This window comes from Streptomyces corchorusii (genome assembly GCF_001514055.1).
Lineage (GTDB): Bacteria > Actinomycetota > Actinomycetes > Streptomycetales > Streptomycetaceae > Streptomyces > Streptomyces olivaceoviridis.
This window is the reverse complement of the sequence record NZ_KQ948357.1, coordinates 153,426-208,676: the sequence shown is the minus strand read 5'-3', so window position 1 is coordinate 208,676 and position 55,251 is coordinate 153,426. Positions and strand designations below refer to the sequence as shown.

56 protein-coding genes and 2 riboswitches (1 of these 58 cut by a window edge) are annotated in these 55,251 nt (G+C 72.4%); of the genes, 20 read left to right on the top strand and 36 right to left on the bottom strand.

Features of this window, described 5'->3' with window-relative positions; genetic code table 11:
* The 4 genes from AQJ11_RS19465 to AQJ11_RS19450 form a co-directional block, all read left to right on the top strand.
* Positions 1-611: the final stretch of a YhgE/Pip family protein gene (locus tag AQJ11_RS19465; protein ID WP_059263872.1), read on the top strand. The gene continues 1,474 nt to the left of window position 1, outside the view; the window shows 611 of its 2,085 coding nt (coding positions 1,475-2,085); its start codon lies off the left edge, out of view; its stop codon occupies positions 609-611.
* Between the two features lie 47 nt (positions 612-658).
* Positions 659-1,288 carry a TetR/AcrR family transcriptional regulator gene (locus tag AQJ11_RS19460; RefSeq protein ID WP_014672186.1) on the top strand — a complete coding sequence of 210 codons (630 nt, stop codon included), beginning with the start codon at positions 659-661 and terminating at the stop codon, positions 1,286-1,288.
* 409 nt (positions 1,289-1,697) lie between these two features.
* Positions 1,698-2,300: a DUF4126 domain-containing protein gene (locus AQJ11_RS19455; RefSeq protein WP_014672187.1), complete on the top strand. Its 603-nt coding sequence runs from the start codon at positions 1,698-1,700 to the stop codon at positions 2,298-2,300.
* 58 nt (positions 2,301-2,358) lie between these two features.
* Complete coding sequence (locus tag AQJ11_RS19450) at positions 2,359-3,894, top strand: phytoene desaturase family protein (protein WP_208616567.1); 1,536 nt, start codon at positions 2,359-2,361, stop codon at positions 3,892-3,894.
* Between the two features lie 79 nt (positions 3,895-3,973).
* On the opposite strand, the gene AQJ11_RS19445 is transcribed toward AQJ11_RS19450, so the two are convergent.
* From AQJ11_RS19445 to AQJ11_RS19420, 6 genes are all read right to left on the bottom strand, one after another.
* The gene (locus AQJ11_RS19445) at positions 3,974-4,897 is read right to left on the bottom strand and encodes an SCO2102 family sporulation regulator (protein WP_059263870.1); all 924 of its coding nucleotides are present in this window, start codon (positions 4,895-4,897) and stop codon (positions 3,974-3,976) included.
* Between the two features lie 56 nt (positions 4,898-4,953).
* Entirely contained in the window at positions 4,954-5,877 is a 924-nt protein-coding gene (metF, locus tag AQJ11_RS19440) for a methylenetetrahydrofolate reductase [NAD(P)H] (RefSeq protein ID WP_051009678.1), read from the bottom strand.
* Positions 5,878-5,973: 96 nt separating this feature from the next.
* Positions 5,974-6,624 carry a thiamine phosphate synthase gene (gene thiE / locus AQJ11_RS19435; RefSeq protein WP_014672191.1) on the bottom strand — a complete coding sequence of 217 codons (651 nt, stop codon included), beginning with the start codon at positions 6,622-6,624 and terminating at the stop codon, positions 5,974-5,976.
* A gap of 93 nt (positions 6,625-6,717) precedes the next feature.
* Positions 6,718-7,083 (bottom strand): Rv2175c family DNA-binding protein, encoded by a 366-nt coding sequence (locus AQJ11_RS19430; RefSeq protein ID WP_058080226.1) that lies wholly within the window; start codon positions 7,081-7,083, stop codon positions 6,718-6,720.
* Between the two features lie 63 nt (positions 7,084-7,146).
* Complete coding sequence (locus AQJ11_RS19425; RefSeq protein ID WP_208616566.1) at positions 7,147-8,376, bottom strand: NAD(P)/FAD-dependent oxidoreductase; 1,230 nt, start codon at positions 8,374-8,376, stop codon at positions 7,147-7,149.
* A gap of 32 nt (positions 8,377-8,408) precedes the next feature.
* Positions 8,409-8,759, bottom strand: coding sequence for an avidin-fold protein (locus AQJ11_RS19420; RefSeq protein ID WP_041665116.1), 351 nt, complete (start codon positions 8,757-8,759; stop codon positions 8,409-8,411).
* A 53-nt stretch (positions 8,760-8,812) separates the two neighbouring features.
* Positions 8,813-8,924: riboswitch (TPP riboswitch) on the top strand.
* Here AQJ11_RS19420 and thiO point away from each other — a divergent pair.
* The 6 genes from thiO (at position 8,922) to AQJ11_RS19390 (ending at position 14,754) form a co-directional block, all read left to right on the top strand.
* Positions 8,922-10,118 carry a glycine oxidase ThiO gene (gene thiO, locus AQJ11_RS19415; protein ID WP_059263868.1) on the top strand — a complete coding sequence of 399 codons (1,197 nt, stop codon included), beginning with the start codon at positions 8,922-8,924 and terminating at the stop codon, positions 10,116-10,118. Its footprint overlaps the riboswitch before it by 3 nt.
* Positions 10,115-10,327 carry a sulfur carrier protein ThiS gene (gene thiS, locus AQJ11_RS19410; protein WP_014672196.1) on the top strand — a complete coding sequence of 71 codons (213 nt, stop codon included), beginning with the start codon at positions 10,115-10,117 and terminating at the stop codon, positions 10,325-10,327. The genes thiO and thiS overlap by 4 nt, the downstream gene beginning before the upstream one ends.
* Before the next feature lie 3 nt (positions 10,328-10,330).
* Positions 10,331-11,125, top strand: a complete 795-nt coding sequence (locus AQJ11_RS19405; protein ID WP_059263867.1) for a thiazole synthase — start codon at positions 10,331-10,333, stop codon at positions 11,123-11,125.
* 128 nt (positions 11,126-11,253) lie between these two features.
* A complete protein-coding gene (gene pknB, locus AQJ11_RS19400; RefSeq protein ID WP_059263866.1) occupies positions 11,254-13,221 on the top strand; it encodes a Stk1 family PASTA domain-containing Ser/Thr kinase in 1,968 nt (655 codons plus the stop codon).
* Positions 13,222-13,278: 57 nt separating this feature from the next.
* Positions 13,279-14,157, top strand: coding sequence for a deoxyribonuclease IV (locus AQJ11_RS19395; RefSeq protein ID WP_079082356.1), 879 nt, complete (start codon positions 13,279-13,281; stop codon positions 14,155-14,157).
* Positions 14,158-14,232: 75 nt separating this feature from the next.
* On the top strand, positions 14,233-14,754 hold the full coding sequence (locus AQJ11_RS19390) for a DUF4396 domain-containing protein (protein WP_059263865.1): 522 nt from the start codon (positions 14,233-14,235) through the stop codon (positions 14,752-14,754).
* A 12-nt stretch (positions 14,755-14,766) separates the two neighbouring features.
* On the opposite strand, the gene AQJ11_RS19385 is transcribed toward AQJ11_RS19390, so the two are convergent.
* Positions 14,767-15,399: a sulfite oxidase-like oxidoreductase gene (locus tag AQJ11_RS19385; RefSeq protein ID WP_014672201.1), complete on the bottom strand. Its 633-nt coding sequence runs from the start codon at positions 15,397-15,399 to the stop codon at positions 14,767-14,769.
* 171 nt (positions 15,400-15,570) lie between these two features.
* On the opposite strand from AQJ11_RS19385, the gene bfr reads away from it, so the two are divergent.
* Positions 15,571-16,062, top strand: a complete 492-nt coding sequence (gene bfr, locus AQJ11_RS19380) for a bacterioferritin (protein WP_059263864.1) — start codon at positions 15,571-15,573, stop codon at positions 16,060-16,062.
* A 19-nt stretch (positions 16,063-16,081) separates the two neighbouring features.
* Here bfr and AQJ11_RS19375 read toward each other — a convergent pair whose 3' ends face one another.
* Together AQJ11_RS19375 and AQJ11_RS19370 are read right to left on the bottom strand one after the other, a co-directional pair.
* The gene (locus tag AQJ11_RS19375; RefSeq protein ID WP_014672203.1) at positions 16,082-16,306 is read right to left on the bottom strand and encodes a (2Fe-2S)-binding protein; all 225 of its coding nucleotides are present in this window, start codon (positions 16,304-16,306) and stop codon (positions 16,082-16,084) included.
* A gap of 180 nt (positions 16,307-16,486) precedes the next feature.
* A complete protein-coding gene (locus AQJ11_RS19370) occupies positions 16,487-17,839 on the bottom strand; it encodes a class II 3-deoxy-7-phosphoheptulonate synthase (protein WP_015493229.1) in 1,353 nt (450 codons plus the stop codon).
* Positions 17,840-17,935: 96 nt separating this feature from the next.
* Here AQJ11_RS19370 and AQJ11_RS52695 point away from each other — a divergent pair, with 96 nt between their 5' ends.
* Positions 17,936-17,992 carry a trp operon leader peptide gene (locus AQJ11_RS52695; RefSeq protein WP_115913573.1) on the top strand — a complete coding sequence of 19 codons (57 nt, stop codon included), beginning with the start codon at positions 17,936-17,938 and terminating at the stop codon, positions 17,990-17,992.
* Between the two features lie 100 nt (positions 17,993-18,092).
* Positions 18,093-19,964, top strand: coding sequence for an anthranilate synthase family protein (locus AQJ11_RS19365; RefSeq protein WP_059263863.1), 1,872 nt, complete (start codon positions 18,093-18,095; stop codon positions 19,962-19,964).
* A 15-nt stretch (positions 19,965-19,979) separates the two neighbouring features.
* On the opposite strand, the gene AQJ11_RS19360 is transcribed toward AQJ11_RS19365, so the two are convergent.
* From AQJ11_RS19360 to AQJ11_RS19345, 4 genes are all read right to left on the bottom strand, one after another.
* Positions 19,980-21,008: a 6-phosphofructokinase gene (locus AQJ11_RS19360; RefSeq protein WP_058080236.1), complete on the bottom strand. Its 1,029-nt coding sequence runs from the start codon at positions 21,006-21,008 to the stop codon at positions 19,980-19,982.
* Between the two features lie 119 nt (positions 21,009-21,127).
* A complete protein-coding gene (locus AQJ11_RS19355; protein ID WP_059263862.1) occupies positions 21,128-21,802 on the bottom strand; it encodes a response regulator in 675 nt (224 codons plus the stop codon).
* Positions 21,799-23,034, bottom strand: a complete 1,236-nt coding sequence (gene macS, locus AQJ11_RS19350) for a MacS family sensor histidine kinase (protein ID WP_059263861.1) — start codon at positions 23,032-23,034, stop codon at positions 21,799-21,801. The genes AQJ11_RS19355 and macS overlap by 4 nt, the downstream gene beginning before the upstream one ends.
* Positions 23,035-23,071: 37 nt before the next feature.
* Positions 23,072-23,833, bottom strand: coding sequence for a lysophospholipid acyltransferase family protein (locus AQJ11_RS19345; RefSeq protein WP_041665926.1), 762 nt, complete (start codon positions 23,831-23,833; stop codon positions 23,072-23,074).
* Between the two features lie 117 nt (positions 23,834-23,950).
* Here AQJ11_RS19345 and AQJ11_RS19340 point away from each other — a divergent pair, with 117 nt between their 5' ends.
* Complete coding sequence (locus tag AQJ11_RS19340; RefSeq protein WP_059264031.1) at positions 23,951-24,730, top strand: alpha/beta hydrolase; 780 nt, start codon at positions 23,951-23,953, stop codon at positions 24,728-24,730.
* A complete protein-coding gene (locus tag AQJ11_RS19335) occupies positions 24,723-25,361 on the top strand; it encodes a hypothetical protein (RefSeq protein WP_059263860.1) in 639 nt (212 codons plus the stop codon). Before AQJ11_RS19340 ends, AQJ11_RS19335 begins: the two co-directional genes overlap by 8 nt.
* 6 nt (positions 25,362-25,367) lie before the next feature.
* On the opposite strand, the gene AQJ11_RS19330 is transcribed toward AQJ11_RS19335, so the two are convergent.
* The 6 genes from AQJ11_RS19330 to AQJ11_RS19305 all read right to left on the bottom strand — a co-directional run bounded on the left by AQJ11_RS19330 (position 25,368) and on the right by AQJ11_RS19305 (position 30,357).
* Complete coding sequence (locus tag AQJ11_RS19330; protein WP_059263859.1) at positions 25,368-26,111, bottom strand: endonuclease/exonuclease/phosphatase family protein; 744 nt, start codon at positions 26,109-26,111, stop codon at positions 25,368-25,370.
* A gap of 99 nt (positions 26,112-26,210) precedes the next feature.
* Positions 26,211-27,164: an ROK family glucokinase gene (locus AQJ11_RS19325; protein ID WP_014672213.1), complete on the bottom strand. Its 954-nt coding sequence runs from the start codon at positions 27,162-27,164 to the stop codon at positions 26,211-26,213.
* A 67-nt stretch (positions 27,165-27,231) separates the two neighbouring features.
* Positions 27,232-27,720 (bottom strand): DUF5304 domain-containing protein, encoded by a 489-nt coding sequence (locus tag AQJ11_RS19320; protein WP_059263858.1) that lies wholly within the window; start codon positions 27,718-27,720, stop codon positions 27,232-27,234.
* A 55-nt stretch (positions 27,721-27,775) separates the two neighbouring features.
* Positions 27,776-28,948, bottom strand: a complete 1,173-nt coding sequence (locus AQJ11_RS19315; RefSeq protein ID WP_059263857.1) for an ArsA family ATPase — start codon at positions 28,946-28,948, stop codon at positions 27,776-27,778.
* A 44-nt stretch (positions 28,949-28,992) separates the two neighbouring features.
* On the bottom strand, positions 28,993-29,436 hold the full coding sequence (locus AQJ11_RS19310; protein ID WP_014672216.1) for an SRPBCC family protein: 444 nt from the start codon (positions 29,434-29,436) through the stop codon (positions 28,993-28,995).
* A 123-nt stretch (positions 29,437-29,559) separates the two neighbouring features.
* Positions 29,560-30,357, bottom strand: a complete 798-nt coding sequence (locus tag AQJ11_RS19305) for a metallophosphoesterase family protein (protein WP_051009682.1) — start codon at positions 30,355-30,357, stop codon at positions 29,560-29,562.
* 307 nt (positions 30,358-30,664) lie between these two features.
* Between AQJ11_RS19305 and AQJ11_RS19300 the strand changes: the two genes are divergently transcribed.
* The gene (locus tag AQJ11_RS19300; protein WP_059263856.1) at positions 30,665-32,461 is read left to right on the top strand and encodes an AMP-dependent synthetase/ligase; all 1,797 of its coding nucleotides are present in this window, start codon (positions 30,665-30,667) and stop codon (positions 32,459-32,461) included.
* 37 nt (positions 32,462-32,498) lie between these two features.
* Here the strand turns inward: AQJ11_RS19300 and AQJ11_RS52690 are convergent, their stop codons facing one another.
* Both AQJ11_RS52690 and AQJ11_RS19290 read right to left on the bottom strand, forming a co-directional pair.
* On the bottom strand, positions 32,499-32,669 hold the full coding sequence (locus AQJ11_RS52690; protein WP_425265011.1) for a GMC oxidoreductase: 171 nt from the start codon (positions 32,667-32,669) through the stop codon (positions 32,499-32,501).
* Positions 32,670-33,176: 507 nt separating this feature from the next.
* Positions 33,177-34,319 (bottom strand): glycosyltransferase family 4 protein, encoded by a 1,143-nt coding sequence (locus AQJ11_RS19290; RefSeq protein WP_059263854.1) that lies wholly within the window; start codon positions 34,317-34,319, stop codon positions 33,177-33,179.
* A gap of 147 nt (positions 34,320-34,466) precedes the next feature.
* Between AQJ11_RS19290 and AQJ11_RS19285 the strand changes: the two genes are divergently transcribed.
* Positions 34,467-35,702: a glycosyltransferase 87 family protein gene (locus AQJ11_RS19285; RefSeq protein ID WP_059263853.1), complete on the top strand. Its 1,236-nt coding sequence runs from the start codon at positions 34,467-34,469 to the stop codon at positions 35,700-35,702.
* Positions 35,703-35,722: 20 nt separating this feature from the next.
* On the opposite strand, the gene AQJ11_RS19280 is transcribed toward AQJ11_RS19285, so the two are convergent.
* From AQJ11_RS19280 to AQJ11_RS19260, 5 genes are all read right to left on the bottom strand, one after another.
* Complete coding sequence (locus AQJ11_RS19280; RefSeq protein ID WP_208616565.1) at positions 35,723-36,910, bottom strand: hypothetical protein; 1,188 nt, start codon at positions 36,908-36,910, stop codon at positions 35,723-35,725.
* Positions 36,911-36,937: 27 nt separating this feature from the next.
* Entirely contained in the window at positions 36,938-37,945 is a 1,008-nt protein-coding gene (locus AQJ11_RS19275) for a C40 family peptidase (protein WP_059263851.1), read from the bottom strand.
* Positions 37,946-38,184: 239 nt separating this feature from the next.
* Complete coding sequence (locus tag AQJ11_RS19270; protein ID WP_014672224.1) at positions 38,185-39,225, bottom strand: C40 family peptidase; 1,041 nt, start codon at positions 39,223-39,225, stop codon at positions 38,185-38,187.
* A 211-nt stretch (positions 39,226-39,436) separates the two neighbouring features.
* The gene (locus AQJ11_RS19265; RefSeq protein ID WP_059263850.1) at positions 39,437-40,780 is read right to left on the bottom strand and encodes an NYN domain-containing protein; all 1,344 of its coding nucleotides are present in this window, start codon (positions 40,778-40,780) and stop codon (positions 39,437-39,439) included.
* A 47-nt stretch (positions 40,781-40,827) separates the two neighbouring features.
* Positions 40,828-41,067, bottom strand: a complete 240-nt coding sequence (locus AQJ11_RS19260; RefSeq protein WP_014672226.1) for a hypothetical protein — start codon at positions 41,065-41,067, stop codon at positions 40,828-40,830.
* A 151-nt stretch (positions 41,068-41,218) separates the two neighbouring features.
* On the opposite strand from AQJ11_RS19260, the gene AQJ11_RS19255 reads away from it, so the two are divergent.
* On the top strand, positions 41,219-41,962 hold the full coding sequence (locus tag AQJ11_RS19255) for a rhomboid family intramembrane serine protease (protein ID WP_208616564.1): 744 nt from the start codon (positions 41,219-41,221) through the stop codon (positions 41,960-41,962).
* Positions 41,959-42,240: an Lrp/AsnC family transcriptional regulator gene (locus AQJ11_RS19250; protein WP_014672228.1), complete on the top strand. Its 282-nt coding sequence runs from the start codon at positions 41,959-41,961 to the stop codon at positions 42,238-42,240. The genes AQJ11_RS19255 and AQJ11_RS19250 overlap by 4 nt, the downstream gene beginning before the upstream one ends.
* 16 nt (positions 42,241-42,256) lie before the next feature.
* On the opposite strand, the gene AQJ11_RS19245 is transcribed toward AQJ11_RS19250, so the two are convergent.
* The 7 genes from AQJ11_RS19245 to ctaE form a co-directional block, all read right to left on the bottom strand.
* Entirely contained in the window at positions 42,257-44,797 is a 2,541-nt protein-coding gene (locus AQJ11_RS19245) for a serine/threonine-protein kinase (protein WP_059263849.1), read from the bottom strand.
* A 50-nt stretch (positions 44,798-44,847) separates the two neighbouring features.
* Positions 44,848-46,209 (bottom strand): aminotransferase class V-fold PLP-dependent enzyme, encoded by a 1,362-nt coding sequence (locus AQJ11_RS19240; protein ID WP_014672230.1) that lies wholly within the window; start codon positions 46,207-46,209, stop codon positions 44,848-44,850.
* Positions 46,210-46,340: 131 nt separating this feature from the next.
* Positions 46,341-46,458: riboswitch (SAM riboswitch) on the bottom strand.
* Between the two features lie 73 nt (positions 46,459-46,531).
* Positions 46,532-47,596, bottom strand: a complete 1,065-nt coding sequence (gene trpD, locus AQJ11_RS19235; protein WP_059263848.1) for an anthranilate phosphoribosyltransferase — start codon at positions 47,594-47,596, stop codon at positions 46,532-46,534.
* A 122-nt stretch (positions 47,597-47,718) separates the two neighbouring features.
* A complete protein-coding gene (qcrB, locus tag AQJ11_RS19230; RefSeq protein WP_014672232.1) occupies positions 47,719-49,356 on the bottom strand; it encodes a cytochrome bc1 complex cytochrome b subunit in 1,638 nt (545 codons plus the stop codon).
* Positions 49,353-50,411 (bottom strand): cytochrome bc1 complex Rieske iron-sulfur subunit, encoded by a 1,059-nt coding sequence (qcrA, locus tag AQJ11_RS19225; protein ID WP_014672233.1) that lies wholly within the window; start codon positions 50,409-50,411, stop codon positions 49,353-49,355. The genes qcrB and qcrA overlap by 4 nt, the downstream gene beginning before the upstream one ends.
* Complete coding sequence (qcrC, locus tag AQJ11_RS19220; protein WP_014672234.1) at positions 50,408-51,220, bottom strand: cytochrome bc1 complex diheme cytochrome c subunit; 813 nt, start codon at positions 51,218-51,220, stop codon at positions 50,408-50,410. Before qcrC ends, qcrA begins: the two co-directional genes overlap by 4 nt.
* A 62-nt stretch (positions 51,221-51,282) precedes the next feature.
* Positions 51,283-51,903 (bottom strand): aa3-type cytochrome oxidase subunit III, encoded by a 621-nt coding sequence (gene ctaE, locus AQJ11_RS19215; RefSeq protein ID WP_014672235.1) that lies wholly within the window; start codon positions 51,901-51,903, stop codon positions 51,283-51,285.
* Positions 51,904-52,069: 166 nt separating this feature from the next.
* On the opposite strand from ctaE, the gene AQJ11_RS19210 reads away from it, so the two are divergent.
* A complete protein-coding gene (locus AQJ11_RS19210; RefSeq protein ID WP_014672236.1) occupies positions 52,070-52,471 on the top strand; it encodes a response regulator in 402 nt (133 codons plus the stop codon).
* Between the two features lie 84 nt (positions 52,472-52,555).
* Here the strand turns inward: AQJ11_RS19210 and AQJ11_RS19205 are convergent, their stop codons facing one another.
* The 3 genes from AQJ11_RS19205 to AQJ11_RS51120 form a co-directional block, all read right to left on the bottom strand.
* Entirely contained in the window at positions 52,556-53,818 is a 1,263-nt protein-coding gene (locus tag AQJ11_RS19205) for a L,D-transpeptidase (RefSeq protein WP_014672237.1), read from the bottom strand.
* 185 nt (positions 53,819-54,003) lie between these two features.
* The gene (locus AQJ11_RS19200) at positions 54,004-54,402 is read right to left on the bottom strand and encodes a cytochrome c oxidase subunit 4 (RefSeq protein WP_014672238.1); all 399 of its coding nucleotides are present in this window, start codon (positions 54,400-54,402) and stop codon (positions 54,004-54,006) included.
* On the bottom strand, positions 54,399-55,251 hold an 853-nt coding region (locus AQJ11_RS51120), incomplete at its 5' end, for a cytochrome c oxidase subunit I (protein WP_244218297.1). The genes AQJ11_RS19200 and AQJ11_RS51120, both read right to left, overlap by 4 nt.

Below are 55,251 nucleotides of genomic sequence, written 5' to 3'. Positions count from 1 at the left end.
CGCCGAACTACGGCACCGGTTTCGCCCCCTACTTCATCCCGCTGTCGCTGTGGGTCGGCGCGATGGTGGCCTACATGCTGATCCCGCCGCTCAACCGGCGGGCCCTGGCGGCCGGTGCCTCCGCCTGGCGGATCGCGTTCGCCGGCTGGCTCCCGGTGGTCGCCGTGGGCGTGCTCCAGGTGGCCGCCCTGATGGCCGTGCTGCACTGGGCGGTCGGCCTCCAGATGCTGCGGGCGGCCGGCACGATCGGCTTCCTGTTCCTGGTCACGGCCTGCTTCGCGGCGATCGTGCAGTGGCTGAACGCCCACTTCGGCGCCGCCGGCCGGATCCTCGTGCTCGCGCTGCTGATGCTCCAGCTGACCTCGGCGGGCGGCACCTACCCCGTCCAGACCAGCCCGGGCTTCTTCAACGCGATCCACCCGTTCCTGCCGATGAGCTACATCGTGGAGGCGCTGCGCCGGCTGATCACGGGCGGCGGGCTCGGCCCGGTGTGGCTGGCGTGCGGTGTGCTCACCGCGTTCACCGCCGGCGCCCTCGCGCTGACCGCCCTCGCGGCCCGCCGCCGCCAGGTGTGGACGCCGGCGCGGCTGCACCCGGAGCTGAGCCTGTGATCCGGGGCGAGCGCCCGCACGCGCGCGTACCTGTGAGAATCGGGGCCATGGAAAGCAGCAGCGCCAAGGCCGGCGGCAGCACGCGCCGCGAGGCCACCCGGCAGAAGCTCTACGAGGCGGCCGTCACGCTCATCGCCGAGCAGGGCTTCTCCGCCACCACGGTGGACGAGATCGCCGAGCGGGCCGGGGTCGCGAAGGGCACGGTCTACTACAACTTCGCGAGCAAGTCCGTCCTCTTCGAAGAGCTGCTCAGGCACGGCGTCGGCCTGCTCACCGCCTCCCTGAAGGAAGCGGCCGAGCAGGCGGCACGCGAGGGCCGCTGCAAGGTGGACGCGCTGGACGCGATGATCCGCGCGGGCCTGGTCTTCATCGACCGCTACCCGGCCTTCACCCAGCTGTACGTCGCCGAGCTGTGGCGCACCAACCGGGCCTGGCAGTCCACCCTGATGGTGGTGCGGCAGGAGGCGGTCGCGGTGGTGGAGGGGGTGCTGCGCGAAGGCGTGGCGGTCGGCGAGTTCAGCGACGAGATCGACGTCCAGTTGACGGCGGCGGCACTGGTCGGCATGGTCCTGGTGGCCGCGCTGGACTGGAAGTCGTTCCAGCCGGAGCGCTCCCTGGACGACGTGCACGCGGCCCTGTCCCGGCTGCTCCAGGGACGGGTCAGCGGCAGGGTCTGAGCGCCGCACCCGGCCCGGGGGGCGGCTGCGGCCCGGGAGGCGTACGCGGAAGGCGCCGGTCCGCTGTGGACCGGCGCCTTCCCCTTCCCCGTGCCGCCACCGGGATTCCCCCGTTCTCCCCCGTTCCTCCCGGTGGCGCCCCCGGACCCCCGTGGTGGTCTTCCCCCACGGCCCCCGTGTCTCGCTTCCGCCGACGGATCGGCGGAAGGAGCGGCCAGGGGGCGGGCGCCGTTCCGCCGCCCCGTGCCGGCGGTGCCGGGCCGCGCCCCTCTGCCGTGCCTCCACTCTCCCGTTCGCACGTCTCCCGGCCCATCCGCGCGCGTACTCATCTGGCCGTCTGAGTACGCGTACTCAGCCGTCCGCGCGCGTGCCCATGCCCGTGGTCCGGCGCCTGGCTACGATCGCGTCCGTGTCCGTACTCCCTCTGGTCTTCACGAGCGGCTGGGCCAGCGGCATCAACGCCTACGCGGTGGTGCTGCTGCTCGGCCTCTTCGGCGCGGCGGGGATCGCCGATGACGTCCCGCAGACGTTGCAGCGCCCCGAGGTGCTGATCGTCGCGGGTGTGCTGTTCCTGTGCGAGGCCGTCGCCGACAAGATCCCCTACGTCGACTCGCTGTGGGACTCCGTGCACACGGTGGTCCGGCCGCTCGCCGGTGCCTGGGTCGGGGCGCTGCTCGCCGGGCAGAGCGGCTCGCTCTCCGACGTGGCGGCCGGCCTGATCGGCGGTTCGACGGCGCTGGCCAGCCACGCCGTGAAGGCCGGGACGCGGATGGCGGTCAACACCTCGCCCGAGCCGTTCAGCAACATCGCGCTGAGTCTCGCCGAGGATCTCGGGGTCGGGGGCATCGTCACGTTCGCGGTGTTCCACCCGGAGGCGGCGGCGGTCATCGCGGCCGTCCTGCTGGCCGGCGGGCTGCTCACCCTGCTGTTCCTCGTCTCGCGCATCCGCCGTTTCCTGCGTCGCCGGGCCCAGCGCCGGGAGGAGCGGCGCCTCGCCTCACGGGCCCCCTGACCTGCGCCGGCGCCGCCCGGCGGCCGGGTTGTCGGTGGCGGTCGATACAGTCACGGGCATGGCACGGATTGCGGTGATCGGCGCCGGGATGGGCGCGATGGCGGCTGCCGCCCGGCTGGCCGTCGCGGGCCACCGGGTGACGGTGTACGAACGGACGGAGACGTACGGCGGCTCGGTGCGCCGGTTCGAGCGGGACGGGTTCCGCTTCGACACGGGCCCGGGACTGCTGACGCTGCCCGCCGTGTACCGCGACCTGTTCATCAAGACCGGCAAGGAGCCGCTGGAGGACCGCGTCGAGCTGGTCCAGGTCGACCCGTCCGCGCGGCACGTCTTCGCGGACGGCACGCAGGTGTCCCTGCCCAACGCCTCCCGCGCGGGCGTCGTCGCGGCTCTGGACGAGGCGCTGGGCGCGGGGGCGGGCGAGCGCTGGGGCGACTTCCTGGTGCGGGCCCGCGAGGCCTGGGACCGCACCCGCCGGCCGCTGCTGGAGGAGCCGCTGTGGCCCAACTGGCAGGTGCTGGCCGGCAAGGAGCCGTACCCGGGCACCACGTACAAGCGGCTGCTGGGCAGGCGCCGCGTGGTCACGCTGTCCGAGATCGGCAAGCGGGAACTGCGCGACCCCCGGCTGGCTCAGTTGCTGGACGGCTACGCGCTCGCGTACGGCGTCGACCCGGGCGCCGCCCCGGCGAGCGCGGCCGTGCTGCCCTACATGGAGCACGCCTTCGGCACCTGGTACGTGCGCGGCGGCATCCGGGAGCTGGCGGACGCGGTGTACGAGCGGTGCCGACAACGGCGGGTCGAGTTCGTGTTCGGCGCCGAGGTCACCCGGATCCTGGAGAAGGACGGCGGCGCGGCCGGGGTGGAGCTGGCCGGGGGCGCCTCCCCGGCGTCCGGCTCCGGGGGAGCCACGGTGGCCGAGGCGGACTTCGTGGTCGGCCAGGGCCCGTGGAGACTGCGCGACCTGACGGGCCGGCAGGTGTACGGGGCCGGGGCCGTCGAACCGGAGCCGGAGGACCGGTACCCCGGCCGGATGGTCGTGTGCCTGGCGCTGCGCGGGGCACGGGAGCCCGGCGCGGTGCACCGCACGGTGGTGCACGCGGCCGACGACGAGGGCGACCTGGATCTGTTCCGGCACGGCGTGCTGCCCGACCTGCCGACGACCGTCGTCGACCGGCCGGACGACCCGGCCCTGCGCCCCGACGGGGAGCACGAGAGCGTGGTGCTGACGGCGACGGTGCCGTCGGCGACGGAGTACGACTGGGCGGCGCCCGGTGCCGCCGACGCCTTCGCGGACCGGATGGTCGCCGCCGCCGAGCGGGCCGTGCCGGGGCTGCGCGAGCGGGTGCTGTGGCGCGAGGTCCGCACACCGCTGGACACCGAGCGGGAGACGGGAGCCGTGGGCGGTGCCGTGCCGCCGCCCGCGCTGGCCGCACCGGAGGGGGTGCTGCACCCGGCCAACTCCACGGCGGTACCGGGCCTGTTCGCCGTCGGCGGCTGGTCCCATCCGGGCGGCGGCCTGCCGCACGCCGGCATGTCGGGCGCGCTGGTGGCCGGCCTGATCGTGGAGGGCCCGGAGTTCCGCGGCTCGCAGTGAACGGGCGCCGGGTGAACGGGCTCCCGCCGGGCGGCCCCCAGGGCTGCCTGTGAGCGGGTGAGCCCGGGGAGCCGGACCGTCAGAAGCGGTACTGCTCGTCGTACCCGGCCCCGGACTGCGGCTGCGGTCCGCCCTGCTGGTGGGGATACGGCTGCTCCTGCGGGAGTTCACCGCCGTAGGTCTCGTCGGTGCGCTGCTGCGGCACCCACACCCCGCCGGCCGGGGTCTCGCCGTAGCCGCCGGTGGCGTACGGGTCCTGCGCGTAGCCCTGCTGCTGCCCGTACTGCTGGGCGTACCCCTGGTCGTAGGAGCCGTAGGGCTGGCTGCCGATGTACGGGTCGGAGTAGTTGGCGTAACCCTGCTGGGCGGCGCCGTCGTAGTCGTAACCCTGCTGGCCGTAGCCCGAATAGTCGTAGGCGTGGTTCTGCTGGGCGGTGTGCGCGTGCGCGGGATCGCCGTAGACGCCGTAGTTGCCGGTGTCGTCGGGGAGGGGCTGCGGCTCGTAGACGGCGGTGGTCTCGGCGGCGGTGGTCTCGGCCGTCCGGGCGTTGGCCGGGGTGAAGACGTCGTCGCGGTCGTAGTCGTCGTAGTCGCCGTGCGCCTGGCCGTGGCCGCCGTGGTCGGTGGCGTGCTCGGGGTCGCGCTCGTCGGCGGCCGGGGCGAACTCCGGGTCGGCGCCCTGCGGGTCCGGCGCGTGCCGGTCCGCCCGGCCGCGGCGCCGCTTGCTGCCGGCCGCCGCCTCGGGGCCGGGCCGCTTGACCGCCCAGCCGGAGGAGAAGCCGCGGCGGAACGACAGCGTGACGTAGGTCTGGCCGACCGCGAAGGCGATCGCGCCCAGTCCGATCACGATGACGGACGGGATCAGCACGCCCACCACGACGCCGAGGAAGCCGCCGAAGGCGAGGAGGCGCCAGCGCAGCCGCGCCTTGTACTGCAACAGCACCTCGCCCAGCAACCACAGCGCGACGCCGCCGAACGCGATGTAGAGGACCGTCCAGCCCATGTACGCCCCTCTCCCAGTGACCGCTACGCAGTGTGTCGTATCGCGGTGCGGCCGGTCTAGGCCTGCGGGGGGTGGTGCAGGCCCAGGTTCTCGTAGATTTCCAGGGTCGCCGTGGAGTTGTTGAGCGTGATGAAGTGCAGTCCGGGCACTCCCTCGGCCAGCAGCCGCGCGCAGAACTCCGTGGCGAACTCGATACCGATGGAGCGTACCGCCGCCGGATCGTCCTTCGCTGTGAGGATCCGCTCTTTCAGGGCGTCCGGGACATGGGCGTTGCTGAGCTTCGGCAACCGTTCCAGCATCTTCACACTGGTGACCGGCAGGACTTCCGGGATGACCGGGGTCTCGCAGCCCGCGACCGCCACGCGGTCGCGCAGGCGCAGGTACGACTCCGGCTGGAAGAACATCTGCGTGATGGCGTAGTCGGCCCCCGCACGGCACTTGTCCACGAAGTGGGCGACGTCGGTGTCCCAGTCCGCGGAGCGCGGGTGCATCTCCGGGAACGCGGCGACGCCCACGCAGAAGTCGCCCGACTCCTTGATGAGCCGGACGAGTTCGGCCGCGTAGGTCAGGCCGCGGGGGTGCGGCACCCACTCGCCCATCGGGTCGCCGGGCGGGTCGCCGCGCACGGCGAGCATGTTGCGGATGCCGGCGTCCGCGTACTGGCCGATGATGTTGCGCAGTTCGGCGATGGAGTGGTCGACCGCGGTGAGGTGGGCGACCGGGGTCAGTGTGGTGTCCGCGACGATCTGCTGGGTCTCCTTGACCGTGCCCGCGCGGGTGGAACCGCCGGCGCCGTAGGTCACGGAGACGAAGTCGGGGGCGACCGCCTCGACCCGCCGGAGCGCGCTCCACAGGTTCCGCTCGCCCTTCGGGGTCTTCGGCGCCGAGAACTCGAACGAGTACGTCGTCTTGCCTGTGGCGAGGATGTCACTCACGGTACGTGCGCGATCAGTCCTGGTGGATGCGGTTCCTAGGGCCATACGGGCAGGTTAGCCAGGGGTGGGCGGTCCCCCAACCGGATACCGGGAAATTGCCTGAATTGCCGCTCTCCTGTCCAGCAGATGGACAGAACCGCTCTAGCGGGCGTCCCGCAGCCGCTTCGCGAACTCCGTCGCCGCCGCGCCCGGGTCGTCCGCCTCGGTGATCGCGCGGACCACGACCACCCGGCGGGCGCCGGCGTCCAGCACCTGGTCCAGGTTGCCGAGGTCGATGCCGCCGATGGCGAACCAGGGGCGGTCGGTGCCGAGGCCCGCCGCGTAGCGGACCAGGTCCAGGCCGGGGGCGTGGCGGCCGGGCTTGGTGGGGGTGGGCCAGCAGGGGCCGGTGCAGAAGTAGTCCACGCCCTCCTGGACGGCGGCAGCGGCGGCCTCCGCCTCGGCGTGCGTGGAGCGGCCGATCAGCACCCGGTCGCCGAGGATCGCCCGGGCCGCGGGGACCGGGAGGTCGCCCTGTCCGAGGTGGAGCACGTCGGCGCGGGCGGCGTGGGCGACGTCGGCCCGGTCGTTGACCGCGAGCAGCTTGCCGTGCCGGGCGCACGCGTCGGCGAAGACCTCCAGGTGCTCCAGTTCCTCGGCTGCCTCCATGCCCTTGTCCCGCAGCTGCACGATGTCGACGCCGCCGGCCAGGACCGCGTCCAGGAACTCGGGCAGGTCGCCCTGGCGCTCGCGGGCGTCCGTGCAGAGGTACAGGCGGGCGTCGGCGAGCGCGGCGCGGGCGGTGTCGGACATGCGTGGGTCCCCCCGTGGTCGGTGTCCCTGGCGGTGGTGCGCGGTGGCGTACGGGCGTCCGGCCCGCACGCCACCTGCCTGCTGCGGATCGGCTCAGACGGCGAGCGCCTGGGCGCGGCGCTTCACCTCCGTGCCGCGATTCTCGCTCAGGGCCTGCGCGGGAGTGCCGGGCAGGGTCGGGTCGGGGGTGAAGAGCCACTCGATCATCTCTTCGACCGTGAAGCCGTCGTCCCGCAGGAGCGTCAGGGTCCCGGACAGGCCCTTGACGACCTTGTCCCCGTCGATGAAGGCGGCGGGGACGTGCAGCGCCCTGTTCTCACCCCGGCGTACGGCGATGAGCTGGCCCTCCTTGACCAGCTGCCGGACACGCGTCACCTCGACACCGAGCATGTCGGCGATGTCGGGCAGGGTGAGCCAGGCGGGGACGAGAGCATCGATCTTTGCGTCAATCTCGGTCACGTTCCTAGCCTGCCATCCCCCACTGACAGTCGGAAGTCAGGCAGGTCCAGGCGGGAGGGTGGGCTAGTCGGCCGTGGCGTTCTTCAGTGGCCGCGCCGGGTCGGTCAGGGCCTCGGGGTCCATCCGCCGGCCCGCCTCGATCAGGCGGCGGCCCTGGGCCAGGTCGCGGGGGCGGCCGACGGCCAGGAGGGCCACCAGGCGGTCTTCGCGGAGCCAGCAGACCGTCCAGGACGGGCCTGCCGGGTCGCCGCGCCAGACCAGGCGGTCGGCGCCGGCGTGGTGGCCGGCGTACTGGACGAACCGGCCGAACTGCTCGGACCAGAAGTACGGCACCGGGTCGTAGACCGCCGGGGTCTCGCCGAGGATGTTCGCGGCGACCGTGCGCGGACCTTGCAGGGCGTTGTCCCAGTGGTGGACGAGGAGCCGTTCGCCGTAGCGCGCCGACGGGAAGGAGGCGCAGTCGCCGACGGCGTACACATCGGGCACGGAGGTGCACAGGCGGTCGTCGGTGAGGACCTCGCCGTGCGCGCCCAGCTCGACGCCGGAGCCGGCCAGCCAGCCGGTGGCGGGACGGGCGCCGATGCCGACGACGACGGCGCCCGCGGGCAGCCGGGTGCCGTCGGCGAGCACCACCGCGCCGGGCTCGACGCGCTCCACGCGCGCGTGGGTGCGCAGTTCCACGCCCGCCTCGGCGTACCAGGCGGCCATGGGCGCGGCGACCTCGGCGGGCAGGGCGCCGGCGAGCGGATGGCCGGCGGCCTCCACGACGGTCACCGCGCAGCCGGCCTCGCGGGCGGCGGTGGCGAACTCGGCGCCGATCCAGCCGGCGCCCACGACCACGATGTCGTGCTGGCGGGCGAGCACGGGGCGCAGCCGTTCGGCGTCGTCCAGGGTGCGCAGCAGGTGCACGCCGGGCACGCCCTCGGTGCCGGGCAGCCGGACCGGTTCGGCGCCGGTGGCGAGGACCAGGACGTCGTACGGCACCGGGCCCGTCCCGGTGTCCAGCTCGTGCTCGGCGGGGCGCACGCCGTACACCTCGCAGCCGAGCCGCAGCCCGACCCCGAGGGACTCGAAGTCCACCTCGAAGGCGGAGTCCTCGGCCTTGCCGAGCAGCACCGCCTTCGACAGCGGCGGCCGGTCGTACGGCTGGTGCGGCTCGGCGCCGATGATGGTCACGCCGCCCCGGAAACCCTGCTCGCGCAGGGCGACCGCGGTCTGCACCCCGGCCATGCCCGCGCCGACGACGACCACGCGCCGCGCCGCCGTGCCCTCTTGCGCTGTCTGCTCGCTCACCCGATCACCATAGACAATTGACGATCCGTCAGTCAGGCGGCGGGCTCGGTGACCTGCTCCACCACGCTCGTGCCGGAGCCGGCCTGGGACTCCCACTCCCAGGTCTCGTCCAGGCGCACCCGCCCGTCCGGCAGCTCGGCGACCGTGGACACGCAGTGCCCCGAGGAGGTCGTCCCGTCGGTCTTGAGCTGCACGTACCGGAAGTCCAGCCGGTCGCCCTCGCGGGTGCCGACCAGATGGCCGCGCACGACGTCACCGCCCGCGTACTCGGCCCAGATCGCGCCGTCCTCCTCGTGGTACGCGAACCGTGTGCGGGTACCCACCTGACCTGGGGCTTGGTCCGCCACAGGGGCGAGGATCAGTCCATCGAGCGACCGGGCCATGGAACGGGGCTCCCTTACGGGTGAGGAGGGCGGCGGGCTAGGGTTGCCACCGTACAAGCACTCGCGGGAGCCCGGACGCACCGGGCTGAGAGGGAGGCTGGCGGCCTCCGACCGTACGAACCTGATCCGGGTCATGCCGGCGAAGGGAGGGGCTGGACGCCCATGTCGTCACGTACGTCCGACGTCCTCGTCATCGGGGGCGGGATCATCGGCCTGGTCACGGCCTGGCGCGCGGCGCAGCGCGGGCTCGCCACGGCCGTCGTGGACCCCGAGCCCGGCGGCGGGGCCGCGCAGGTCGCGGCCGGGATGCTGGCCGCGGTCACCGAACTGCACTACGGCGAGGAGACCCTGCTCGCCCTGAACCTGGAATCGGCCCGCCGCTACCCCGCCTTCGCGGCCGAGCTGAGCGAACTGACCGGCCATGACCTCGGCTACCGCCGCTGCGGCACCCTCGCCGTCGCCCTGGACGCCGACGACCGAGCCCACCTGCGCGAACTGCACGCGCTCCAGCAGCGCTCGGGCCTCGCCCCGGAGTGGCTGTCGGGGCGGGAGTGCCGGCGCCTGGAGCCGATGCTGGCACCGGGGGTGCGCGGCGGGCTGCGGGTGGACGGCGACCACCAGATCGACCCGCGCCGGCTGGCGGCGGCGCTGGTGGCCGCGTGCGAGCGGGCCGGTGTGGTGTTCCACCGGGCGTGGGCGGAGCGGCTGGACGTGGTGCGGGACCGGGCCGCCGGGGTCACCACGGCGGACGGCACGGCTCTGCGCGCGGACCGGGTGGTGCTCGCGGCCGGCAGCCTGAGCGGGCGGCTCGCGGGCGTGCCGGACGAGCTGCTGCCTCCGGTGCGGCCGGTGAAGGGGCAGGTGCTGCGGCTGACCGTGCCGCGCCGGTACGCGCCGTTCCTGAGCCGGACCGTACGGGCCGTGGTGCGGGGCGGCCAGGTCTACCTGGTGCCCCGGGAGAACGGCGAACTGGTCGTCGGCGCCACCAGCGAGGAGCTCGGCTGGGACACGACGGTCACCGCCGGGGGCGTGTACGAGCTGCTGCGCGACGCGCACGAGCTGGTGCCCGGCATCACCGAGCTGCCGCTGACCGAGACCCGGGCCGGGCTGCGCCCCGGCTCCCCGGACAACGCGCCGCTGCTCGGCCCGTCCGGGCTGGCCGGGCTGCTGCTGGCCACCGGGCACTACCGCAACGGCGTGCTGCTCACGCCGGTCACCGGGGACGTGCTGGCGCACGCCCTGGTCACCGGGGAGCTTCCGCAGGAGGCCCGTCCGTTCACGCCGCGGCGCTTCGGCACCGCGCGCGGGCAGGGCGCCGCGGTCAGGGAGACGACGGAGGAGTTGGAGCAGCCCGCATGAACAGCCCGGTCATGATTTCCGTCAACGGGGAGCGCCGGGAGATCGCCCCGGGCACCGCCCTCGACACCCTCGTCCGGACCCTCACCGCCGCCCCGCGCGGGGTGGCCGCCGCCGTCAACGAGACCGTCGTCCCGCGCGCGCAGTGGGCGACGACCGCGCTCGCCGACGGCGACCGGGTCGAAGTCCTCACCGCCGTGCAAGGAGGCTGAGCCATGGCCGACGATCCCCTGGTCCTGGGTGACCTGACCTTCTCCTCCCGGCTGATCATGGGCACGGGCGGGGCGCCCAGCCTGGACGTGCTGGAGCGGGCGCTGGTCGCCTCCGGTACGGAACTGACCACGGTCGCGATGCGCCGGGTGGACCCCTCCGTGCACGGCTCGGTGCTGTCGGTGCTGGAGAAGCTCGGCATCCGGGTGCTGCCGAACACGGCCGGCTGTTTCACCGCGGGCGAGGCCGTGCTGACCGCCCGGCTGGCCCGGGAGGCGCTGGGCACGGACCTGGTGAAGCTGGAGGTCATCGCCGACGAGCGGACGCTGCTGCCGGATCCGGTGGAGCTGCTGGAGGCGGCGGAGACGCTGGTGGACGACGGGTTCACGGTGCTGCCGTACACGAACGACGATCCGGTGCTCGCGCGGAAGCTGGAGGACGTGGGGTGCGCCGCGGTCATGCCGCTGGGGTCGCCGATCGGGTCCGGGCTGGGGATCCGCAACCCCCACAACTTCCAGCTCATCGTCGAGCACGCGCGGGTGCCGGTGATCCTGGACGCGGGGGCCGGTACGGCGTCGGACGCGGCGTTGGCGATGGAGCTGGGGTGCGCCGGGGTGATGCTCGCCTCGGCGGTGACCCGGGCCCAGGAGCCGGAACTGATGGCCGGCGCCATGAAGCTCGCGGTGGAGGGCGGCCGGCTGGCCCGGCTGGCCGGACGGATCCCCCGCAGGTACCTCGCCGAGGCGTCGTCCCCGGCGGAGGGCCTGGCCGTGCTGGATCCCGAGCGTCCCGCGTTCTAGCCCGTTTCGTCCCCGTCGCCGGCGGCCCCCGGTTCGCGCGTGTGTCGCGTCACAGGTCGGCTTCAGTCCCGCTCCGATGCCGGTGGGCGGGGCGGTCGTGTCGGTCCCCCCTCGTAGACTCGCCTCTCGTGGATACGACCCTTCAGGACCCCCTCGTCGGGCAGGTGCTCGACGGCCGGTACCGCGTCGACGCGCGGATCGCGGCCGGTGGCATGGCCACGGTCTACCGGGCCCTGGACACCCGCCTGGACCGCGTGCTCGCGCTGAAGGTGATGCACCCGACGCTCGCGGCCGACGGCACGTTCGTCGAGCGGTTCATCCGGGAGGCCAAGTCGGTCGCCCGGCTCGACCACCCCAACGTGGTGCAGGTCTTCGACCAGGGGACCGACGGGTCGTACGTCTACCTGGCGATGGAGTACATAGCCGGCTGCACCCTGCGGGACGTGCTGCGCGAGCGGGGCGCGGTGCAGCCGCGGGCCGCGCTGGACGTCCTGGAGCCGGTGCTCGCCGCGCTCGGTGCCGCGCACCGGGCCGGGTTCGTGCACCGGGACATGAAGCCCGAGAACGTGCTGATAGGCGACGACGGCCGGGTCAAGGTCGCCGACTTCGGGCTGGTGCGCTCCGTGGACACGGTGACCAGCACGACCGGTGCCGTGCTCGGGACCGTCTCCTACCTCGCGCCGGAGCAGATCGAGCAGGGCACCACCGACCCGCGCGTCGACGTGTACGCGTGCGGTGTGGTGCTGTACGAGATGCTGACGGGCGCCAAGCCGCACTCCGGGGACTCCCCGGCCCAGGTGCTCTACAAGCACCTCCACGAGGACGTGCCGCCGCCCTCGGCGCTCGTGCCCGGCCTGCCGTACCACCTGGACGAGCTGGTCGCGTCGGCCACCGCGCGCACCCCGGACATCCGGCCGCACGACGCCGTGGCCCTGCTCGCCCAGGTGCGCGAGGCCCGCCTGTCGCTGACCGACGAGCAGCTCGACGCGCTGCCGCCGCAGGCGCTGACCGCGGAGCACGACAACGCCGAGGACCGCACGAGCGTGATCCCGCGCGCGCTGACCTCCCCCACGCTCGGCTTCGCCCGCGTGGGGGGATCCCCGTCCCGGCCGCTGCCGGTGGACGAGGACGCGGACGCCTCCGTGGACGGCGTCGACCGCACCGCCCGGTTCCAGAGCCCGCCCGTGCCGCCCCGCCGGCGCCCGGCGCGGCCCCCGCGCGCGGTCCTGGCGGTGATCGCGGCCGTGCTGGTGGTGTTCGGCGTGGGCGCCGGGGTCTGGTACATCAACTCCGGCCAGTTCACCAAGGTGCCGCCGCTGCTGGCCAAGACGGAGGCGCAGGCCAGGGAGCGGCTGAAGGCGGCCGGGCTGGACGTCGGGCAGGTCAAGCGCGCGTACAGCGACACGGTCGAGCGCGGCACGGTGATCGGCAGCGACCCGGCGCCCGGCGCGCGGATCCGGGACCACGACTCGGTGACGCTGACCGTGTCGCTGGGACCGCAGACGGTGAACGTGCCGGACGTGGCGGGCCAGTCGCTCGCGAAGGCGCGGGCGCGGCTGAAGGCGGACGACCTGGAGCCGGGCATGGTCACCCGCGCGTTCAGCGACGACGTCCCGAGGGGCTCGGTGATCGGTACGACGCCCGAGGCGGGCACCGAGCGGCACGCGGGCTCGGCGATCGCGCTGACCGTCAGCAAGGGCAGCCCGATCGACGTGCCGGACGTCACCGGCGAGGACCTGGAGAGCGCGAAGCAGGAGCTCACGGACGCCGGGCTGAAGGTGAGGGTGGCCGGGCAGCGGGTCCACTCCGAGTACGACGAGGGCGAGGTCGCCGCGCAGAGCCCGGGCCTCGGCCGCCAGGCGGCCGAGGGCGACACGGTGACGCTGACGCTGTCCGACGGCCCGGAGATGGTCGAGGTCCCGGACGTGGTCGGCGACAGCGTGGACGACGCGCACCAGGCCCTGCAGGACGCCGGGTTCGAGGTGAAGGAGGACCGCGGGCTGCTGGGGCTGTTCGGGGACACCGTGAAGAAGCAGTCGGTGGACGGCGGCGACGAGGCGCCCAAGGGGTCGACGATCACGATCACCATCCGGTGACCGGTCTCACCGGGGAGCGCGGTCCGGGCGTGGGGGCGGACATGACACCCTGAACGGGTGAGTCCCGTTCAGTCCCCCCTCCCCCGCAACCCCGTCGGCGGCCATGTGCCCGTGGCCGGTGGTCTGCACTCCGTCGGGCTGTCGTACGCCCGTGACCTGAAGGCCGAGACCGTGCAGGTCTTCGTCGCCAATCCGCGCGGCTGGGCCACGCCCGCCGGGAACCCGCGGCAGGACGAGGCGTTCCGCGCGGCCTGCGCCGAGGAGTCGGTCCCGGCGTACGTGCACGCGCCGTACCTGATCAACTTCGGCTCGCACACCGAGGCGACCGTGGAGCGGTCGGTGGAGTCGCTGCGGCACTCGCTGCGGCGCGGGCGGGAGATCGGCGCGCTGGGTGTCGTGGTGCACACCGGGAGCGCCACCGGCGGGCGGACGCGGGAGGTCGCGCTGAAGCAGGTGCGCGCGCGTCTGCTGCCGCTGCTGGACGAGCTGACCCACGACGACGACCCGTTCCTGCTGCTGGAGTCGACCGCCGGGCAGGGCGCCTCGCTGTGCTCGCGGACCTGGGACTTCGGGCCGTACTTCGAGGCGCTGGACGCGCATCCGAAACTCGGCGTGTGCCTGGACACCTGCCACATCTTCGCCGCCGGGCACGATCTGACCGGGCCGGACGGCATGCACCGGACCCTGGACCTGCTGGTGGACACCGTCGGCCCGGGCCGGCTGAAGCTGATCCACGCCAACGACTCCAAGGATGTGGTGGGCGCCCACAAGGACCGGCACGAGAACATCGGCGCCGGCCACATCGGGGAGGACCCGTTCCGGGCGCTCATGACCCACCCCGCGACCGAGGGCGTGCCGCTGGTCATCGAGACGCCCGGCGGCAAGGAGGGGCACGCGGCGGACGTGGAGCGGCTGAAGAAACTCCGCGGGGACTGACCGTTGGGGAATACCCCCATGGGGTATATGGTTCCTAGCCAGGCGCAGGAGCCGTCACCTGACATGGGGGTAGTCATGCAGCACGAGGCGCACGCGGCACACGCACACGCACACCACCACGGGCACGCGGACGCGGACCAGGGACACCACCACGCACCCGCCGCCACCTGGGCCATGGCCGTCCAGGCCACCCTGCACTGCCTCACCGGCTGCGCCATCGGCGAGGTGCTCGGCATGGTCGTCGGCACGGCCTTCGGCTGGGGCAACCTGCCGACCATGGTGCTGGCGATCGTCCTGGCCTTCGTGTTCGGCTACTCACTCACCCTGCGCGGGGTGCTGCGGGCCGGCGTCGACTTCCGTACGGCCTTCCGGGTGGCGCTGGCGGCGGACACCCTGTCCATCGTCGTGATGGAGCTGATGGACAACGGGGTGATCCTGGTCTGGCCGTCGGCGATGGACGCCACGCTGGGCGACGCGCTGTTCTGGATCTCGCTCGCGGTCTCGTTCGTGATCGCCTTCATGGTGACCACCCCGGTCAACAAGTGGATGATCGGCCGGGGCAAGGGGCACGCGGTGGTGCACCGGTACCACCACTGAGCGGGCCGGGGATCAGAGCTCGGGGCCGTCCCCGGGCTCCTCCTGGTAGGAGTAGCGCTGCTCCTTCCAGGGATCGCCGATGTTGTGGTAGCCGCGCTCCTCCCAGAAGCCGCGGCGGTCGGCGGTCATGTACTCCACGCCCCGGACCCACTTGGGCCCCTTCCAGGCGTACAGGTGGGGCACGATCAGCCGGACCGGGAAGCCGTGCTCGGCGGTGAGCAGCTCGCCGTCCTTGTGGGTGGCGAAGATCGCGCGGTCGGAGACGAAGTCCGCGAGGCGCAGGTTCGAGCTGAAGCCGTACTCCGCCCAGACCATCACATGGGTGACGTCCGGCGCCGGCGGGGCCAGGTCCACGATCACGCGGGCCGGGATGCCGCCCCACTCCGCGCCGACCATGCTGAACTTCGTCACGCAGTGCAGGTCGGCCACCACCGTGGTGTACGGCAGGGCCGTGAACTCCTCGTGGTCCCAGGTGCGCTTGTCGCCGTCGGCGGTGGCGCCGAAGACCCGGAACTCCCAGCGCTCGGGCCGGAACTTGGGGACCGGTCCGTAGTGCGTGACCGGCCAGCCGCGCTGGAGCCGCTGACCCGGCGGAAGCTCGGACCCTGCCGCTGCCCCAGACTCTCGCTCCACCGGATGACCCATGTATCCATCCTGACAGACCTGGGGCAGTGCCCCTGACCACCCACTCCCGAACCCGACGAATACCATCATCACTGGGCGTACTTACTAAGTGCGTACTTACTGGACGATCTTCCTCACCGGTGCAATCATGCGGCGCTATCGGCCGGGTCCACCTGGAAGGAGTCCACAGCGATGCAAGGCGACCCCGAGGTCATCGAACTGCTCAACGAACAGCTGACCGCCGAGCTGACCGCGATCAACCAGTACTTCCTGCATGCCAAGCTCCAGGACCACAAGGGGTGGACGAAGCTCGCCCGGTACACGCGGGCGGAGTCGTTCGACGAGATGCGGCACGCCGAGGTCCTCACCGACCGCATCCTGCTCCTCGACGGCCTGCCCAACTACCAGCGGCTCTTCCACGTGCGGGTCGGGCAGACGGTGACCGAGATGTTCCAGGCCGACCGGCAGATCGAGGTCGAGGCCATCGACCGGCTGCGCCGGGGCGTCCAGGTGATGCGCGAGAAGGACGACATCACGTCGGCGAACGTCTTCGAGGCGATCCTGGCCGACGAGGAGCACCACATCGACTACCTGGACACCCAGCTTGAGCTGGTGGACAAGCTGGGCGAGGCTCTCTACCTGTCGACCGTGATCGAGCAGAGCCAGCCCGACTCCTCCCACTGAGCCCGCGGGGGCACGGACGCTACGCGGCGTCGTCCAGCGGTACGAGGGCCGGGGCGCGCTGGTCGATCAGTTCCCGGCGGGGGCAGGCGCCACGGCCGAGCAGCGCCTGGATGCGCCGGACGCAGCCGCCGCAGTCGGTGCCCGCCTTGCAGGCGGAGGCTATCTGGCGCGGGGTGCAGGCGCCGTTCTCCGCGTGCTGCTTGACCTGGGCCTCGGTGACACCGAAGCAGCTGCACACGTACACGCGGATCCACCTCCCGACGGGGTCACTGTTCCTGCCACCCCATTTCCGGTGAGGCAAACCTAACCTAACCCATCCCCGGCAGCCGCAAAAGTGGCGGGGGCGCGGATCGGATGTGATCCGCGCCCCAGGACTCCCCGTCACAGGACCGCGCGTGACAGGACGGTCGCTACCGGTCCCCGGTCACTGGTCCCGGTACATCTCGGCCACCAGGAACGCCAGGTCCAGCGACTGGCTGCGGTTCAGCCGCGGGTCGCAGGCCGTCTCGTAGCGCTGGTGCAGGTCGTCCACGAAGATCTCGTCGCCGCCGCCCACGCACTCGGTGACGTCGTCGCCGGTCAGCTCCACGTGGATGCCGCCCGGGTGGGTGCCGAGCGCCTTGTGGACCTCGAAGAAGCCCTTGACCTCGTCGAGCACGTCGTCGAAGCGGCGGGTCTTGTGCCCGGAGGCCGCCTCGAAGGTGTTGCCGTGCATCGGGTCGGTCACCCAGGCCACCGTCGCACCGGACGCCGTGACCTTCTCGACCAGCTCGGGGAGCTTGTCGCGGATCTGGCCGGCGCCCATGCGGACGATGAAGGTCAGCCGGCCCGGCTCCCGCTCGGGGTCGAGGCGGTCGATGTACCGCAGCGCCTCCTCGGCCGTGGTGGTCGGGCCGAGCTTGATGCCGATCGGGTTGCGGATCTGCGAGGCGAACTCGATGTGCGCGTGGTCCAGCTGGCGGGTGCGCTCGCCGATCCACACCATGTGGCCCGAGACGTCGTACAGCTTGCCCGTGCGGGAGTCGACCCGGGTCAGGGCGGACTCGTAGTCCAGCAGCAGCGCCTCGTGCGAGGAGTAGAACTCGACGGTCTTGAACTCCTCCGGGTCGGTGCCGCAGGCCCGCATGAAGTTCAGCGCGTTGTCGATCTCGCGCGCGAGCTGCTCGTAGCGCTGGCCCGACGGCGAGGTCCGCACGAAGTCCTGGTTCCAGGCGTGCACCTGGCGCAGGTCGGCGTAGCCGCCGGTGGTGAAGGCGCGCACCAGGTTCAGCGTCGAGGCCGACGCGTGGTACATGCGCTTCAGCCGCTCCGGGTCCGGGATGCGGCTGGCCTCGGTGAAGTCGAAGCCGTTGACGGAGTCGCCCCGGTACACCGGGAGCGTCACGCCGTCGCGGGTCTCGGTCGGCTTGGAGCGGGGCTTGGAGTACTGGCCCGCGATCCGGCCGACCTTGACCACGGGCACGGAGGCCGCGTAGGTGAGGACGGCACCCATCTGGAGCAGCGTCTTGAGCTTGTTGCGGATGTGGTCCGCGGACACCGCGTCGAAGGCCTCGGCGCAGTCGCCGCCCTGGAGGAGGAACGCCTCTCCCTTGGCGACAGCCGCCATCCGGGCGCGCAGCTGATCGCACTCGCCCGCGAAGACGAGCGGCGGATACGACTCAAGGTCCGCGATCACTGCGCGCAGAGCCTCGGGGTCGGGGTACTCGGGCTGCTGCGCCGCGGGCAGGTCTCGCCAGGTGTTGCCAGCGCTCGGGCTGGTCTTAGCGTTCACGGTCACGAGCTCAACAGTACGGGGTGATGCCGAGGGCTCCTGCCGATGCTCAGCTGATGAGACACCGCGTACACAGTGCGGACATGCGATAGGGTGCGTCGCATGTTCGCGCTTTCGATCCAGAACTGGTGGTGGACCGCTCATCCGGCGGCCCACTGACTGCGCGTACGCAAGACTTCGCGAAGGCCGCCCGAGGGGCGGCCTTCGGTGTGTCCGGGGCCGTTCCTCTCCGTCAGACGACTCAGAAGGAGCCCGACCCGTGGACCTCATGGACCTGCTGTCCGATCCCCGCCCCTTCGCCCTGCTCCGCCGCCGCACCCCGGGCCGCGACGAGCACCTGGTGGAGGTGCTGCTCGGCCCGGTGACCAGCCGGGACCGGCTCGCCGACCTGCCCGACGAGGGCCTCGCCCTGATCCCGTTCCGGCAGATCCGCGAGCGCGGCTTCGACGTCCGCGACGACGGCACCCCGCTGCTGGTGCTGACCCCGCAGGAGACGCACACGCTGTCCCTGGCCGAGGCCCTCGACCGGCTCCCCGCGCACGACGTGCGGGTCGAGGGCGGCGGCTTCGACGTGAGCGACGAGGAGTACGCGGAGACCGTCGGTCGGGTGCTGCGCGAGGAGATCGGGCGGGGCGAGGGCGCGAACTTCGTGATCCGGCGCACCTACGAGGGCGGGATCCCCGGCTTCGGCCGCGCCGACGCGCTCGCGCTGTTCCGGCGGCTGCTGGAGGGCGAGCGGGGCGCGTACTGGACGTTCGTGGTGCACACCGGGGACCGGACGCTGGTGGGGGCGAGTCCGGAGGTGCACGTCCGGATGAGCGGCGGGACCGTCGTGATGAACCCGATCAGCGGGACGTACCGCTATCCCCCCGAGGGTCCGACGCCCGAGCACCTGCTCGGCTTCCTCGCCGACGGCAAGGAGATCGAGGAGCTGTCGATGGTCGTCGACGAGGAGCTCAAGATGATGTGCACCGTCGGCGACAGGGGCGGGGTCGTCGTCGGCCCGCGGCTGAAGGAGATGGCGCACCTCGCGCACACCGAGTACGAACTGCGCGGGAAGTCCTCGCTGGACGTGCGGGAGGTGCTGCGGGAGACCATGTTCGCGGCGACGGTGACGGGGTCGCCGGTGCAGAACGCGTGCCGGGTGATCGAGCGGTACGAGCGCCCCGGGCGGGACGGCGTGGGGCGCGGGTACTACGCCGGGGCGCTCGCCCTGCTCGGGCGGGACTCCGGGGGCGCGCAGACCCTCGACTCCCCCATCCTGATCCGCACCGCCGACATCTCCGCCGACGGCCGGCTGCGCGTTCCGGTGGGGGCGACGCTGGTGCGCGGCTCCGACCCGGCGGGCGAGGTCGCGGAGACCCACGCGAAGGCGGCGGGCGTGCTGGCCGCCCTCGGGGTACGGCCGTCCCGGCCGCGGGCGGAGCGGGAGCGGCCCCGGCTGGCCGACGACCCGCGGGTGCGGGCCGCGCTGGACGGGCGCCGGGCCGCACTGGCGCCGTTCTGGCTGCGGATGCAGGACCGCGCGCCGGAGCCGGCCGGCCACGCGCTGGTGGTCGACGGCGAGGACACCTTCACGGCGATGCTGGCGCACGTGCTGCGCTCGGGCGGCCTGGAGGTGACGGTACGGCGGTACGACGAGCCGGGGCTGCGGGCGGCGGTGCTCGCGCACGAGGGGCCGGTGGTGCTGGGTCCCGGTCCGGGCGACCCGCGCGACGGGGCCGATGCGAAGATGCGGCTCCTGCGGGAGCTCGCCGCCACCGTGATCCGCGAGCACCGGCACGGGGTGCTGGGCGTCTGCCTGGGGCACGAGCTGATCGCGGCCGAACTGGGTCTGGACCTGGTCCGCAAGGAGGTCCCCTACCAGGGGGCGCAGACGGAGATCGACCTGTTCGGGCGGCCGGAGACGGTCGGCTTCTACAACAGCTTCGTCGCGCGCTGCGACGAGGAGGCGGCCCGCGAACTGGCGGCGCACGGCGTCGAGGTGAGCCGCGCGGCCAACGGCGAGGTGCACGCCCTGCGGGGCCCCGGCTTCGCGGGCGTGCAGTTCCACCCCGAGTCGGTGCTGACCCTGAACGGCGCGGCGGTCGTACGGGAGCTGATCGGTCAGCTGCGCCGCACGACCGTGTAGCGGCCGGGGCTGCCGTCAGCCGAAGAACACCCCGATCTCCCGGTACAGCCGCGGGTCCACCGTCTTCAGCCGGGCCGTCGCCTCGGCGAGCGGGACGCGGACGATGTCGGTGGCCCGCAGGGCGACCATCGTGCCGAAGTCGCCGTCGTGGACGCAGTCGATGGCGTGCAGACCGAAGCGGGTGGCGAGCCAGCGGTCGAAGGCGCTGGGGGTGCCGCCGCGCTGGACGTGCCCGAGGACCGTCGTACGGGCCTCCTTCCCGGTGCGCTTCTCGATCTCCTTGGCCAGCCACTCGCCCACCCCGGACAGCCGGACGTGCCCGAAGGAGTCCAGCGACCGGTCCTTGAGCACCATGTCGCCGTCCTTCGGCACGGCACCCTCGGCGACGACCACGATCGGCGCGTACGACGCCCGGAACCGGGAGGTCACCCAGTCGCAGACCTGCTCGATGTCGAAGCGCTGCTCGGGGATGAGGATGACGTTGGCGCCGCCGGCCAGGCCGGAGTGCAGGGCGATCCAGCCGGCGTGCCGGCCCATCACCTCGACCACGAGGACCCGCATGTGGGACTCGGCGGTGGTGTGCAGCCGGTCGATGGCCTCGGTGGCGATGTTGACGGCGGTGTCGAAGCCGAAGGTGTAGTCGGTGGCCGCCAGGTCGTTGTCTATCGTCTTCGGCACCCCGACGCAGGGCACCGCGTACTCGCCGGACAGCCGCGCGGCGACGCCCAGGGTGTCCTCGCCGCCGATCACGATGAGGGCCTGGACGTCCAGCTTGGCCAGGTTGTCCTTGATCCGGCGGATGCCGTCGCCGGCCTTGAGGGGGTTGGTCCGCGAGGAGCCGAGGATGGTGCCGCCGCGGGGCAGGATGCCGCGCACCGCGGGGATGTCGAGACGGACGGTGTCGCCTTCGAGGGGGCCCCGCCAGCCGTCCCGGAAGCCGACGAAGTCATAGCCGTACTCCTGCACGCCCTTGCGGACGATGCCCCGGATGACGGCGTTGAGCCCGGGGCAGTCGCCGCCCCCGGTCAGTACTCCGACCCGCATGGAAATGTCCCTTCGCAGCGGTTCCCTGACACCCGGTCACGCTAATGGTGATTCAGGTCACACCGGGAGGGGCGGGAAGGGTGATTCCGGTGCACGCGCGGGAGCGGGCCCGCGCCGGTCTACTCCTCGTCCAGGCCGCGCTCGATCGCGTACCGCACCAGCTCCACCCGGTTGTGCAGCTGGAGCTTGCCAAGGGTGTTCTGCACGTGGTTCTGCACCGTGCGGTGGGAGATGACGAGGCGTTCGGCGATCTGCTTGTAGCTCAGGCCCTTCGCCACCAGCCGCAGCACCTCCGTCTCCCGGTCCGTCAGCCGGGGCGCGCCCGGTTCGTCGGCGTCCGGCGCGGGCGCGGGCTCGGCGGCCAGCCGCCGGTACTCGCCGAGGACCAGCCCGGCGAGGCCCGGCGTGAACACCGGGTCGCCCACGGCGGTACGGCGCACCGCGTCCAGCAGTTCCTCGGTGGAGGCCGACTTCAGCAGATAGCCGGTCGCTCCGGACTTCACCGCCTCCAGCACGTCCGCGTGCTCGCCGCTCGCCGAGAGGACGAGGACACGCAACGCCGGGTTGTGGCCGACGAGTTCCTTGCACACCTGGACGCCGGGCTTGGCGGGCAGGTTGAGGTCCAGCACGAGGACGTCGGGGGCGGCGGCCCTGGCACGGCGCACCGCCTGCTCGCCGTCGCCGGCGGTGGCGACCACCTCGAAGCCGGACTCGGCCAGGTCACGGGCGACCGCGTCACGCCACATCGGGTGGTCGTCCACCACCATGACCTTGATCGGGTCCTGCTGTGTCATCGCTGCTCCGCCTTCTTCCCCCGCGCCCGCACGGCGCCCTTCGGTACCTTCAGTTCCACTTCCGTGCCCTGGCCGGGTACGGAGACGATCGCGGCGCTGCCGCCGAGGTCGCGCAGCCGGCCCCGGATCGACTGGGCCACCCCGAGCCGGCCCTCGCCCTCGGCCTGCGCCAGCCGGCCCTCGGGGATGCCGGGGCCGTCGTCCCGGACGGTGACGACGATCTCGTCCGGCTCGTCCTCCACCAGGATCCAGGCCCGGCCCTCCGCCCCCGCGTGCCGGCGCACGTTGTCCAGGGCGGCCCCGACCGCGGCGGCCACCTCGCGGGCCGCGGCCGACGGCAGCAGCACCGGGGCGCCGGGCTCGGCGAGGCTGACCCGGGCGCACGCGTACCGGGCGAGCAGGGAGCGCAGGTCGACCGGGCCGGCCGGGTCCTCCTCGTCGGGCTCCTCCACCGCGCGGACCACCGCGCCGGCCGCCAGGTCCTCCGAGACCCGGGACACCGGGACCAGGCCGCCCGACACCAGCGTGCGCAGCGCCACCTCCTGCTCCCCGGCCAGCCGGCCCAGCTCGGCCGCCTCGCCGCCGAGGGCCGCGCCCCGGCGCTTCACCATGGCCAGCACCTGGAGCACGCTGTCGTGGATGTCCCGGGCCAGCCGCTCCCGTTCCCTGGTCGCGGCCTCGATCTCCAGCGCGCGGGCGAGGGTGCGCTCGGAGGCGCGGGCCACCTCCACCACGTAGCCGATGGCGATGGAGGCCACCCAGACGAGGATCACGTTGTGCACGGTGTCCCGGGCCGGGTGGCCGCGCTCGACCAGGTTGACGGCGGCCACGGCCGTGGAGGCGACGGCCGCCCAGCGCCAGCCGCCCTTGAGGGCGAAGGCCAGTACCGCGCCCGCCGTCCATATCGACGGCAGGGTGGGGCCGCCGCCCGCGATCCGCTCGTGGCTGTCGGCGACCGGGGTGAGCAGGATGCCGACGAGGGCGACGGCCAGGTCGGCGGCGAGGAAGCGCCGGGTGCAGCTCGCCGCGCCCGCCACCTTGGGCAGGGTGGCGAGGGTCCACACGACCAGGACGGCGTAGTAGGCGACGGCGACCCAGGGCCGCACGAAGTGGTCGTACGCGGTGGCGCACAGGCCGATCGCGTACAGCATGGTCAGGACGCGGTAGCCGGCGAGCGCACGCCACAGCGGCAGCTCGACCGACATGCGCATGACGCGTTCACGCTTGGGCATGTCCCCCGGTTCCCCCCGGTTCCCCGTTGTGCCCCGTCTAGGACTCGGCCTGCTCCTCGCCGGCCTGCTCCGCCTCCTTGGCGGCCTTCGCCGCCTTCTCGGCCTTCTCCGCCTCCTTGGCCGCCTTCGCCGCCTCCGCGATCTGCCGCTTGGCGGCGGTCGCGTACATGTCGACGTACTCCTGGCCGGAGAGCTTCATGATCTCGTACATGACCTCGTCGGTCAGCGCCCGCAGCACGAACCGGTCCTGCTCCATGCCCTGGTACCGGCTGAAGTCCAGGGGCTTGCCTATGCGGATGCCGGGCCGCATCAGCTTCGGCACGACCTGGCCGGGCGGCTGGATCTTCTCCGTGTCGATCATGGCCACGGGGATGACCGGCGCGCCGGTGGCGAGGGCCACGCGCGCGAGGCCGCCGGGCTTGCCCCGGTACAGCCGCCCGTCGGGCGAGCGGGTGCCCTCCGGGTAGATGCCGAACAGCTCGCCGCGCTCCAGCACCTCTATGCCGCTCTTGATCGCCGCCTCACCGGCGCCGCGCGCCCCGGAGCGGTCCACCGGGAGCTGGCCGACACCCTTGAAGAAGGCGGCGGTGAGCCGGCCCTTCACGCCCGGGGTGGTGAAGTACTCCGCCTTGGCGATGAAGGTGACCTTGCGGTCCAGCATCACCGGCAGGAAGAACGAGTCCGAGAAGGACAGGTGATTACTGGCCAGGATGGCCGGGCCCGTGGCCGGAATGTTCTCCAGGCCCTCCACCCATGGCCTGAAGGCGACCTTCAGCGGCCCTCCGATGGCGACCTTCATCGCGCCGTACAACACCCGTGTGCCTCCTGTTTCCGTCGAACAGACCTTAACCCGGAGTACCGTCAATGAGCCCGACGACCCTGGTCGGTGTCAGTGCGGTCGCGTACGGTGAAGCACATGCCAGTTCTCCCCGGAGCCGAGCCGTACCGCCACGAGGGCGGTGAGGTGGGGGTTCTCCTCTGCCACGGCTTCACCGGCTCGCCCCAGTCGCTGCGCCCCTGGGCGGAGCACCACGCGGCCCACGGCCTGACCGTCTCCCTGCCGCTGCTGCCCGGCCACGGCACCCGCTGGGAGGACATGCAGCTCACCACCTGGCAGGACTGGTACGCGCAGGTGGACCGTGAACTGCGGCTGCTCGCCGAGCGCTGCTCCCGGGTGTTCGTCGCGGGCCTGTCGATGGGCGGGGCGCTGGCCCTCAGGCTCGCGGCCCGGCACGGCGAGCGGGTCGCGGGCGCGGTGGTCGTCAACCCGGCCAACAAGGTGCACGGCCTGTCGGCGTACGCCCTTCCGGTGGCCCGGCACCTGGTGCGGACGACGAAGGGCATCGCCAGCGACATCGCGAAGGAGGGCGCGGCCGAGCTGGGGTACGACCGGGTGCCGCTGCACGCGGCGCACTCGCTGCGGGTGTTCCTGCGCCGGCTGGACGGCGAGCTGCCCCGGGTCACGCAGCCGCTGCTGCTGCTGCGCAGCGCCCGGGACCATGTCGTCCCGGCGGCCGACTCGGCGCGGGTGCTGAGCCGGGTGTCGGCCACGGACGTCACGGAGATCGTGCTGGAACACAGCTACCACGTGGCGACGTTGGACAACGACGCGGACCGGATCTTCGAGGAGAGCCTCGCCTTCATCGGCCGGCTCGCACCCAGTGTCGGCAAGGAAGGGACGGCCGCAGTTGGCTGAGCACTACTCCGACCGTGAGGGCCGTGAGGACCGCGAGGGCCGTGAGGACCGCGAGGGCCAGGACGGCCAGGAGGCCCGGGAGCCGGACCGGCGGGAGGTGCCGTTCGACGAGGACGCCGCCTGGCGCGCCATCGTCGCCGGGTACGGCGAGGAGCCGCCGGACCCGCCGGGCGCCCGGCCCTTCAAGCCGGTCGAGGATCTCGCGCTGCTGGAGAAGAACGTGGCGAAGGACCAGGAGGGCGAGTCCCGCGGTGAGCCGGAGGACTCCGCGGACCGGCAGCCCGCCCGGCCGCTGGGCGGCTCGGTCTCCTTCGCGCCCGGCATCGGCCCGCGGGACTACACGGCGCCCGAGCCGTCCGACGACGACTTCGACGAGGACGACGAGGGCCACTTCGTGCCGCCGGAGCCGCCCCCGCTGCCGACCTCGGACACGACCGCCAGGTTCGCCTGGCTCGGCGTGGTCGGCGGCCCGGTCCTGCTCCTGCTCGCGGTGCTGCTCGGCTGGGACATGACCTGGTGGCTGGCGACCCTCGGCATCGGCGGCTTCCTCGGCGGCTTCGTGACGCTGGTGACGCGGATGCGGACGGACGACGAGGAGGACGACGACCCGGGGCGCGGCGCGGTGGTCTGAGCCGGCTCAGGCCGGGATCCTGACGGCGGCGAGGACCGGGAGGTGGTCCGTGGCCGCCCTCAGGTCCGCCTCGCGCACGCCCGGCTGGTCCAGAGGCACCCCGCAGCCCAGCACCTCGATGCCCTTGGTCGCGAAGACCGCGTCGATGCGCCGGCGGGGGTCGGCGGGCGTGGAGGTGAACTCGCCGCCCCAGGGAGCGGTCGCACGGCAGTCCTGGAGGGTCTCGGCGAGCCGGCGGAAAGTACGGCCGTCGGGGCCCTCGTTGAGGTCGCCGCCCGCGACGGCGTGCTCCACACCGAGTCCGGCAAGGCGGTCGAGGAGCAGGCCGCCCTGCTCGTGGCGCTCGTCCCGCTGGAGCGACAGGTGGCAGCTCAGCACGCCGAGGCGGGTGGCGCCGAACCGGACCACCGCCGTGGCGAAGCCGCGCCGGTGGAGGCCGGGGGTGAGCGGGAGGAGGACGTCCTCCGTGCGTTCGACGGTGGCGCGCAGGGAGCACAGGATCGCCGGCCCCGCCGCCGTGGCGCCGCCGGTGAGGACGACCTGCCCGGAGGCCGCGGCGAGCCGCGCCAGCTTCTTGCGCCAGCGGAAGAAGCGGGGGGCCTCCTGGACGAGGACCAGGTCGGGGGCGCAGGCGGTGATGACCCTCGCCAGAGCGTCCGTGTCGTCGCGCATCGAGCGGATGTTGTAGCTCAGGACGCGGATGACCGCGGAACCGTCGGGCTCTGTTGCGGAGTTGGGGAGCAGCGCCATGTGGATCAATGTACGCCCAGTGGGCAGGGGCGCGGGGACCGTGGGCGACCGCCGCATCCGTGGTGGCTCGTCGCGCCGTTCCTCGCGCCCCTTCGGGCACTACATGATCGGGTCGGGCTCCCGGGCCAGGTCCGCCGCGCCCACCATGCCCGCCTTGTTGCCCAGCTGGGCCGCGATCACATCGGCGACCGGACGCCAGTTGCCGCCGACCAGCCAGCGCTTGTACGACTTGCGGATCGGGTCGAGCACCAGCTCGCCCTCGTCGGACAGGCCCCCGCCGACGATGAAGGCGGACGGGTCGAAGAGGGAGGCCAGGTCGGCGAGGCCGGCGCCGGCCCAGCGGGCCAGCTCACGGTAGGAGTCCACGGCGACGGGGTCGCCCTGGCGGGCGGCCATGGAGATGTGCTTGCCCTCGATGCCCTCCGGGGTGCCGTCGCCCAGCGAGAGCAGCAGCTCGGCGTTCTCCGGGGTGGCGTTGGCGCGCTGCTTGGCGTAGCGGACCAGGGCGCGGCCGGAGGCGTACTGCTCCCAGCAGCCCTGCGAGCCGCAGCCGCACAGCAGGCCGTCCGGCACCATCCGGATGTGGCCGAACTCGGCGGCCACGCCGAAGTGGCCGCGGCGCAGCTTGTTGCCGATGATGATGCCGCCGCCGAGGCCGGTGCCGAGCGTGATGCAGATGACGTTGCGGTGGCCCTTGCCGGCGCCGAACTTGTACTCGCCCCAGGCGGCGGCGTTGGCGTCGTTCTCGACCACGACGGGGAGACCGGTGCGTGCCTCGACCTTCTCCTTGAGCGGCTCGTTGCGCCAGTCGATGTTCGGCGCGAAGTACACCGTGGAGCGCTGCCGGTTGACGTAACCGGCCGCGCCGATACCCACGCCGACGATCTCGTGCCCGGCGCGCGCGCCCTCCACCGCCGAGGCGATGGCGTCCACGATGGCCTCGGGCGTGGTGGGGGTCGGCACCTTGAAGGTCGAGAGGATGTTGCCTTCCTCGTCGACCACGCCGGCCGCGATCTTCGTGCCGCCGATGTCGACGCCGATGGTGAGTCCCATGAATCCCTCAGTTTCGGTCGAGCCCCGCTACGGCCAACCGTACCCGAGGCCCCGCCGTGCGAGGGTTTCAGTCCAGGTCGATGCGTTCTCCCGGGCCGGTGCCCTCGCCCGGGTCGCGCGGGTCCTTCCGGTCCCGCGCCGGGTCGGCCGTGCCGGCGGTCCAGCGGCGCTCCTGGGCCTGGACGGCGGAGCGGTAGGCGGCGAGCAGTTCGCCGCCGGCGGCGGCCAGGTGGTCGAAGACGTCCGGGTTGCGGTCTATGACGGGCTCGACGGCGGCCTTCGCCTGCTGGACGACCTGCCGCACCACCTGCTGGGCGGCGGGTCCGGCGAGGCCGCCGAGGAGCGGGGACTGGAGGCCGGCCAGTTTGTCGGCCACCGTGTCCACGAGCTTCTTCAGCTCCTCGGCCGCCGAGCCCGGCGGCGGGCCGTGCTCGGCGCGGCGGCGGGCCTGCTCGGCGGCGAGGTCCTCGGCGGCTGCCGTGGCCCAGGCGTCGGCGTCGGTCGCCTTCGCCGGCTCCTCCGGGGAAGGGTCGGATGCGGGAGGCTCTTCGCTCATGGCGGCTCCTGACTACGGTTCGCCTTTACGACGTTACCCGAACGGGCGTACCCGTTCACCGTCCGGCGGCGGGCCACAGATCCGGGTCCGGGGCGAACCGGATGCGCAGCTCGCCGTCCCGGAGCCCGGCGCCGGCGACGGTGCAGCGGCGCAGGGCGGAGGGCAGCGCGACGATCCGGCGGAACGGGCCCGCGGTGATCAGGAGTTCGTCGCCGCGCCGGATGAGGTCCAGCTCGTCCCGTATCGCGCCGGGCAGCGGCAGGTGCCAGACGAGCACGCCGTCCTCGGCGAGCCGGTCGGTGACAGGCCACCCGACCGAGGTGGTCGCCGGGTTGACGCCGGGCACGGCGAGGGCGGTGAGGTCGTCCGGGCCGTGCGGGTCGCGGCCGAGGTGCGGGACGGGGTGGACGTCGTACGACTCCCGCCAGTCGGCGAGCGTCTTGCGCTGCTGGGCCAGCAGCGAGGAGAGCCAGCTGTCGGGGGCGGTCTCGGGCAGGGCGCGGTTGGCGATCAGGGACTCGGTGCGCAGGGCGCGCAGGGCGAGGCCGAGGGTGGCGGCGCGGACGGCGTCGGCGCCGGCCGGGCCGGGCTCGGCGACCAGGCGCACGGCGGTGTTGCGGTCGGTGAGGACGGCCTCGACGGCGGCCAGTTCGACGTCCCAGCGGGCCGCCGTCTCGTAGAGCCAGTCGGCGGGCATGGGGACGCCGGCGAGGCGGCCGAGGACCGGGCGCAGGGCGCGGGCGGCCTGCCGTTCGGGCGGCAGGAGGCGGCGCAGGTAGCGGCGCAGTTCCTCGGGCAGGGCGAGCAGGGCGAGGGCCTGCGGGAGGGGCGGGAGGTCGACGACGAGGAGGTCGTACCGCTCGGACAGGGCCGCGTCCCGCAGCGCGCGCAGGAAGGACAGTTCCTCCGCGCCGGGCAGCGGGGTGACCTCCTCGGCGTCCAGGCGGGCGGCGCCGAGGAGGTCGAGGACGTTCGCGGCGCGGGTCTGGAAGGCGGTGAGGTCCTGCCGGAAGCGTTCGGCGGCGTCGGGCCGCCAGGCGCTGAGGTGCTCGGTGACCTCGGTGGGGACCGGTCCTGTCGCGGTGCCCAGGGCCGTGCCCGGGGTGTCCGTGCGGTCGGCGCTCAGCAGGAGGGTGCGGTGGCCCTCGCGGGCGGCTTCGAGCGCGGTGGCGGCGGCCACGGTCGTACGACCGCTGCCGCCGGGGCCCGTGATCAGGATGGTGCGCATGACGGTGAACGGTACCGCCGAGTGCGGGAGGCGGACGGGGGTGTCTACTTCTCCCCCGACTCCACCCTCTTCTTCAGACCCGCCAGTGCCCGGTCGATGATGACCTTCTCCGCCTTGCGCTTGATCATGCCCAGCATGGGGATCTTGACGTCGACCGTGAGCTGGTAGGTGACCTCGGTGGCGCCCGCGCCGGCCGGCTTCAGGAGGTAGGAACCGTCGAGGGAACGCAGCATCTGGGACTTGACGAGGGTCCAGGAGACCTCGTGGTCGCCGGTCCAGGTGTAGGCGAGGGTCTGGTCGTCCTTGATGGCGCCGGCGTCCATGACGAGGCGGACCTGTTCGGCGCGGCCCCGCTCGTCCGTGGCGAGGACGTCCGCCTCCTTCACCTCACCGGTCCAGTCCGGGTAGCGCGCGAAGTCGGCGATCACCGCCATGACGTCGGCCGGAGCCGCCTCGATCGTGATGCTCGAACTGGTGTGTTCCGCCATCGCGGTGGCTCCTCCAGATGCGGGCCGGGTGGGAGAGGTTCGTGTGCGCCGGGCTGCGCACGTGTGTGCAGCGTGAAGGCTACCGCGCCGCCGACCTGCCGCCTTCACCGCGCCTGCCGGAGCTCACCATTCGAGTGCCCAGGGCGTGCCGGTCCCGGCGAAGTGCCCCACGTTCACGCACTCGGTGGCGCCGATCCGCATCCGGCGGACCAGCGGCTGGTGCACGTGCCCGAACAGGGCGTACCGGGGCCGGGTGCGGCGGATGGCGTCCAGCAGGGCCCGGCTGCCCCGCTCGAAGCGGCGGGCCACGGTGTCGTAGACCAGTTCGGGCACCTCCGGGGGGATGTGGGTGCACAGGACGTCGACCTCGCCGACGGCCTCGATCTTCGCCGCGTACTCCTCGTCGCTGATCTCGTACGGGGTCCGCATCGGGGTGCGCAGGCCGCCGCCGACGAAGCCGAAGGTCCACCCGCCGATCTCCGCCCGCTGGCCGTCGAGGACCGTGGTGCCGGGCCGGGCGTACTCCGGCCAGAGCGTCGGCATGTCGACATTGCCGTAGGTGGCGTACGTCGGGGTGGGGAACGCGGCGAACAGCTCCGCGTACTGCTTGCGCACGGCCTTCTCGATGGCCGTGGCCCGGTCGGCGCCGATCCCGGCCCACAGCCGGGCGCCGAACGCGCGGGCCTCCTCGAAGCGGCGGGCGGTGCGCAGTTCGACGATGCGGTCGGCGTTCTCCTTGCCGAACAGGTCCGGGAAGATGCCGCGCGCGTGGTCGGCGTAGTCGAGGAAGAGGACAAGGTCGCCGAGGCAGACCAGGGCGTCGGCACCGTCGCCGGCCCGGGCCAGGTCGCGGGCGTTGCCGTGCACGTCGCTGACCACATGGACGCGGGTCCGCCGGGCGCCGGAACGTGTGGATGCCATGGCGATCAAGCGTAGGCGCGTGCGATCCAGGTGAACAGTGCCGGTCCGGCCTGCGGTTACTCGCCGGTCGGTTCGGCCGTGGACTACTGTGCGCGAAGGAACGCCCACGTGTGTGACGCAGCGAACATCTCGCCGGGACCCCCTGTCGTAGAAGCCATACCGGCGGGTAACGTCCGGGCAGTCCAGTCGTGCTCAGGATTTCAACATGTGCATCCTCATGTTGTACCGGAGCACCTGCCCGAGCCTTGGACCGCACCGTCGCATCGCACAACGTCGTGGCGCCGGCGCCCTATGAGGAGCAGCAGTCTTGCGCGAGTTCAGCCTTCCGGCTTTGTACGAGGTCCCCGCGGACGGGAATCTGACCGACATCGTCCGCAGAAACGCCGCGCAGCATCCCGACGTCGCCGTGATCGCCCGCAAGGCGAGGGGTGGCTGGCAGGACGTGACCGCCCGGGAGTTCCTGGCCGAGGTGCGCACGGCCGCCAAGGGTCTGATCGCCTCCGGGGTGCAGCCGGGCGACCGGGTGGGCCTGATGTCGCGGACGCGCTACGAGTGGACGCTGCTGGACTTCGCGATCTGGAGCGCGGGCGCGATCACCGTACCGGTGTACGAGACCAGCTCGCCGGAGCAGGTGCAGTGGATCCTGTCCGACTCGGGCGCCACCGCCTGCGTCGTGGAGCTGGACAACCACGTGGCGGCCGTGGAGGCGGTGCGCGAGTCGCTGCCCGCGCTGAAGCACGTCTGGCAGATCGAGGCCGGGGGCGTCGCGGAGCTGGGCCGGCTCGGGCAGGACGTGTCGGACGCGACGGTGGAGGAGCGCAGCTCGCTCGCCAAGGCCGACGACCCGGCGACCATCGTCTACACCAGCGGCACGACCGGGCGCCCCAAGGGCTGTGTCCTCACCCACCGCAGCTTCTTCGCCGAGTGCGGGAACGTCGTGGAGCGGCTGCGCCCGCTGTTCCGCACCGGCGAGTGCTCCGTCCTCCTCTTCCTGCCGCTCGCGCACGTCTTCGGGCGGCTGGTGCAGGTGGCGCCGATGATGGCGCCGATCAAGCTGGGCTGCCTCCCGGACATCAAGAACCTCACCGACGAACTGGCCTCGTTCCGCCCGACGCTGATCCTCGGTGTGCCGCGGGTCTTCGAGAAGGTCTACAACTCGGCGCGGGCCAAGGCGCAGGCGGACGGCAAGGGCGCGATCTTCGACAAGGCGGCGGACACCGCGATCGCCTACAGCAAGGCGCTGGACAGCCCGTCGGGCCCGTCGTTCGGCCTGAAGCTGAAGCACAAGGTCTTCGACAAGCTGGTCTACAGCAAGCTGCGCGCGGTCCTGGGCGGCCGGGGCGAGTACGCCATCTCCGGCGGTGCCCCGCTCGGCGAGCGGCTCGGGCACTTCTTCCGGGGCATCGGCTTCACGGTGCTGGAGGGCTACGGCCTGACCGAGTCCTGTGCGGCGACCGCGTTCAACCCGTGGGACCGGCAGAAGATCGGCACGGTCGGGCAGCCGCTGCCCGGCTCGGTGGTGCGGATCGCCGACGACGGCGAGGTGCTGCTGCACGGCGAGCACCTGTTCAAGGAGTACTGGAACAACCCGGGCGCGACGGCGGAGGCGCTGGCCGACGGCTGGTTCCACACCGGTGACATCGGCACCCTCGACGAGGACGGCTACCTGCGGATCACCGGCCGGAAGAAGGAGATCATCGTCACGGCGGGCGGCAAGAACGTGGCCCCCGCGGTGATCGAGGACCGGATCCGGGCGCACGCGCTGGTCGCGGAGTGCATGGTGGTGGGCGACGGGCGGCCGTTCGTGGGCGCGCTGGTCACCATCGACGAGGAGTTCCTGGGCCGCTGGTGCGCCGAGCACGGCAAGCCGGCGGGTTCCACCGCGGCGTCGCTGAAGGACGACCCGGATCTGCTCGCGGCGATCCAGGACGCCGTGGACGACGGCAACGCCGCGGTGTCGAAGGCGGAATCGGTGCGGAAGTTCCGCATTCTTCCCTCCCAGTTCACGGAGGAGTCGGGCCACCTCACCCCGTCGCTGAAGCTCAAGCGGAACGTGGTGGCGAAGGACTACTCGGCCGAGATCGAGGCGATCTACGCCAAGTGAGGGGCGGCGGTCCACGCCCGGTGATCCGGGCGGTGCCTCATGGCGCGGTGTCCTCGGCGAGGACCCGCGCCATGGTGCGTTCGGCGAGGGCCGTGATGGTGACGAAGGGGTTCACGCCGATCGACCCGGGCACGAGCGAGCCGTCGGTGACGTACAGCCGTGGGTACCCCTTCACCCGCCCGTAGGCGTCGGTGGCCCTGCCCAGCACGCAGCCGCCGAGCGGGTGGGGGGTGAAGTCGTCCGCGAAGACCTTGTCGCCGGAGCCGAACAGGTCGTACCAGCCGGTGGAGGCGTCGTACGAGAACGCCGCCCGCTCGGACCACGTCCAGCCAGAGGAACGTGGCGAGCGGGGCCTCGGTGCGGGTGCGGAACCACGGGGAGCGCTGGTCGGGGGCGGTGGTGGAGCAGAACACCTTGCCGTCGGCGCCGGCGGTGTTCCACAGCCGGCCCGTCTCCAGGACGAGCGTGCGGATGCCGGCCTGGCCGAGGCGGAGGGCGGCGACCGCGCCGCCGTATCCGGAACCGGCCACGATCGCGGGGGAGTTGTCGGCGGCGGCCGGTTCGACGGCCCGCGCGGACTGGAGACCGATACGGGTGAGACCGAGGGTGGCGGCGGTCTGCAGTGCGACCACCCCGAGGATGTGACGCCTCGTCAGTTTTGCTGTCATGCGGGCAGCATCGGCGGATCTGGTTCCGCCCAGAGTGCCGGCACGGTTCAGAGCAACGTCTTCAGCCGCTCCGCCAGCAGGTCCCAGCGCCACCTCTCCTCCACCCACCGGCGGCCCCGCTCCCCCATCCGGCGGCGCAGTCCGGCGTCGGCCAGCAGCGCCACGATCCGTTCGGCGGTCTGCTCCACCGAGCCGCCCCGCACCACCCAGCCCGTCTCGCCCTCCAGGACCGCGTCCGGGGCGCCGCCCGAGTCGCCCGCGACGACCGGCAGGCCGGTCGCCGACGCCTCCAGGTAGACGATGCCGAGTCCCTCCACGTCCAGGCCGCCGCGCCGGGTGCGGCAGGGCATCGCGAAGACGTCCCCGGCGCCGTAGTGCGCGGGCAGCTCGGACCAGGGCACGGCGCCCGTGAAGCGCACCGAGCCGGCCACCCCCGTCTCGTGGACGAGGCGGCGCAGGTCCTTCTCGTACGGTCCGCCGCCGACGATCAGCAGGACGGCGTCCGGCTCGGCGGCCAGGATGCGGGGCATGGCCCGGATCAGGGTGTCCTGGCCCTTGCGCGGGACCAGCCGGGAGACGCAGACGACCACCGGGCGGTCGGTGAGCCCGAGCCGGGCGCGGACCTCGTCGCCGCCGGAGCCCGGGTGGAAGGTCTTCTCGTCGACCCCCGGCGGCAGCTGCGCCATCCGCGAGGCCGCCTGAGGCGTGAGGGCGGTCGCTATCCGGGAGCGGGTGTACTCGCCGAGGTAGGTCATCGTGTCCGTGGACTCGCCGATCCGGCGCAGCAGCTGCCGGGCGGCCGGGAGCTGGGCCCAGCCGGCCTCGTGGCCGTGGGTGGTGGCCACCAGCCGCTCGGCGCCGGCCTTCCGCAGCGCCGGCGCCATCAGGCCCAGCGGTGCCGCCGCGCCGAACCACACGGACGCGCACCCGTGCTCGCGCAGCAGCCCGACCGCCCGCCGGGTGGCCCGCGGGGTGGGCAGCAGCATGGTCGTACGATCGCGTACGACGGTGAAGGGCTGCTCGGCGTCGAAGGCGGCGGTGGCCTCGGCGCCCTCCCGGCCGCGCTTCCAGGTGGAGGCGTAGACGACCAGCCGGCCGGGGTCCAGGCGCAGGGCCATGTTGTGCAGGAAGGCCTGGATGCCGCCCGGCCGGGGCGGGAAGTCGTTGGTGATGATCAGGGTCTTGTGCATCGCCGCCGACCCTACCGAACGGGGCGTTCGAGGACGGGCGCGGCCGAGCCTGTGGCATGCGCACAGGCGTGCACGACATCATGGACGCTCGCAGCGGATGCGAACGGCACGGCGATCGGCGCGGGAACCGGACGGCAGGGGGATCAGGTGGAGATGAAGGGTGCCGGGCGGTCCCTGGCATGGCTGCTCGCGACCTGGGCCGCCACCCGTGCGCTGCTGCTGCTGTTCGTGTTCCGGGTGTTCGCCTTCCCGGGCCCGGACGTCACCTCGGACGTGTCGGTGATCTACCGCGGCTGGTACGAGGTCCTGCGTCAAGGAACGTTTCCGCTGGACGACGTGACCTGGCAGTACCCGCCCGCCGCGGCCCTGCCCGTCCTCTCCCCCGGCGTCCTGCCCTTCCTGTCGTACGCGCACGCCTTCTTCGTGCTGGCCTGCCTCGCCGACGCCGTCGTGCTGGCCCTGCTGCGGTACGCGGGCGGACGGCCGGACCGGTCGCCGCGCGGGGCCTGGGTGTGGGTGGCGGGCGTGCCGCTGCTCGGGCCGACGGTGTACGCCCGCTACGACGTGATGGTGACCGCGGTGGCCGTGGCGGCGCTGCTGGCCGGGACCCGGCACCCGCGGGTGATGGGCGCCCTGACGGCCTTCGGGGCGCTGCTGAAGGTGTGGCCGGCGCTGCTGCTGGTCGGTGCCGTGCGGCGGCGGGCGTGGGCGGCGGCGGCGGTGACCGCGGCGGGTCTCGCGCTGCTGTTCGCGGTGTCCGTGCCGGGCGCCTTCGCGTTCCTGACCTTCCAGCGGGACCGGGGCACCGAGGTGGAGTCGCTGGGCGCGCTCGTCTTCCACGTGGCCCGGCACTTCGGCTGGCGGGGCGAGGTGCTGCTGAACTACGGCTCGATCGAGTTCCTGGGCCCGCACGTCGACCAGGTCAGCACGGCCGCGCTGGCGCTGACCGGTGCCGCGTTCGGCTGGCTGCTGCTGTGGCGGGTGCGCGCGACCCGGTTCGCGCCGCACACTCTCGCCGACGCGGCCCTGACGGCGGTGCTGCTGTTCACGGTGACCAGCCGGGTGATCAGCCCCCAGTACCTGGTGTGGCTGATCGGCCTGGCCGCGGTGTGCCTGTCGTACCGGGCGAGCCGGATGGGACCGCCCGCGCTGCTCTGCCTCCTCGCGTCCTTCGTGACGGTCCTGGAGTTCCCGCTGGGCTTCTCGCACGTGGTGACGAGCGACTGGTACGGGGTCACGCTGCTGGTGGTGCGCAACGGCCTGCTGGTCGCGGCCACGGTCACGGCGGCCCGCCGGCTGTGGCGCGCGACCGCCCCGCCGTCCGCGGCCACCCCGTTCGCGCCCCGGACCACCAGCGCGCAGGAGACCCCGGTGTCCTCCTGACGCCGAGCAGAGCGCCCTGCTCAGCCGAGGCGGGTCGTGAGGTAGTCGCGCCAGCGCGCGGTGAACTCCGCCGGTGTCGTCCCGAGCACCTTCTCCAGTGCCCCCCGCACCGCGCCCGCCCGCTTCTCGTGGGCGCCGACGGCCCGGTAGAAGGCGGCGAGCCGGTCCGCGCCCCACCGCTCGGCGATCATCCGGCAGGCCAGCCAGCCGCCCTCGTAGGCCCGCGCGAGCCGGCTCGGCTCGCTGGTGAAGGCGAAGTCCTCGTCGCCGGGGAGCGCGTCGGGCACGTCGCCGTCCTGGACGGACCGGGCCAGCTCCGGCGCGATCTCGGCCGGGGTGCGGCCGGTGCCCAGATAGCCGATCCAGTCGGCGTAGCCCTCGGAGAGCCACAGCGGGGTGGCGGCGGTGGTGTCCGCCCGGGTGGCGACATGGGTCGTCTCGTGGGTGAGGACGACCTGCTTGCCGGCGTCCCCGAGCACGGCGTACGCCTCCGGGTTGACCAGCACCCGGTCCGCCGGCGACCGGCCGGAGCCGCCCGACTCGCCCGTGGTGACGGCCGCGATGCCCCGGTAGTCGGCGGCGGGCGAGCCGAGCAGCGCCGCCATGCCCTGAAGGGACGGGGGGACGAGCACGACGATCCGGCGGCTCCAGTGGCGGCCCCACGCCCCGGAGACGGCGGGGACCGCCCGGTCGGCCAGCCGCGCGTACGTCCGCAGTCCGGCGGCGGACCACCCGGCGCCGAGCACCAGGCTGTGCGCGCCCTTGACGGCGGTCACCGTGCCCTGATCCCACAACTGCTGCCCGGCCTTCCGGGCGGGCTCGTCGGCGGTGACGTACCAGTGGCCGTCGGCCGCGCGGCCCAGGGTGAGGGTGCGGCGGGCGTCGACGGGGGCCCCGTCGTAGCCGGCGACGCGGTAGCGCAGGTCGGCGTCGGCGGTGGCGCCCGAGGGGGTGCGGCGCAGGGCGGTGACCCGGTAGCTCCAGGAGGACAGCGGGAGGGCGCGCAGCCGGGTGTACTCGGTGCGGGTGCCGGTCGCGCCGTACGCCGTCTCGTCGTGGCCGAGCAGGGCCGCCGCGCGCCGGTCGAGCAGCCGCTGCACCTCGGCCCGCGCGGAGTCGGTCACGGTGTGCCCGCCGCACCCGGCCAGCGGCAGCAGCAGGGCGAGCCCCACGCCCCCGATCTCCCACGCCCGCCTGCGACCAGCCATTTCCCGATCGTACGGCGCGGAGGGCGGTCAGGGCCGGGTGACCGAGGAGACCGGCATCATCCCGACCGGGTCGTAGCGCACCGGGGCACCGGGATAGGGGGCGTGGATGACCTGGCCGTTGCCGGCGTACATCGCCACATGGCTGGCGTCGGAGCGGTAGACGACCAGGTCGCCGGGGCGGGCCTGGGAGAGCGGCACCCGCCGGCCGGCGAACCGCTGCTCCTGCGAGGTGCGCGGCAGATGGACCCCGGCGTGCGCGTACGCCCACTGCATCAGGCCCGAACAGTCGAAGCCGGAAGGGCCGTTGGCGCCCCACACATAGGGCCGGCCGAGGGCGGAGCGGGCGGCGGCCAGGGCGGCGGCGGCGCGGCCGTCCGGGGCGGGCACGCCGCCCGGGCCGGGCAGGGCGGCGCGGCCGTCGCGGGAGGCCCGGTCGTAGGCCGCGCGGTCGGCGGCGGGCAGGGCGTTGATCAGCCGCCGGGCCCGGGCGAGCTTGCGCTCCACGGTCCGCTTGTGCGCGGCCACGGCCTCGCGGCTCTTCTCCAGCTCGGCGAGCTTCCCGGCCGCCTCCGCCCGCTCCTGGGCGAGGTCGCGCAGCGCCGACTGCAACTCCCCCAGCCGGCGGGCCTGCCGGGCGCCGATGCGGTCGAGCGTGGACGCCTTGTCCAGGTAGTCGTCGGGGTCGGCGGAGAAGAGCAGGGCGACCGTCGGGTCGAGTCCGCCGGAGCGGTACTGGGCGCCGGCCAGCGAACCGAGCTGCTCCCGCAGGTCGTTGACGCGCTGCTGCTGCCGGGCGATGTGGTCCTGGGCGTCCCGGACCTCCCGGCGCAGCCGGCCGGCGCGCTCGTCGGCCTTGTCGAAGGCCTGGGTCGCCTTCTCGGCCTCCTCGTACAGGCGGTCCACCTCGGCCCGGGTGTCGGCGCCCGGCACGGCCTGCGCCGGTACGGCGCCGAGCGCGGCGGCGGCCGACAGCACGCACAGGGCGGCGGCGCCCCGGTCGAATCCGGACGGGGCAAGGCGACGATGGGACCCCACGGCAGTCCTCACTGCTGGCGGACACAGACCGTTTCCCCGGCGCCTGGGGACGGGGAGGCCCCGGCGCCGGGGAAACGCGGCAGACAGTAGCCGTGCGGACGGGCCGGGACCAAAGACCCCGGAGTCAACACAGACTGACGCCCCACCGCTGACGCAGGTCAACGGCGGGGCGTGGAGTCAGTTCCGGTCCCCGGGATTCGCCCGTTCGGGCGCCACCGTGTCCGTGTGTCGCCGGGGTGTCAGACCCGGACGCCGAACATGAACGGGCCACCGATGGTCGTCATCGACTCGTACCGGACGACCGTGCCGGTGCGCGGGGCGTGCAGGATCTGGCCGTGGCCCGCGTAGAGGCCGACGTGGTGCAGGTCGTTGAAGAAGAAGACCAGGTCGCCGACCTTGAGGTCGCTCTGGTTGTAGATCCTCGTGCCGATCTGCGACTGCGCCTCGGAGGTGCGCGGGATGGAGACGCCGGCCTGGGCGTAGGCCCAGGAGGTCAGGCCCGAGCAGTCGAAGGAGGAGGGGCCGGTGGCGCCGTAGACGTAGGGAGAGCCGAGCCGGGTCTGCGCGGCGGAGAAGGCCGCCTGGGCGAAACCGGAGCCGGGCGGGGTGTCGCCGAGGTCCACGCGCTCGGTGGAGGAGCGGCTGGCGCGCTGCTGCTCCTCGGCGAGCTGCGCCTTCTCCTTGGCGGTGAGGGAGTTCAGGAGCTTCTGCGCCTCGGCGAGCTTGCTCTGGACTTCCTTCTTCTTGTTGCCCAGCTCGGTGCGGGTGGCGGAGAGGTCCTTGAGCTTCTCCGTCGCCTCGGCCCGCTCCTGGGCGAGTTCGCGCTGCTTGTCCTGGATCTTCTTCAGCGCGTCGACCTGCTGGCTGCTCAACTGGTCGAGCGTGGACGCCTTGTCGAGGTAGTCGTCCGGGTTGGACGACAGGAAGAGCTGGACCGAGGCGTCGATGCCGCCGGAGCGGTACTGGGCGGTGGCCAGCGAACCCAGGCCGTCGCGCAGCTTGTTGAGCTCCTCCTGGCCGCGGGCGACGCTGTCCTGGATGGTGGAGATCTCCTTTTGCAGCTTCTGCTGCTTCTCCTTGGCGCCGTTGTACTTCTCGGTCGCCTGCTCGGCCTGCTCGTAGAGCTTGTCGACCTTCGCCTTGACCTCGTCCTTGCCGAGCTTCTCGCTCGGCGCGGCGTTGGCGGCGTTGGCGCTGAGCGCGACGGCTGCTGCGGCAGCGGTGGTGAGCACGGTCACACGGGTGCGGCTCGGCTGCTTGGGTCGACGGTGGGACGCCACGGAGGACGAACTCCTTCTTGTGAGTGATCACCCGTTCGGAGGTTCGAGCCCAGACCCTAGTGACCTCGTTGTGATCAGTTCAAATCCCACAGCGAAAAATCTCGTCACACAGTGCATTCTTTGCACACAACTCACGTGCAGTGAGAGCCGGTTGACACTACGTTGCGTGACGATACGGCCAATTCGGGCATCGGCTACGCCCGTTGGACCTTCAGGACAGTCGCTTCAGAAGCACCGCAGAGGCCACCGGTCGGGCACCCGCCTTCGCGACCCCGTCGGCCACCTCGCGGTCGGTGGAGGCGACGATGACCGGACGCCCCGGCGGCTCCGCGCGCACCAGCTGGCGGATCAGCTCGTCCGCCGTGACGCCCGGCTTGGAGAACAGCACCCGCACCCCGCGCGGCGGCGCGAGCAGCACCGGCGCGGCCAGTTCGGCGCCGTCGAAGACACACGTCACCTCGGCCCCGGTCTGCGCGGCGAGCGCCGAGAGCTGCCCCAGCAGCCGCAGCCGCTGCTTCTCCAGCGGCATCTGCGGATAGCCGGTCTTGGTCACGTTGTAGCCGTCGACGACCAGATGCGCCTGCGGCAGGGCGAGCAGTTGATCGAGAATGGCCGGATCGTTCTCCGACAGGGCGCGCGCCGCGATGTCCTTCGGTGTCATCCGGCCCGGTTCGACCGCGTCCACCGTCTCGGCCGGGCGCACGGACACCGGGGGCAGGGCCAGTTCGCGCCGCAGCCCCTGGGTCGCCTCCAGCAGGGTGTCGAGCAGCAGCCGTACCCGCATGTCCTCCACGCTGCGGCCCTCCCGGGCCGCCCGGCGGGTGGCCTCCAGCGCGGCCTCGGCCTCGCCCAGGCGGGCCTTGAGCCGCCGGGACTCGCTCTCCGCGGCCGACACCTGCGCCTGCGCCTCGGCGCGTAGGGCGTCCATCTCGCCCTGCGCCTTGCGCAGCGCGGCCTCGCCCCGCTTGACGTCGCTGAGGGCGGCGCGCAGCTTGCGGTGAAGCGATTCCGCTTCCTTCTTCGCCGATTCGAGCTCCGTGCGCAGCCGCTCGGTCTCGGCGCGGGTGTGGTCGCGGGCCTGCGCCAGCTCCGCGCGCAGCCGCTCCAGCTCGGCCCGGTTCTCCTCGTCGGCGCGCTCGGCGTGCGCCCGCTGGGCCTCCTCGCCGGCCGCGGTGACCAGCTTCACCCAGCCCGCCGGGCGCAGCACGTAGGCCGCGGCCGCCACGTCGAGCGGGTCCGCGGCCGGGGGCGGGGAGCCGGCGTCGAGAGCACCGGCGAGTTCCGGCTCCGCCTCTCTGAACCGCTCCCCGATCCGCTGCCGGAACACGGCATCGGTCTCCAGCGCCGCCGCCATCGCGTTCCCGGCGAACTTCGCCCGGCGATTGGGGGCGAACCGGGCGTACTGTCTGAGCTGGGCGGGCAGTTCGGCCACGGTCAGCCCGCCGAAGCCGTCCGACACGATCTGCACGACCCGCTTGCGCACGCCGTCGGGCAGCGGACGGTCAAGCACCTCGGCGGTGCCGTCGCCCGGCCCCCCGCCTGCGGTCTCCACCATCCGTCACACCCCAATACCGGAATAAGCCTCTCCGGGGGCCGCTCCGCTCAGGAGCCGGCGCCCGGCCTGTCCACGAGTTCCACCTGGTCCACCGCGTTGCACCAGCGGCAGCGCACCGATTCGATGGTCTCACTGACCACCTCGCGCTCCTCCACCGTCGGCTCGCCCGCCAGGTCGAGGTGGACGTACTCGACGACCTTGGACGAGCGGGTCACGTCGAAGCGCGTGAGGTTGCCGCACAGGGTGCAACGCCATCGTGTCGTGGCCGTCGGCAGGGGAACCGTCATGGTGACTGTTCTCTTCCTTCTCGTGTCGGTCCGCGCCGTCCCCGACGCGTGTGGCCGTAACCCTACGGCCTGGCGGGTGCCCGCCGCCCGTCCGTCCACGGCGGCGAGGCGGTCTGTCAGCAAGCGTCCCGTTACGTCATGCTCTGTAGTCATGATCAGCACCTGGAGCACGGCGGCCGGCAGGGCACTCAGAGCGGTCCGGGGCGCCTCGGCACCGATGACGTACGGCCTCATCGTCCTGTGCGGTCTGGTCTTCGCCCTCGGCCCGGCCTCCGGGCTGGTCCCCGGGTACGGCTCGGGGGGCGCGCTGCTCGCCGCGCAGCGGGCGTACTTCCGGCACTGGGGCGTGGTCCCGGCCGAGCTGTTCGACGGCCCGGCCGGGGCCGCGCTCACCCCGGCCACCGCGCTGTTCGTGCACGGCAGCTGGGTGCACCTGCTCGGCAACATGCTCTTCCTCTTCGTCTTCGGGGTGATGACCGAGGAGCGGATGGGCCGGGTGGAGTTCACCCTCTTCTACGTCGGCTGCGGCTACCTCGCCCTGCTGGGGTACGCGGCGGCCAACGCGGCCTCCGAGCAGTCGCTGGTCGGCGCCTCAGGGGCGGTCTCGGCGGTCCTCGGAGCGTTCCTCTACCTTTTCCCCCGGGCCCGTGTGACCAGTCTCCTGCCGTTCCTGTTCTTCCTGCCGCTGCGCTTCCCGGCCTGGGTGGTGCTGCCGTCCTGGGCGGCCCTCCAGTGGCTGGCGGCGGGGCGCGCCTCCGACGGTCCCGGGGTGGCGTATCTGGCGCACCTGGTGGGGTTCGGGCTGGGGTTCGGTTACGCGTGGGTGCGTTACGGCCGTACAGCTAGAGTGAAAGCCGCCGCAGCTCCGGTCACCGAGGGAGAGAGACAGCCGTGATCACCGCGATCGTCCTGATCAAGACCAGCGTGGACCGGATCCCCGAGATCGCGGAGCGGATCGCTTCGCTGGATTCGGTGAGCGAGGTGTTCTCCGTCACCGGTACGTACGACCTGATCGCGATGGTCCGGGTGCGGGAGCACGAGGACCTCGCCGAGATCATCCCGGGGCGGATCAGCAAGATCCCCGGGGTGGAGGCCACCGACACGCACGTCGCGTTCCGCACCTACTCCCAGCACGACCTGGAGGCCGCGTTCGCGATCGGCCTCGACAACTAAGGACGGCCAGGGGCGGCTACGCCCTCACGTCCACCGCGGCGATCCCGGTGCCCGAGGGGACGTAGAGCCGGCCGCCGCGCGCGACCGGGGTGTGCTGGTCGTCGCCCGCGTCCCGGCCCAGGACGGCGTTCCAGCGCCTCTTGCCGTTCAGGTCCAGCGCACAGACCTTCTCGCCCGCACGCGCGTACACGGTGTCGCCGGACAGCACCGCGCGGGGGTAGGCCCTGCCGCCCTCGAAGCCGTACCTCCAGGCGCGGGAGCCGTCGGCCGCCCGGACGGCGTACACGCCGCCCTGTTCCGTTCCGACGGCCAGCGTACGGCTGCCCCCGGTCAGGATCCCGCCGTCGTCCTCCCTGCGCCACAGCCGCCGGCCGTCCGTGACGCGGAACCCCCGGAGTTCGGCGGCCGAGTCCGCGAACAGGGTGGTGCCCGCCAGGACGAGGGCGGTGACGTCCGTGCCCCCGGACACCTCCCACTTGCGCGAACCGTCCCGCGCGTCCAGCGCCAGCAGGACGTCGCCGTAGCTGCCCGTGAAGACGGTCCCGCCCGAGACGATCGGGGTGCCGGTGGGGCCGGCCAGGGTCTTGGCGGTCCACTTCTCGCCGCCGTCGGAGGCGTAGCAGCGCAGCCCGCCCGTGGTCGTGCCGCCGACGGAGACGAGGACGTCCTGGCCGAGCAGGACGGGGACGTCGTACCGCTGGTCACCGAGGGTGCGGGTCCACAGGGGGCTGCCGGACGGGCTCACCGCGGTCAGCCGGCGCGCGTCCTCGGAGTGCAGGCCCACCACGCAGTAGACGGCGTCCCGGGTGGCCACGGGCGTGGAGACGTCATCGCCGAGCCGGACCTTCCAGCGCTTGGAGCCGTCCCGGGAGATCGCGTGCAGCACGCCGCCGGAGGTGCCCGCGTAGACGACGGAACCGTCCGGGGAGAGCGCGCAGCAGGCCCCGTCCAGGCCGCCGATGCCGCCGAGGTCGTACTGCCAGCGCAGCACCGCCGCCCCGTTCGTGCGGTCGGCCGACGGGACCGATGAGCTGTCGCTGCCGCCGCTGCTCTCGGTGCGCAGCCCGTACTCCCACAGCCAGCCGCCGACGCCGACCCCGGCCACGGCGACGGCTCCCCCGCCGAGGGCCTTGAGAAGCCGACGCCGACCGGGAGCCACGGCGCCCAGACGGCGGCCGGGGGCGTCGGAATCGACGGAGGTGACCGCCCCGGCCGAGCCGCCGGGGGTGCCAGGGGCGGCGGAGCCGTCCGGGGCGGCAGGGGCAGCCGAGCCCGCCGGGTCGGTCCGGGCGGCGCGCGCAGCCGAGTCCGCCGGGTCCGCGGGGGCCCCCGAGCCGCCTGGGGTCGCCGACACCGCCGAGCCACCGTGGCCGCCAGGGATGGCGGAGCCCTCCGAGGCCGCCGGGCCTGGCGGGGCGGCAAGGGCCGCCGAGTCCGCCGGGGTGGCGCGGTCCGCCACATCGGTCCGGGCGGCGCGCGCAGCCGAGTCCGCCGGGTCCGCGGGGGTCCCCGAGCCGCTCGGGGTCGCCGACACCGCCGAGCCACCGTGGCCGCCAGGGACGGCGGAGCCGTCCGGGGCCACAGGGGTCGCCGGGTCGGTCCAGGTGGCGCGGGTGGTCGCGTCCGCCGGGGTGGCGGTGGGGTGGGGGGCCAGGTACTCCACGCCGCTGGGGCGGTCGTCCGGGACGGGGCGGGGCCGGGACGCGGGGCCGTACCAGCCCGGGCGGACGGCGGCGCGCAGGGTGTCCGGGGCGAACCCGGCGCTCGCCACCACCTCCGCCGGCTCCGGGCGCTCCAGCGGGTCCTCGCGCAGACAGGCCGTCACCAGCGGGCGGATGTCGTCCGGCACGCCGGACAGGTCGAAGTCGCGGGTGAGGATGCGCAGCAGGACCACCGAGTCCTGGCCCTCCCCGAACGGCTCCCGGCCGGCCGCCGCGTACGCGAGGACCGCGCCGAGGGAGAAGACGTCGCTGGGCGGGCCGACCTGGCCGCCGTTGCGGATCTGCTCCGGCGAGACGTAGCCGACCGAGCCGACGACCGCGCCGGTGCGGGTCAGCGCGGTGGCCTCCAGCGCCCGGACGATCCCGAAGTCGATGACCCGCGGCCCGTCCGGGCCCAGCAGGATGTTCGACGGCTTCAGGTCCCGGTGGACCAGCCCCTTGGCGTGGATGGCCGCCAGCGCCTCGCCGAGCGCGGCGGCGAGGATCCGGACCGCGGGGCGCGGCAGCGCGCCGTGGTCCAAGATGGCGTCCCGCAGGTTGGGTCCGGAGACGAACTCCGTTGCCATCCAGGGCCGTTCGGCATCGGTGTCGGCGTCCACGACCCGTGCGGTGTAGGTGTCCGCGCCGCCGACGGTCTGGGCGGCGCGGACCTCGTGGCGGAAGCGGGCGCGGAAGGTGCGGTCCTCGGCGTGCTCGGCCCGTACCACCTTCACCGCGAGCCGCAGCCCGGTGCGGGACTCGGCGAGGTAGACCTCGCCCATGCCGCCCGCGCCCAGTCTGTGCGTGGTGGCGTACGGGCCGATGTGGCGCGGATCTGTGGCGCGCAGCGGCTGCACTCCGGGGTCCCCCTGTCCGACGTGGTGTCAAGGGGAGGTTATAGCGCCGTTCAGACCGCCGGCACGCAGCGGCCGTCCTCCGTGCGGTACTGCCACTTCGCGCCCTCCGCCACCAGTTCCCTGACGGCGTTGACGAAGCGCTCCACGTGCTCGTCCGGCGTGCCCGCGCCGAAGCTGACGCGGATGGCGTTGAGGGACTTCTCGCCCGGGGCCGCCTCGGGGGCGCCGCACTCGCCCTGGGTCTGCGGGTCGCTGCCGAGCAGGGTGCGGACCAGGGGGTGGGCGCAGAAGAGGCCGTCGCGGACGCCGATGCCGTACTCGGCGGAGAGCGCGGCGGCGAAGTGCGAGCTGTTCCAGCCCTCGACGACGAAGGAGAGGACGCCGACGCGCGGGGCGTCGTCGCCGAAGAGGGACAGCACGCGCACCTCGGGCACCTCGGCCAGGCCCTCGCGGACCTTGGCGATCAGGTGCTGTTCGCGGGCGACGAGGGTGTCCCAGCCGGCCTCGGTGAGGGCCTTGCAGGCGGAGGCGATGGCGTAGGCGCCGATGACGTTCGGGGAGCCCGCCTCGTGCCGGGCCGCGGTCTCGTGCCACTCGACGGCCACGCCGCCGTCCTGGCGCCGGGTGACCCTGCGGCTGGCGCCGCCGCCCGCGAGGTACGGCTCGGCCGCCTGGAGCCAGTCGGCGCGGCCGGCCAGGACACCGGAGCCGAAGGGGGCGTACAGCTTGTGGCCGGAGAAGGCGATCCAGTCGACGTCCAGGTCACGCAGGTCCACCGGGTGGTGCGGGGCCAGCTGGGCGGCGTCCAGGACGATGCGGGCGCCGTGGGCGTGGGCGGCGGCGGCCAGTTCGCGCACCGGCCACAGCTCGCCGGTGACGTTGGAGGCGCCGGTGACGCAGACCAGGGCCGGGCCGTACGGGTCGCGGCCGGCGAGGGCCCGCTCCAGGGTCTCCACGGCCTGCCGCGGGGTGCGCGGGGCGTCGAGGTAGGTGACCCGCGCGTCCTGCCAGGGCAGCAGGGAGGCGTGGTGCTCGGTCTCGAAGACGAAGACCTCGCAGTCGGCCGGGATCGCCCGGGCCAGCAGGTTGAGGGAGTCGGTGGTCGAACGGGTGAAGATCACCTGGTCGGCCGGGCGGCAGCCGAGGAACTCGGCGACCGTCTTGCGGGCGTTCTCGAACAGGTCGGTGGAGAGCTGGGAGAGGTAGCCGGCGCCGCGGTGGACACTGCCGTAGTACGGGGCGTACGCGGCGACGTCGTCCCAGACGCGCTGGAGGGCGGGGGCGCTGGCGGCGTAGTCCAGGGCGGCGTAGCTGACTTCGCCGCCGGTGACCAGCGGGACGGTGACATCTCGCCCCAGAACGGGCAGAGGGGTGCAAACGGACTGGTCGGCGGCAGCGGTGGAGACAGACATGGCGGAACTCCCGTGAAGGCATGCGAAGAAGAGAGAAAAAGGGGTGTGCGGAGGCGGGGCTCTGCGGCCCTAACGCATTCGCTTGCTCACGGAAGACTCCCTCGAACGACCAGGACCCCTGGTGTGTGAGGGGTCCGCGCTTGCCGTAGGCCTTGCTGCCGTACGACCTGGTCTTCACCCGGGGCACCCCGCCACGGACGGAGGGTTGCCGGACAGTCGGCCGGGGCCTCATGACTGTCACTCATGACCTGGTACAGGAACGTACTGAAGTGATCGTCGTCCCGCAACCCGTGTCCGGATCGCGGGACGACTCCCAGGGGCGTCAGGCGTTGCTGACGGCCACCCAGCGCTCCAGGGTGCGCTTGGCCGCGCCCGAGTCGATCGACTCCGCGGCCCGCGCCATGCCCGCGCGGATCTGCTCGGTGAGCGGCGCGTCCGTCGGCTCCAGGGCCACCAGCGCCGCCGCCGAGTTCAGCAGCACGGCGTCCCGTACGGCCCCCCGCTCGCCGTCCAGCAGCCGGCGGGCGACCTCGGCGTTGTAGGAGGCGTCGGCGCCGCGCAGGGCGTCCACGGGGACGAGGTCGATGCCGGCCTCGCGCGGGTCGAAGACCTCCTCCGTGACCTTGCCGTCCCGGACCACCCACACCCGGGAGGCGGCGGTGACGGTCAGCTCGTCCAGGCCGTCCTCGCCCCGGAAGACCAGTGCGGAGTTGCCGCGCTCGGCGAGGACACCGGCGACGATCGGCGCCATGCGGGGATCCGCGACACCGACGGCCTGCGACCGCACCTGCGCGGGGTTGGTCAGCGGGCCCAGCACGTTGAAGGTGGTCCGGATGCCCAACTGGCCGCGGGCCGCGGCGACATGGCGCAGGGACGGGTGGAACCGCACCGCGAAGCAGATGGTGATGCCGGCCTCCTCGGCCACCTCGGCCACCCGCTGCGGACTCAGGTTGAGGTTGACGCCCAGCTTCTCCAGGACGTCGGAGGAGCCGGAGGCGGAGGACGCGGCGCGGTTGCCGTGCTTGACGACCTTCGCCCCCGTGCCCGCGACGACGATCGAGGACATGGTGGAGATGTTCACCGTCTTCGCGCCGTCGCCGCCGGTGCCGACGATGTCCACGGCCGGACCGGGCACCTCGATGACGTTCGCGTGTGCGTACATCGTCCGGACCAGTCCGGTGATCTCCTGGACCGTCTCGCCCTTGGCCCGCAGCGCCACCATGAACCCGGCGATCTGCGCGTCGGTCGCCTCCCCGCGCATGATCAGGTCCATCGCCCAGGCGGTGTCGTCGGCGGACAGGTCCCGGCCGTCCAGCAGACCGTTCAGCAGGGCGGGCCAGGAGCGGCCCGCCGCGGTGTCGCCTCCAGCGGGGGTCACAGCGCTCATCAGCCGCTCCTTGAACAGGTTCCTGCTACGTCGTACACCACCCTATCCAGCCGGGCGGCACGGCGAAGGGCCCCGTCCGGGTTGCGGACGGGGCCCTTCAGCGTGGCGTGGCGACGCGGGGATCAGTGGTGGCCGTGGCCGCTCGTGATCTCCTTGTACTCCTCGACGGTCGGCTTCGGGATCTGGTTGTCCTCGCCGAAGTAGGCGTTGGACAGCTTCGCCCGCAGCTTCTCCGAGGCCGGGACCTTGCGCTCGACCCCGTTCTCGTCGACCGTCGGACCGATCTCGGCCGGCCGGTACTGCTCGTGCGAGGTGAGCGTGTGCAGCTGCTCCTGGCTGAGCGGCTCGTGCACCTCGATGAACTCACCGTGCGGCAGCCGCTTGATGATGCCGGTCTCGCGGCCGTGCAGCACCTTGTCGCGGTCGCGGCGCTGGAGACCCAGGCAGATCCGCTTGGTGGCGATGAAGGCGAGGACCGGAGCCACGAAGTAGGCGATCCGGACGAACCAGGTGACCGCGTTGATCGACAGGTGGAAGTGCGTGGCGAAGATGTCGTTGCCGCCACCGATCAGCATCACGAAGTACACGGTCAGCCAGGCGACACCGAACGCCGTACGCGTCGGGGCGTTGCGCGGGCGGTCCAGGATGTGGTGCTCGCGCTTGTCCCCGGTGACCCAGGCCTCGATGAACGGGTACATCGCGATCGCGCCGAGGATCACGCCGAACAGCACCAGCGGGATGAACACGCCCAGGACCAGCGTGTGGCCCCAGAAGTTGATCTCCCAGCCCGGCATGGCGCGGATCAGGCCCTCGGCCATACCCATGTACCAGTCCGGCTGGGCGCCGGTGGACACCTGGTCCGGACGGTAGGGGCCGATGGCCCAGATCGGGTTGATCTGCGCGACGGCCGCGAGGGCCGCGAGCACACCGAAGACCAGGAAGAAGAAGCCGCCGGCCTTCGCCATGTACACCGGCAGCAGCGGCATGCCGACGACGTTCTTGTTCGTCTTGCCGGGGCCCGTGAACTGCGTGTGCTTGTGGTAGAAGACCAGGATCAGGTGGCCCACCACCAGGCCCAGCATGATGCCCGGCAGCAGCAGGATGTGGATCGAGTAGAAGCGGGCAACGAAGTCGCCGCCCGGGAACTCGCCGCCGAAGAGGAAGAACGAGATGTACGTGCCGACGATCGGCACGGACAGGATCGCGCCCTCCATGAAGCGGACACCGGTGCCGGAGAGCAGGTCGTCCGGGAGCGAGTAACCGGTGAAACCGGTGAACATGCCCAGGACGAGCAGCAGGAAGCCGAACAGCCAGTTGACCTCACGCGGCTTGCGGAACGCGCCGGTGAAGAACACGCGCATCATGTGCACGAACATGCCGGCGATGAAGACGACCGCGCCCCAGTGGTGGATCTGCCGGATGAGCAGACCGCCGCGCACGTCGAAGGAGATGTGCAGGGTGGAGCTGAATGCCTCGGACATCAGCTGTCCCTGGAGCGGGACGTAGGAGCCGTGGTACTCCACCTCGTTCATCGACGGGTGGAAGAACAGCGTCAGGTAGACACCCGTCAGGATGATGATGATGAAGCTGTAGAGGCAGACCTCGCCCAACATGAACGACCAGTGGTCGGGGAAGATCTTGCGCATGTTGGCCTTGGCGAGGGAGTAGATCCCGAGCCGGCCGTCGGCCCAGTCGGCGAGACGCTCGCCGGCCGGTGCCTTCCCGCGGGGGCGGGAGGTCTCGTTCGCTGCAGTACTCATCCGCGCTCCCAGAATGCAGGACCGACGGGCTCCTCGAAGTCGCCGAGCGCCTGGAGGTAACCCTCACTGTCCACACCGATGCGCAGCTGCGGCAGGGCGTGGCCGGCGGGACCGAAGATCACTCGGGCGCCGTCGGAGAGGTCGAAGGTGGACTGGTGGCACGGGCACAGCACGTGGTGCGTCTGCTGCTCGTACAGGGAGATCGGGCAGCCGACGTGGGTGCAGATCTTCGAGTAGGCGACGATGCCCTCGTGCGACCACTCCAGCTCGCGCTTGTCCTTGATGTTGCCCGGCTGGAGCCGGACGATCATCAGGGCGGCCTTGGCGATCTCCGTCTGGAACTCCTCGGAGTGCTCCTCCAGGCCGTCCGGCTTGGCGAAGGTGAGCGAGCCGACGGCGACGTCCTCGGGACGCAGCGGCTGGTTCGTGTTCATGTTGACCAGGCGCTTGCCCTTGGCCCAGATGGTGTGGCGGAGCTTGGTCCCCGGCGCCGGGCCGAGACCGCCGAGCAGCATGACACCGGAGAGCGGCACCAGGGCCAGCGCGCCGAACATCGTGTTGCGGATCAGCTTGCGGCGGCCGAGCGCCGACTCCTTGGCACCCTGGCGGAAGTCCGCGTGGACCTTCGCCCGGACGTCGGAGGGAGCCTCGATCGCGTGCCGGTCGTCGGCGATCTCCTCGTCGGACATCAGGGTGCGGGCCCAGTGGACCGCGCCCGCGCCGATGCAGAACAGCGCCACACCGAGGGTCAGGCCGAGCGCGAAGTTCATCGCGCTGATGTGCCCGATCGGGAAGACGAAGATCTGCTTGTCGTTCGGGATGGCCAGGTACGCGACGATGAAGCCGATGGTGGCCAGCATCGACACCGTGAACAGCAGGGCCACCACGCGCTCGGACCGCTTGGCGGCCCGCTCGTCGATGTCCTGGATCCGGTGCTCGTGCGGCGGAAGCCCCGGGTCCGCGAACGGGTTCTCCTCGTCCGCGATCCCTACCGCGCCGTGCGCGTGGTCCTGCTCAGCGGGCAGGTTCTCTTCTGGAATGTCTTGGCTACTCATGACTTCTTGGCCTTTGCGGTCCGAGCGGCGACCCAGACGGCGACCACGATGAGCGTGCCGAGGCCGAAGATCCAGCCGAACAGACCCTCACTGACCGGCCCGAGGCCGCCCAGCTCCAGACCACCCGGGTTCTCGGTCTTGTCGCCGTTGACCGCGTTGAGGTACGCGATGATGTCCTTCTTGTTCTTCTCCGACAGCGTGGTGTCGGGGAAGGACGGCATGTTCTGCGGGCCCGTCTGCATGGCCTCGTAGATGTGCTTCGGAGCGACACCCTCCAGGTCCGGCGCGAACTTGCCCTTGGTCAGGGCACCGCCCTTGCCGGTGAAGTTGTGGCACTGCGCGCAGTTGGTGCGGAACAGCTCGCCACCCTTGGCGATGTCCGCGCCCGCGGGGCCGTACTGCTCCTTCGTGGGCACATTCGGGCCGGCGCCCAGCGAGGCGACGTACGCGGCGAGCTGGTCGATCTGGGCCTGCGAGTAGATGTTCTTCTTGCGCGGGATCTGGGCGCCCTGCGAGGTGGCGGCGGGCATACGGCCGGTGCCGACCTGGAAGTCGACGGCCGCGGCGCCCACGCCGACGAGGCTCGGGCCGTCGGAGGAGCCCTGGCCACCGGTGCCGTGGCAGCTGGCGCAGCCGACCTCGTAGAGCTTCTTGCCCTCCTTGATGGTCAGGGACTGGGAGGTTTCATCGGCCTGCGCCTTGCCCGCGGGCGCGAACGCGGCGTACAGCCCCCCAGTGGCCGCCAGCGCGAGGAGTAGGACGACGACCGCCGCCAGCGGATGGCGTCGTCGTACGGAGAGCTTTTTCACGGATTACCCCGGTGTCAGGATCTTCTGCGTCGGTGCTTCTGGATGTGCGGGAGCGGTCCCGGCTACTTGATCAGGTAGATCGTGGCGAAGAGGCCGATCCAGACGACATCGACGAAGTGCCAGTAGTAGGACACGACGATGGCGGCGGTCGCCTGCTCGTGAGTGAACCTCTTGGCCATGTAGGTGCGGCCGAGGACCAGCAGGAAGGCGATGAGACCGCCCGTCACGTGCAGGCCGTGGAAGCCGGTGGTCAGGTAGAACACCGAGCCGTACGGGTCGGAGGACAGCGAGATGCCGTCCTTCTTCACCAGCTCCGTGTACTCGTAGATCTGACCGCCGATGAAGATCGCACCCATGATGAAGGTGAGGATGAACCAGCCACGGAGCTTCTTCACATCGCCGCGCTCGGCCGCGAACACGCCGAGCTGGCAGGTGAGGGAGGAGAGCACCAGGATCGTGGTGTTCGTGGCGGAGAAGGGCACGTTGAGTGCCTCCGCCATCTCCTTCCAGTGAGCTGGTCCGGTCACCGACCGGAGGGTGAAGTACATCGCGAAGAGGGCCGCGAAGAACATCAGCTCGGAACTCAGCCAGATGATGGTTCCGACGCTGGTGAGGTTCGGCCGGTTGACCGACGGGTGCGCGTGCCCGGTTTCTACTGTCGTTGCTGTCGCCACGACCGACATTATGTCGGTCGCTTATCTCGCGCTCACTCCGGGGGGTGCCGTTCGGAGTGTTGCCACCCGTCGGACCGGTGTTGACGTGGTGTTCACGGGGACGATCGCGGGAGTAACATCCGCCGGAACGGGCCCGCCCGTCCTGTCCGTACGACGCTGACGTCTCGGAGGAACAATGCAGCCGACCGCCACGGTGCTGGTCTACAGCGACGACTCCAACACCCGCGAGCAAGTACGGCTGGCCGCCGGACGTCGGCCGGCGCCCGACGTCCCCCTCGTCGAGTTCGTGGAGTGTGCGACTCCGCAGGCGGTGCTGCGGGAGCTGGACAAGGGCGGCATCGACGTCTGCGTGCTCGACGGCGAGGCCGTGCCGATGGGCGGCATGGGGGTGTGCCGGCAGATCAAGGACGAGGTGTTCAACTGTCCGCCGGTGCTGCTGCTCATGGGGCGGCCGCAGGACGCGTGGCTGGCCACGTGGAGCCGGGCCGACGCGGCGGTCACCCTGCCGGTGGATCCGGTGGAGTTCGCCTCCTCCCTGGCCTCCCTGCTGCGTCAGCGGCGCCTGGTGGGCGCCTAACGGGGCAGGGCGGGGCGGGGCGCCGGGTTCGTGGGCGAGTGCGGGCCGGTGGGTCCTCCTCGCGCAGTTCCCCGCGCCCCTTCGTCACGCCGCGGCCGGCTGGACGCGTAGCGCGTCCCCCGGGGCCGGGCCGTCCGGTTTGCCGTTGAAGAGGGCGCTGCCCTGTCGCCACTTCTGCCAGTCGACGTTCCAGTCGCCGAAGCCGTTGCCGAAGGGCTCCATGTCGTCGCCGTTGGAGTTGACGACCTTGACGATGTCGCCCTCGCGGACGGTGTCGAAGAACCACTCCGCGTTGGACGTGCTCATCCCGGTGCAGCCGTGGCTGACGTTGGCGTACCCCTGGGAGCCCACCGACCAGGGGGCGGCGTGGACGTACTCGCCGGACCAGGTGACCCGGGTGGCGTAGTAGACCGGCAGGTCGTAGGAGTCGGCGCTGCCCTCGGCGATGCCGACCGTGGTGCCGCGCATCCGTACGAAGTACTGCTTGGCCAGGACGACCTTGACGCCGTTGCGGGTCTCGAAGCCGGGCTTGCCCGTCGTGACGGGGATCTGGTTGATCTCCTCGCCGTTCTTGTAGACCGTCATCTGGTGCGTGGCGGCGTCCGTGACGGCCTCGATCCTGTCACCGGTGGTGATCTTCAATGGCTTGGCCTTGCCGCCCCACAGCCGGTCGCCGATCTTGACGCCCTCCAGGTTGCTGTGCACCTGGATGGTGGCGTGAGCGGGCCAGTAGTCCTTGGGCCGGTAGTGGAGTTCCTTGTTGTCGACCCAGTGCCAGGCGCCCTGCACGGCCGGCGCGGAGTCCACCCGCAGGGCCTGTTCCACGACGGCGCGCTGCGCCTTGTCCTTGATCTCGTGGTCGAGTTGGGCAGTGATCGGCTGGCCGACGCCGTAGGTGCCCTTCTCCGGCCCGAACGTGACGTTCAGGCGCTGCTTGGTGGTCGGCTGGCTGGTGTCGAACGTGAAGACCTTGCGGCCGGGCGCGCCGTCCTCGTCCTCGGTGCTCACGGTGACCGTGTAGTGGGCGTTGGCGGCCAGCGGGGAGGTGCTGTGCCAGCGGCTGCCGTCGGCGGCGAGTTCGCCCGCCACATGGCGCCCTGTGGAGTCCTGGGCGGTGACGTCCGTGATACGGCCCTCGTCGCCGTCGGCGGTCACCTCCAGGGGCTTGTCCGGGTCGGCCCGCTTTCCCGCTTCGGTGGGGCCGTTGAAGGAGATCAGGCCCGCTGCGTCGTACGGCTTGGCCGACAAGGGGTTGCCGTCCGAACCGCAAGCGGTGACGCCCGCGCCGAGGGCGGTCACCAGCAGCGCGCAGCTGACGACGGTGCGGGTCCGCGGAATGTGGTTCATATGATCACGCTATGAGATGAAGAGCCCACTGGCATGGCAGGTAACTCGTACGAGCGAACGGCACTACGCCAGAAGAAGGACACCGCGGAGGGCGCGCGCAGGACACGCCGGAGCAGCCGGAAACGCCGGGAGCCCGGACCCCCATCAGGAAGGTCCGGGCTCCCGGCGTACTGCCGCGCGTTCTGCTACTGGGTGCGGTTCTCACCGTGGTAGTACTCGAACACCCAGCCGAAGATGCCGACCACGATGAACGGGGCGGCGAAGTAGATCAGCCACCAGCCGATCGCGATGCTGAGGAAGGCGACGGCGCCGCCGAAGCCCAGCATGAGCGGCTGCCAGCTGTGCGGGCTGAAGAATCCCAGCTCGCCCGCGTCGTCCGCGACGTCGGCCTCCTTGTCGTCCTGGGCGCCCGCGTCGACCCGCCGGGCGGTGAAGCCCAGGTAGAAGCCGATCATGACGCTCAGGCCGAAGGCCAGGAAGAGCGCGGTGGTACCGGCCGGCTCCTTCGACCACACGCCATACACGATGGCCATGATCAGGATGAAGACGCTCAGCCAGATGAACATCCGACCCTGGATCTTCACTTGCCGGCCTCCTTGCTGCCCGCGACGGCGGTGCCGTGACCGGCGTGCTCAAGCTGTTCGAGCGCGGCGATCTCAGGGTGGTGCAGGTCGAACGCCGGGGATTCGCTGCGGATCCGCGGCAGGGTGAGGAAGTTGTGCCGGGGCGGCGGGCAGGAAGTCGCCCACTCCAGCGAGCGGCCGTAGCCCCACGGGTCGTCCACGCCGACCGGCTTGCCGTACTTCGCCGTCTTCCAGACGTTGTAGAGGAACGGCAGGATCGACAGGCCGAGCAGGAAGGAGCTGATGGTCGACACCGTGTTCAGCGCGGTGAAGCCGTCGGCGGCCAGGTAGTCGGCGTAGCGGCGCGGCATACCCTCGGCGCCCAGCCAGTGCTGGACCAGGAAGGTGCCGTGGAAGCCGATGAACAGCGTCCAGAAGGTGATCTTACCGAGACGCTCGTCGAGCATCTTGCCGGTCCACTTCGGCCACCAGAAGTGGAAGCCGGAGAACATCGCGAAGACGACCGTACCGAAGACCACGTAGTGGAAGTGGGCCACCACGAAGTACGAGTCGGAGACGTGGAAGTCCATGGGCGGCGAGGCCAGGATGACACCGGTCAGCCCGCCGAAGAGGAAGGTCACGAGGAAGCCGGTCGCCCAGAGCATGGGCGTCTCGAAGGACAGCGAGCCCTTCCACATCGTGCCGATCCAGTTGAAGAACTTCACACCGGTCGGAACGGCGATCAGGAAGGTCATGAAGGAGAAGAACGGCAGCAGCACACCGCCGGTGACGTACATGTGGTGGGCCCACACGGTCACGGACAGACCGGCGATGGCGATGGTCGCGGCGATCAGGCCCATGTAGCCGAAG

Excerpts from the sequence above, each read along its gene's own strand:
- AQJ11_RS19460 (WP_014672186.1), top strand. The coding sequence starts at position 659 with ATGGAAAGCAGCAGCGCCAAGGCCGGCGGCAGCACGCGCCGCGAGGCC.
- AQJ11_RS19450 (WP_208616567.1), top strand. The coding sequence starts at position 2,359 with ATGGCACGGATTGCGGTGATCGGCGCCGGGATGGGCGCGATGGCGGCT.
- AQJ11_RS19445 (WP_059263870.1), bottom strand. The coding sequence starts at position 4,897 with ATGGGCTGGACGGTCCTCTACATCGCGTTCGGCGGCGTCGCGCTGTGG.
- metF (WP_051009678.1), bottom strand. The coding sequence starts at position 5,877 with ATGGCCCTAGGAACCGCATCCACCAGGACTGATCGCGCACGTACCGTG.
- thiE (WP_014672191.1), bottom strand. The coding sequence starts at position 6,624 with ATGTCCGACACCGCCCGCGCCGCGCTCGCCGACGCCCGCCTGTACCTC.
- AQJ11_RS19420 (WP_041665116.1), bottom strand. The coding sequence starts at position 8,759 with ATGGCCCGGTCGCTCGATGGACTGATCCTCGCCCCTGTGGCGGACCAA.
- thiO (WP_059263868.1), top strand. The coding sequence starts at position 8,922 with ATGTCGTCACGTACGTCCGACGTCCTCGTCATCGGGGGCGGGATCATC.
- thiS (WP_014672196.1), top strand. The coding sequence starts at position 10,115 with ATGAACAGCCCGGTCATGATTTCCGTCAACGGGGAGCGCCGGGAGATC.
- AQJ11_RS19405 (WP_059263867.1), top strand. The coding sequence starts at position 10,331 with ATGGCCGACGATCCCCTGGTCCTGGGTGACCTGACCTTCTCCTCCCGG.
- AQJ11_RS19390 (WP_059263865.1), top strand. The coding sequence starts at position 14,233 with ATGCAGCACGAGGCGCACGCGGCACACGCACACGCACACCACCACGGG.
- AQJ11_RS19385 (WP_014672201.1), bottom strand. The coding sequence starts at position 15,399 with ATGGGTCATCCGGTGGAGCGAGAGTCTGGGGCAGCGGCAGGGTCCGAG.
- bfr (WP_059263864.1), top strand. The coding sequence starts at position 15,571 with ATGCAAGGCGACCCCGAGGTCATCGAACTGCTCAACGAACAGCTGACC.
- AQJ11_RS19360 (WP_058080236.1), bottom strand. The coding sequence starts at position 21,008 with ATGCGGGTCGGAGTACTGACCGGGGGCGGCGACTGCCCCGGGCTCAAC.
- AQJ11_RS19355 (WP_059263862.1), bottom strand. The coding sequence starts at position 21,802 with ATGACACAGCAGGACCCGATCAAGGTCATGGTGGTGGACGACCACCCG.
- macS (WP_059263861.1), bottom strand. The coding sequence starts at position 23,034 with ATGCCCAAGCGTGAACGCGTCATGCGCATGTCGGTCGAGCTGCCGCTG.
- AQJ11_RS19345 (WP_041665926.1), bottom strand. The coding sequence starts at position 23,833 with ATGAAGGTCGCCATCGGAGGGCCGCTGAAGGTCGCCTTCAGGCCATGG.
- AQJ11_RS19340 (WP_059264031.1), top strand. The coding sequence starts at position 23,951 with ATGCCAGTTCTCCCCGGAGCCGAGCCGTACCGCCACGAGGGCGGTGAG.
- AQJ11_RS19330 (WP_059263859.1), bottom strand. The coding sequence starts at position 26,111 with ATGGCGCTGCTCCCCAACTCCGCAACAGAGCCCGACGGTTCCGCGGTC.
- AQJ11_RS19325 (WP_014672213.1), bottom strand. The coding sequence starts at position 27,164 with ATGGGACTCACCATCGGCGTCGACATCGGCGGCACGAAGATCGCGGCC.
- AQJ11_RS19320 (WP_059263858.1), bottom strand. The coding sequence starts at position 27,720 with ATGAGCGAAGAGCCTCCCGCATCCGACCCTTCCCCGGAGGAGCCGGCG.
- AQJ11_RS19315 (WP_059263857.1), bottom strand. The coding sequence starts at position 28,948 with ATGCGCACCATCCTGATCACGGGCCCCGGCGGCAGCGGTCGTACGACC.
- AQJ11_RS19310 (WP_014672216.1), bottom strand. The coding sequence starts at position 29,436 with ATGGCGGAACACACCAGTTCGAGCATCACGATCGAGGCGGCTCCGGCC.
- AQJ11_RS19305 (WP_051009682.1), bottom strand. The coding sequence starts at position 30,357 with ATGGCATCCACACGTTCCGGCGCCCGGCGGACCCGCGTCCATGTGGTC.
- AQJ11_RS19290 (WP_059263854.1), bottom strand. The coding sequence starts at position 34,319 with ATGCACAAGACCCTGATCATCACCAACGACTTCCCGCCCCGGCCGGGC.
- AQJ11_RS19280 (WP_208616565.1), bottom strand. The coding sequence starts at position 36,910 with ATGGCTGGTCGCAGGCGGGCGTGGGAGATCGGGGGCGTGGGGCTCGCC.
- AQJ11_RS19265 (WP_059263850.1), bottom strand. The coding sequence starts at position 40,780 with ATGGTGGAGACCGCAGGCGGGGGGCCGGGCGACGGCACCGCCGAGGTG.
- AQJ11_RS19260 (WP_014672226.1), bottom strand. The coding sequence starts at position 41,067 with ATGACGGTTCCCCTGCCGACGGCCACGACACGATGGCGTTGCACCCTG.
- AQJ11_RS19255 (WP_208616564.1), top strand. The coding sequence starts at position 41,219 with ATGATCAGCACCTGGAGCACGGCGGCCGGCAGGGCACTCAGAGCGGTC.
- AQJ11_RS19240 (WP_014672230.1), bottom strand. The coding sequence starts at position 46,209 with ATGTCTGTCTCCACCGCTGCCGCCGACCAGTCCGTTTGCACCCCTCTG.
- trpD (WP_059263848.1), bottom strand. The coding sequence starts at position 47,596 with ATGAGCGCTGTGACCCCCGCTGGAGGCGACACCGCGGCGGGCCGCTCC.
- qcrB (WP_014672232.1), bottom strand. The coding sequence starts at position 49,356 with ATGAGTACTGCAGCGAACGAGACCTCCCGCCCCCGCGGGAAGGCACCG.
- qcrA (WP_014672233.1), bottom strand. The coding sequence starts at position 50,411 with ATGAGTAGCCAAGACATTCCAGAAGAGAACCTGCCCGCTGAGCAGGAC.
- ctaE (WP_014672235.1), bottom strand. The coding sequence starts at position 51,903 with ATGTCGGTCGTGGCGACAGCAACGACAGTAGAAACCGGGCACGCGCAC.
- AQJ11_RS19210 (WP_014672236.1), top strand. The coding sequence starts at position 52,070 with ATGCAGCCGACCGCCACGGTGCTGGTCTACAGCGACGACTCCAACACC.
- AQJ11_RS19205 (WP_014672237.1), bottom strand. The coding sequence starts at position 53,818 with ATGAACCACATTCCGCGGACCCGCACCGTCGTCAGCTGCGCGCTGCTG.